This is a genomic window from Patiriisocius marinus (assembly GCF_008974325.1).
GTDB classification, from domain to species: domain Bacteria; phylum Bacteroidota; class Bacteroidia; order Flavobacteriales; family Flavobacteriaceae; genus Patiriisocius; species Patiriisocius marinus.
The window spans coordinates 173,015-230,685 of the sequence record NZ_BKCG01000004.1; the positions used below are offsets into that span (position 1 = coordinate 173,015).

The 57,671-nt window shown below is 33.8% G+C and carries 60 protein-coding genes (1 of these 60 cut by a window edge); 44 read left to right on the top strand and 16 right to left on the bottom strand.

The features are described from left to right. Nucleotides 1-174 precede the first annotated feature (174 nt). The 7 genes from GBH57_RS09265 (at nucleotide 175) to GBH57_RS09295 (ending at nucleotide 5,908) form a co-directional block, all read left to right on the top strand. Nucleotides 175-951, top strand: a complete 777-nt coding sequence (locus GBH57_RS09265) for a hypothetical protein (RefSeq protein ID WP_151674211.1) — start codon at nucleotides 175-177, stop codon at nucleotides 949-951. A gap of 26 nt (nucleotides 952-977) precedes the next feature. Next, nucleotides 978-2,843: a sensor histidine kinase gene (locus GBH57_RS09270; protein WP_151674212.1), complete on the top strand. Its 1,866-nt coding sequence runs from the start codon at nucleotides 978-980 to the stop codon at nucleotides 2,841-2,843. Further along, nucleotides 2,840-3,466, top strand: coding sequence for a response regulator transcription factor (locus GBH57_RS09275; RefSeq protein ID WP_151674213.1), 627 nt, complete (start codon nucleotides 2,840-2,842; stop codon nucleotides 3,464-3,466). Before GBH57_RS09270 ends, GBH57_RS09275 begins: the two co-directional genes overlap by 4 nt. 55 nt (nucleotides 3,467-3,521) lie before the next feature. Continuing rightward, on the top strand, nucleotides 3,522-3,899 hold the full coding sequence (locus tag GBH57_RS09280; protein ID WP_151674214.1) for a LuxR C-terminal-related transcriptional regulator: 378 nt from the start codon (nucleotides 3,522-3,524) through the stop codon (nucleotides 3,897-3,899). 82 nt (nucleotides 3,900-3,981) lie between these two features. After that, nucleotides 3,982-4,176, top strand: a complete 195-nt coding sequence (locus GBH57_RS09285; protein ID WP_151674215.1) for a hypothetical protein — start codon at nucleotides 3,982-3,984, stop codon at nucleotides 4,174-4,176. A gap of 31 nt (nucleotides 4,177-4,207) precedes the next feature. Continuing rightward, a complete protein-coding gene (locus GBH57_RS09290) occupies nucleotides 4,208-5,374 on the top strand; it encodes a cupin domain-containing protein (RefSeq protein ID WP_151674216.1) in 1,167 nt (388 codons plus the stop codon). Nucleotides 5,375-5,557: 183 nt separating this feature from the next. After that, nucleotides 5,558-5,908, top strand: a complete 351-nt coding sequence (locus GBH57_RS09295) for a hypothetical protein (RefSeq protein ID WP_151674217.1) — start codon at nucleotides 5,558-5,560, stop codon at nucleotides 5,906-5,908. A gap of 76 nt (nucleotides 5,909-5,984) precedes the next feature. On the opposite strand, the gene GBH57_RS09300 is transcribed toward GBH57_RS09295, so the two are convergent. Continuing rightward, complete coding sequence (locus GBH57_RS09300; RefSeq protein WP_151674218.1) at nucleotides 5,985-8,027, bottom strand: dipeptidyl-peptidase 3 family protein; 2,043 nt, start codon at nucleotides 8,025-8,027, stop codon at nucleotides 5,985-5,987. Between the two features lie 202 nt (nucleotides 8,028-8,229). Between GBH57_RS09300 and GBH57_RS09305 the strand changes: the two genes are divergently transcribed. Both GBH57_RS09305 and crcB read left to right on the top strand, forming a co-directional pair. Beyond that, the gene (locus tag GBH57_RS09305; protein ID WP_151674219.1) at nucleotides 8,230-9,294 is read left to right on the top strand and encodes an SRPBCC family protein; all 1,065 of its coding nucleotides are present in this window, start codon (nucleotides 8,230-8,232) and stop codon (nucleotides 9,292-9,294) included. Further along, complete coding sequence (gene crcB / locus GBH57_RS09310) at nucleotides 9,294-9,665, top strand: fluoride efflux transporter CrcB (protein WP_151674220.1); 372 nt, start codon at nucleotides 9,294-9,296, stop codon at nucleotides 9,663-9,665. The genes GBH57_RS09305 and crcB overlap by 1 nt, the downstream gene beginning before the upstream one ends. A gap of 25 nt (nucleotides 9,666-9,690) precedes the next feature. Here crcB and GBH57_RS09315 read toward each other — a convergent pair whose 3' ends face one another. Together GBH57_RS09315 and GBH57_RS09320 are read right to left on the bottom strand one after the other, a co-directional pair. Continuing rightward, complete coding sequence (locus GBH57_RS09315; protein ID WP_151674221.1) at nucleotides 9,691-10,296, bottom strand: DUF1684 domain-containing protein; 606 nt, start codon at nucleotides 10,294-10,296, stop codon at nucleotides 9,691-9,693. A gap of 117 nt (nucleotides 10,297-10,413) precedes the next feature. Beyond that, nucleotides 10,414-10,824 carry a DUF4293 domain-containing protein gene (locus GBH57_RS09320; protein ID WP_151674222.1) on the bottom strand — a complete coding sequence of 137 codons (411 nt, stop codon included), beginning with the start codon at nucleotides 10,822-10,824 and terminating at the stop codon, nucleotides 10,414-10,416. A gap of 200 nt (nucleotides 10,825-11,024) precedes the next feature. Here GBH57_RS09320 and rho point away from each other — a divergent pair, with 200 nt between their 5' ends. Further along, nucleotides 11,025-12,740, top strand: a complete 1,716-nt coding sequence (rho, locus tag GBH57_RS09325; RefSeq protein WP_151674223.1) for a transcription termination factor Rho — start codon at nucleotides 11,025-11,027, stop codon at nucleotides 12,738-12,740. Between the two features lie 415 nt (nucleotides 12,741-13,155). Here rho and GBH57_RS09330 read toward each other — a convergent pair whose 3' ends face one another. Next, nucleotides 13,156-14,067, bottom strand: coding sequence for a T9SS type A sorting domain-containing protein (locus GBH57_RS09330; protein WP_151674224.1), 912 nt, complete (start codon nucleotides 14,065-14,067; stop codon nucleotides 13,156-13,158). Between the two features lie 81 nt (nucleotides 14,068-14,148). Between GBH57_RS09330 and GBH57_RS09335 the strand changes: the two genes are divergently transcribed. Beyond that, a complete protein-coding gene (locus GBH57_RS09335; protein ID WP_235904681.1) occupies nucleotides 14,149-15,954 on the top strand; it encodes a M14 family metallopeptidase in 1,806 nt (601 codons plus the stop codon). Here GBH57_RS09335 and GBH57_RS09340 read toward each other — a convergent pair. After that, on the bottom strand, nucleotides 15,922-16,545 hold the full coding sequence (locus GBH57_RS09340; RefSeq protein WP_151674225.1) for an NUDIX hydrolase: 624 nt from the start codon (nucleotides 16,543-16,545) through the stop codon (nucleotides 15,922-15,924). The genes GBH57_RS09335 and GBH57_RS09340 overlap by 33 nt on opposite strands. An 8-nt stretch (nucleotides 16,546-16,553) precedes the next feature. Here GBH57_RS09340 and pyrE point away from each other — a divergent pair, with 8 nt between their 5' ends. Together pyrE and GBH57_RS09350 are read left to right on the top strand one after the other, a co-directional pair. Further along, on the top strand, nucleotides 16,554-17,198 hold the full coding sequence (pyrE, locus tag GBH57_RS09345; RefSeq protein WP_151674226.1) for an orotate phosphoribosyltransferase: 645 nt from the start codon (nucleotides 16,554-16,556) through the stop codon (nucleotides 17,196-17,198). A 39-nt stretch (nucleotides 17,199-17,237) separates the two neighbouring features. Beyond that, nucleotides 17,238-17,630: an SRPBCC family protein gene (locus GBH57_RS09350; protein WP_151674227.1), complete on the top strand. Its 393-nt coding sequence runs from the start codon at nucleotides 17,238-17,240 to the stop codon at nucleotides 17,628-17,630. Here the strand turns inward: GBH57_RS09350 and GBH57_RS09355 are convergent. Then, on the bottom strand, nucleotides 17,627-18,367 hold the full coding sequence (locus GBH57_RS09355) for a biotin--[acetyl-CoA-carboxylase] ligase (protein ID WP_151674228.1): 741 nt from the start codon (nucleotides 18,365-18,367) through the stop codon (nucleotides 17,627-17,629). The two genes, GBH57_RS09350 and GBH57_RS09355, sit on opposite strands and share 4 nt — an antisense overlap. Before the next feature lie 75 nt (nucleotides 18,368-18,442). Here GBH57_RS09355 and rsfS point away from each other — a divergent pair, with 75 nt between their 5' ends. From rsfS to GBH57_RS09385, 6 genes are all read left to right on the top strand, one after another. After that, on the top strand, nucleotides 18,443-18,814 hold the full coding sequence (gene rsfS / locus GBH57_RS09360; protein WP_151674229.1) for a ribosome silencing factor: 372 nt from the start codon (nucleotides 18,443-18,445) through the stop codon (nucleotides 18,812-18,814). Nucleotides 18,815-18,829: 15 nt separating this feature from the next. Then, a complete protein-coding gene (ftsH, locus tag GBH57_RS09365) occupies nucleotides 18,830-20,803 on the top strand; it encodes an ATP-dependent zinc metalloprotease FtsH (RefSeq protein WP_151674230.1) in 1,974 nt (657 codons plus the stop codon). A gap of 107 nt (nucleotides 20,804-20,910) precedes the next feature. Beyond that, nucleotides 20,911-21,525 (top strand): lactate utilization protein B/C, encoded by a 615-nt coding sequence (locus tag GBH57_RS09370; RefSeq protein WP_151674231.1) that lies wholly within the window; start codon nucleotides 20,911-20,913, stop codon nucleotides 21,523-21,525. Nucleotide 21,526: 1 nt separating this feature from the next. After that, nucleotides 21,527-22,330, top strand: coding sequence for a phosphatidate cytidylyltransferase (locus GBH57_RS09375; protein WP_151674232.1), 804 nt, complete (start codon nucleotides 21,527-21,529; stop codon nucleotides 22,328-22,330). Further along, nucleotides 22,320-22,970 carry a phosphatidylserine decarboxylase family protein gene (locus GBH57_RS09380; RefSeq protein WP_151674233.1) on the top strand — a complete coding sequence of 217 codons (651 nt, stop codon included), beginning with the start codon at nucleotides 22,320-22,322 and terminating at the stop codon, nucleotides 22,968-22,970. Before GBH57_RS09375 ends, GBH57_RS09380 begins: the two co-directional genes overlap by 11 nt. Next, the gene (locus GBH57_RS09385; protein ID WP_151674234.1) at nucleotides 22,970-23,239 is read left to right on the top strand and encodes an acyl-CoA-binding protein; all 270 of its coding nucleotides are present in this window, start codon (nucleotides 22,970-22,972) and stop codon (nucleotides 23,237-23,239) included. Before GBH57_RS09380 ends, GBH57_RS09385 begins: the two co-directional genes overlap by 1 nt. Before the next feature lie 66 nt (nucleotides 23,240-23,305). Here the strand turns inward: GBH57_RS09385 and GBH57_RS09390 are convergent, their stop codons facing one another. Then, the gene (locus GBH57_RS09390) at nucleotides 23,306-25,939 is read right to left on the bottom strand and encodes a valine--tRNA ligase (protein ID WP_151674235.1); all 2,634 of its coding nucleotides are present in this window, start codon (nucleotides 25,937-25,939) and stop codon (nucleotides 23,306-23,308) included. Nucleotides 25,940-26,071: 132 nt separating this feature from the next. Here GBH57_RS09390 and GBH57_RS09395 point away from each other — a divergent pair, with 132 nt between their 5' ends. Further along, nucleotides 26,072-26,470, top strand: coding sequence for a DUF1573 domain-containing protein (locus GBH57_RS09395; protein ID WP_151674236.1), 399 nt, complete (start codon nucleotides 26,072-26,074; stop codon nucleotides 26,468-26,470). A gap of 87 nt (nucleotides 26,471-26,557) precedes the next feature. On the opposite strand, the gene GBH57_RS09400 is transcribed toward GBH57_RS09395, so the two are convergent. Then, on the bottom strand, nucleotides 26,558-27,910 hold the full coding sequence (locus GBH57_RS09400; protein WP_161596087.1) for an aspartyl protease family protein: 1,353 nt from the start codon (nucleotides 27,908-27,910) through the stop codon (nucleotides 26,558-26,560). 93 nt (nucleotides 27,911-28,003) lie between these two features. On the opposite strand from GBH57_RS09400, the gene GBH57_RS09405 reads away from it, so the two are divergent. Both GBH57_RS09405 and murB read left to right on the top strand, forming a co-directional pair. Continuing rightward, entirely contained in the window at nucleotides 28,004-29,194 is a 1,191-nt protein-coding gene (locus GBH57_RS09405) for a pyridoxal phosphate-dependent aminotransferase (protein ID WP_151674238.1), read from the top strand. Nucleotides 29,195-29,219: 25 nt separating this feature from the next. Continuing rightward, nucleotides 29,220-30,236, top strand: coding sequence for a UDP-N-acetylmuramate dehydrogenase (gene murB, locus GBH57_RS09410; RefSeq protein WP_151674239.1), 1,017 nt, complete (start codon nucleotides 29,220-29,222; stop codon nucleotides 30,234-30,236). A 3-nt stretch (nucleotides 30,237-30,239) separates the two neighbouring features. Here murB and GBH57_RS09415 read toward each other — a convergent pair whose 3' ends face one another. Further along, the gene (locus tag GBH57_RS09415; protein ID WP_151674240.1) at nucleotides 30,240-30,797 is read right to left on the bottom strand and encodes a fasciclin domain-containing protein; all 558 of its coding nucleotides are present in this window, start codon (nucleotides 30,795-30,797) and stop codon (nucleotides 30,240-30,242) included. Between the two features lie 89 nt (nucleotides 30,798-30,886). On the opposite strand from GBH57_RS09415, the gene GBH57_RS09420 reads away from it, so the two are divergent. The 6 genes from GBH57_RS09420 (at nucleotide 30,887) to GBH57_RS09445 (ending at nucleotide 37,113) form a co-directional block, all read left to right on the top strand. Then, nucleotides 30,887-31,090: a membrane or secreted protein gene (locus GBH57_RS09420; RefSeq protein ID WP_151674241.1), complete on the top strand. Its 204-nt coding sequence runs from the start codon at nucleotides 30,887-30,889 to the stop codon at nucleotides 31,088-31,090. A 35-nt stretch (nucleotides 31,091-31,125) separates the two neighbouring features. Then, nucleotides 31,126-32,220: a glycosyltransferase gene (locus GBH57_RS09425; protein ID WP_306424017.1), complete on the top strand. Its 1,095-nt coding sequence runs from the start codon at nucleotides 31,126-31,128 to the stop codon at nucleotides 32,218-32,220. Continuing rightward, nucleotides 32,211-32,780 carry an RNA polymerase sigma factor gene (locus GBH57_RS09430; protein WP_151674243.1) on the top strand — a complete coding sequence of 190 codons (570 nt, stop codon included), beginning with the start codon at nucleotides 32,211-32,213 and terminating at the stop codon, nucleotides 32,778-32,780. Before GBH57_RS09425 ends, GBH57_RS09430 begins: the two co-directional genes overlap by 10 nt. A gap of 147 nt (nucleotides 32,781-32,927) precedes the next feature. Then, entirely contained in the window at nucleotides 32,928-33,803 is an 876-nt protein-coding gene (lipA, locus tag GBH57_RS09435) for a lipoyl synthase (protein ID WP_151674244.1), read from the top strand. Nucleotides 33,804-33,820: 17 nt separating this feature from the next. Continuing rightward, a complete protein-coding gene (gap, locus tag GBH57_RS09440; RefSeq protein ID WP_151674245.1) occupies nucleotides 33,821-34,816 on the top strand; it encodes a type I glyceraldehyde-3-phosphate dehydrogenase in 996 nt (331 codons plus the stop codon). Between the two features lie 35 nt (nucleotides 34,817-34,851). After that, entirely contained in the window at nucleotides 34,852-37,113 is a 2,262-nt protein-coding gene (locus GBH57_RS09445; protein ID WP_235904682.1) for a response regulator, read from the top strand. On the opposite strand, the gene lpxK is transcribed toward GBH57_RS09445, so the two are convergent. Further along, entirely contained in the window at nucleotides 37,110-38,120 is a 1,011-nt protein-coding gene (gene lpxK / locus GBH57_RS09450; RefSeq protein ID WP_151674246.1) for a tetraacyldisaccharide 4'-kinase, read from the bottom strand. The genes GBH57_RS09445 and lpxK overlap by 4 nt on opposite strands. Nucleotides 38,121-38,231: 111 nt before the next feature. Between lpxK and GBH57_RS09455 the strand changes: the two genes are divergently transcribed. From GBH57_RS09455 to GBH57_RS16020, 5 genes are all read left to right on the top strand, one after another. After that, entirely contained in the window at nucleotides 38,232-39,326 is a 1,095-nt protein-coding gene (locus tag GBH57_RS09455; RefSeq protein WP_151674247.1) for a Nif3-like dinuclear metal center hexameric protein, read from the top strand. A gap of 3 nt (nucleotides 39,327-39,329) precedes the next feature. Next, nucleotides 39,330-40,112 carry a zinc ribbon domain-containing protein gene (locus tag GBH57_RS09460; protein ID WP_151674248.1) on the top strand — a complete coding sequence of 261 codons (783 nt, stop codon included), beginning with the start codon at nucleotides 39,330-39,332 and terminating at the stop codon, nucleotides 40,110-40,112. Between the two features lie 149 nt (nucleotides 40,113-40,261). Then, on the top strand, nucleotides 40,262-40,942 hold the full coding sequence (gene msrA, locus GBH57_RS09465; RefSeq protein WP_151674249.1) for a peptide-methionine (S)-S-oxide reductase MsrA: 681 nt from the start codon (nucleotides 40,262-40,264) through the stop codon (nucleotides 40,940-40,942). Between the two features lie 124 nt (nucleotides 40,943-41,066). Further along, entirely contained in the window at nucleotides 41,067-42,596 is a 1,530-nt protein-coding gene (locus GBH57_RS09470) for a hypothetical protein (RefSeq protein ID WP_151674250.1), read from the top strand. A gap of 13 nt (nucleotides 42,597-42,609) precedes the next feature. Next, the gene (locus GBH57_RS16020; protein ID WP_161596088.1) at nucleotides 42,610-42,786 is read left to right on the top strand and encodes a hypothetical protein; all 177 of its coding nucleotides are present in this window, start codon (nucleotides 42,610-42,612) and stop codon (nucleotides 42,784-42,786) included. Here GBH57_RS16020 and GBH57_RS09475 read toward each other — a convergent pair. Next, complete coding sequence (locus GBH57_RS09475; protein ID WP_151674251.1) at nucleotides 42,758-43,591, bottom strand: class I SAM-dependent methyltransferase; 834 nt, start codon at nucleotides 43,589-43,591, stop codon at nucleotides 42,758-42,760. The genes GBH57_RS16020 and GBH57_RS09475 overlap by 29 nt on opposite strands. 174 nt (nucleotides 43,592-43,765) lie before the next feature. Here GBH57_RS09475 and GBH57_RS09480 point away from each other — a divergent pair, with 174 nt between their 5' ends. After that, nucleotides 43,766-43,924 carry a lmo0937 family membrane protein gene (locus GBH57_RS09480; RefSeq protein WP_151674252.1) on the top strand — a complete coding sequence of 53 codons (159 nt, stop codon included), beginning with the start codon at nucleotides 43,766-43,768 and terminating at the stop codon, nucleotides 43,922-43,924. A gap of 255 nt (nucleotides 43,925-44,179) precedes the next feature. Here GBH57_RS09480 and GBH57_RS09485 read toward each other — a convergent pair whose 3' ends face one another. Further along, complete coding sequence (locus GBH57_RS09485; RefSeq protein WP_151674253.1) at nucleotides 44,180-44,350, bottom strand: CDGSH iron-sulfur domain-containing protein; 171 nt, start codon at nucleotides 44,348-44,350, stop codon at nucleotides 44,180-44,182. A gap of 70 nt (nucleotides 44,351-44,420) precedes the next feature. Here GBH57_RS09485 and GBH57_RS09490 point away from each other — a divergent pair, with 70 nt between their 5' ends. The 10 genes from GBH57_RS09490 (at nucleotide 44,421) to GBH57_RS09535 (ending at nucleotide 53,812) form a co-directional block, all read left to right on the top strand. Further along, complete coding sequence (locus tag GBH57_RS09490) at nucleotides 44,421-45,110, top strand: hypothetical protein (protein WP_151674254.1); 690 nt, start codon at nucleotides 44,421-44,423, stop codon at nucleotides 45,108-45,110. Nucleotides 45,111-45,117: 7 nt separating this feature from the next. Then, nucleotides 45,118-46,380: a kynureninase gene (kynU, locus tag GBH57_RS09495; protein ID WP_151674255.1), complete on the top strand. Its 1,263-nt coding sequence runs from the start codon at nucleotides 45,118-45,120 to the stop codon at nucleotides 46,378-46,380. Between the two features lie 10 nt (nucleotides 46,381-46,390). Further along, the gene (locus GBH57_RS09500; protein WP_151674256.1) at nucleotides 46,391-47,794 is read left to right on the top strand and encodes an FAD-dependent oxidoreductase; all 1,404 of its coding nucleotides are present in this window, start codon (nucleotides 46,391-46,393) and stop codon (nucleotides 47,792-47,794) included. A gap of 108 nt (nucleotides 47,795-47,902) precedes the next feature. After that, entirely contained in the window at nucleotides 47,903-48,316 is a 414-nt protein-coding gene (locus tag GBH57_RS09505) for a RidA family protein (protein ID WP_151674257.1), read from the top strand. A gap of 46 nt (nucleotides 48,317-48,362) precedes the next feature. Beyond that, complete coding sequence (locus GBH57_RS09510) at nucleotides 48,363-49,157, top strand: alpha/beta hydrolase (protein WP_235904683.1); 795 nt, start codon at nucleotides 48,363-48,365, stop codon at nucleotides 49,155-49,157. Between the two features lie 11 nt (nucleotides 49,158-49,168). After that, complete coding sequence (locus tag GBH57_RS09515) at nucleotides 49,169-50,614, top strand: aldehyde dehydrogenase (protein WP_151674258.1); 1,446 nt, start codon at nucleotides 49,169-49,171, stop codon at nucleotides 50,612-50,614. Between the two features lie 159 nt (nucleotides 50,615-50,773). Next, on the top strand, nucleotides 50,774-51,559 hold the full coding sequence (locus GBH57_RS09520; protein WP_151674259.1) for an SDR family oxidoreductase: 786 nt from the start codon (nucleotides 50,774-50,776) through the stop codon (nucleotides 51,557-51,559). A 117-nt stretch (nucleotides 51,560-51,676) separates the two neighbouring features. Then, complete coding sequence (locus tag GBH57_RS09525; RefSeq protein WP_151674260.1) at nucleotides 51,677-52,762, top strand: amidohydrolase family protein; 1,086 nt, start codon at nucleotides 51,677-51,679, stop codon at nucleotides 52,760-52,762. A 3-nt stretch (nucleotides 52,763-52,765) separates the two neighbouring features. Beyond that, nucleotides 52,766-53,158, top strand: coding sequence for a DMP19 family protein (locus GBH57_RS09530; RefSeq protein WP_151674261.1), 393 nt, complete (start codon nucleotides 52,766-52,768; stop codon nucleotides 53,156-53,158). 12 nt (nucleotides 53,159-53,170) lie between these two features. Continuing rightward, nucleotides 53,171-53,812 (top strand): O-methyltransferase, encoded by a 642-nt coding sequence (locus GBH57_RS09535; RefSeq protein ID WP_151674262.1) that lies wholly within the window; start codon nucleotides 53,171-53,173, stop codon nucleotides 53,810-53,812. A gap of 82 nt (nucleotides 53,813-53,894) precedes the next feature. On the opposite strand, the gene GBH57_RS09540 is transcribed toward GBH57_RS09535, so the two are convergent. From GBH57_RS09540 to GBH57_RS09555, 4 genes are all read right to left on the bottom strand, one after another. Continuing rightward, nucleotides 53,895-55,415 (bottom strand): S8 family peptidase, encoded by a 1,521-nt coding sequence (locus GBH57_RS09540; RefSeq protein ID WP_151674263.1) that lies wholly within the window; start codon nucleotides 55,413-55,415, stop codon nucleotides 53,895-53,897. A 41-nt stretch (nucleotides 55,416-55,456) separates the two neighbouring features. After that, nucleotides 55,457-56,011, bottom strand: a complete 555-nt coding sequence (locus tag GBH57_RS09545) for a phosphatase PAP2 family protein (protein ID WP_151674264.1) — start codon at nucleotides 56,009-56,011, stop codon at nucleotides 55,457-55,459. Next, complete coding sequence (locus GBH57_RS09550) at nucleotides 56,012-56,299, bottom strand: Sec-independent protein translocase subunit TatA/TatB (protein ID WP_151674265.1); 288 nt, start codon at nucleotides 56,297-56,299, stop codon at nucleotides 56,012-56,014. Nucleotides 56,300-56,484: 185 nt separating this feature from the next. Then, nucleotides 56,485-57,671, bottom strand: partial view of a M1 family metallopeptidase gene (locus GBH57_RS09555; protein ID WP_151674266.1) — the 3' portion only. 1,117 nt of this gene lie beyond the right edge of the window; only the last 1,187 of its 2,304 coding nucleotides appear in the window; its start codon lies off the right edge, out of view; the stop codon is at nucleotides 56,485-56,487.

The window sequence follows — 57,671 nt, forward strand, 5'->3', positions numbered from 1 at the left end:
TTTTACATTTTAAAAAGTAGATTCGAATTGCAGAACTAAAACTAACCAACTATTTCGCAATTCCATTTAGCATTTTTTGCTAGTATTTAATAATTAATATACCCATTAGCGGGTATGGCTTTCATTTGGTTTTTTTTATTAATTGCACTAATAATCAAACTAACAAACCGTATTATGGCACATGAAAACCACAGATTCAATTTAATTTTAAGAAACCACAACCACCCAACTTCAAAATCTCAAGCAAGTTTAAATCCCATTTTTAGCGAAGCATCCCATGGAACTCACTACACTTTATTTGCTGAATTTTTACCAAAAGATAGTAATAAAGTTTATGAAGGAAGCTTTGAAGTAGGTTCAATTAGAGTTAAACTTCAAAATTTTACAGGGCCTATCACCATGGGGATTTCGGAAATTATTGGTATTAATATTTATAATGGAGAAGAATCCATGAAGGAGTTTATGGTTGAGAATTTTTCAACCAAAAGAGTTGTTGAATTAATTGTTAGTGTACAGCCTTTAAATTCTTGTCAAGAAAAAACAATTGAACTAGATAACTCCCTCTCTCTTACCCTAAACGAAGGTGATATATTTGAAACTCAAGTAATGAAAAAACTCATTGACCAAGAGTATTCTGGAGCAGGAAGAACCAGGTTTGAAAATCAAGCTTTAATTTTAGATGAAAACCATATGTATAGAGATGGCGAGGAAATTGTGATTACTAATGATGATATGTGGAAAGATAAATCAACGCTATTAATGTTAGAAAGTGCTGGCTTTATAATAAATGATCAAATAAATAACACATTAAAATATAACAATACTTCAATAGAAAAATCTTTAGAAAACACTAAACAACTAGCGGAAATAACATTAGGCATATCTAGCAACAAAAGCCGTCGTAATGACCCTAAGTGTAAGCAAAAAACATCAGACATATATATTATGTAACTTGCTTTTAGCTTTCACAATTGTTTATGATTAGAATATATATACTACTCTGCACACTCTTCTTTGCGCTGTCTACTACAACAGCGCAAAGCAATGAATTTGTGAACAACCTTAGACTATACAACTTAAAGGAAGCTGAAACACAAATCTCTCTATTACCCAAGAAAGCCAAAGCTTTGGCAAGTTGGCAAATTGAATTCTTAAAAGATTTCAAAATAAGCAATGAAAATTTCAGCAGTTTAGAAAATATAACTAAACCTAATGACAATGGTATTGGAGATTATCTTTATTACATTAATTGGGGTGATTATTTTTTCTACAATTCACTAGACAAAAATATTAAGGCTATTGATAATTACAAACAAGCTTTGATAATTGCAAAAAAACTGGACAATAAATTGTTGACTGGTGAATCATTAAAACGTATTTTAACACTTCACAGAGTTAACTACCTATACAATAATCAAACATATGTACCTTTTTTAGAAGATTACAAACAGATAGTGTATGATGAATATGAAGAAGCATATTATCATTATTTCAATCTTATTTTAAACTTTAAAAACTACGATGTAGATCAATGGTCTCAAAATTCTTATAAAAAACTCTCTAATTATTTAAAGAAAAATGATCACCCTTACTTGCGAGGTATTTCACAAACAGTATTTGCAAGTTATTTTGAAGAAGTACAAAAACAGGATAGTATTTGGTATTATGCAAATAGCGCAAAACAGGCATTAGACTCAATACCATATGGCTATAAAGGGACTAGATTAAACCAAATTAATAGCTTTATGTCGAGAATTTCTTTACAAGAAGAAAAGTTTGAAAAAGCAGAAATATTCAGAAAAAATGCAACAACAACTTTATTCACTAGTATTGATTTGAAAACAAAATCTCTAGGGCATTATCAAAAATCAGTAATAGACTCAGTGCGTGGAGATTTCTTGAGTGCTTATGATGAAAGCATGAAATATCGAGTTTCAATGGCTGAAATCGAAGAAGCTGCTCAAAACAATTTATTCAACGAATTAGAAGTAAAATATGAGTCTGCCGAAAAAGAGAAGGAAATAGTTTTAATAGAAAATGCAAATCAGAAACAACGCTATATACTTATTGCACTTGGCTCCCTATTAATATTGGGAAGTATTATCGCATTTTTAATTTATCGCAACACAAAAAGAAAACAACGTATTGCCGAACAACAAAGAGAAATCGAAATTCAAAAAACTGAAAAAATATTAAAAGAGCAGGAAATCACTTCTATTAATGCAATGATAGAAGGTCAAGAAAAAGAACGTCAACGCGTTGCTAGCGACCTTCACGACAGCGTAGGCGCAACACTTGCAGCAGCCAAACTACAGTTTGATCATATTTCAAAAAACAAGGATAAAGCCTTAGAGATGGATGAACTATTTGAAAAAACAAAAATACTTCTGGATGACGCGTATTCCGAAGTTAGAAGTATGGCACATATTAAAAATAGTGGTGTAATCGCTAAAAATGGATTACTTCCTGCCATTAAAAAACTAACTGACAATGTTTCAATAAACGGAAATCTCGAAGTTGCACTACAAGATTTTGGTTTAGAAAACAGATTAGACAATAGTTTAGAAATAACCATTTTTAGAATTATACAAGAGTTAATTACAAATATTGTAAAACACGCGAGTGCAACCGAAGCTAGTATTAACATTACCCAACACGAATCACTCCTTTCTATCATAGTAGAGGACAATGGGAAGGGATTTAATATTTCAGAATTTATAAATAGTACTAACGGTATGGGACTTAGCAGTATCGAAAGACGCGTTGAACATCTTGAAGGAACAATGGAAGTTGATTCATTTCCAGGAAAAGGAACTTCTATATTAATAGACATACCATTATGATAAAAATAGCCATTGCAGAAGACCATCAATCACTAATCGACGGTATTGAGTTATTACTAAAATACGAAATCGATATAAAAATAATAGGTACCGCAAATGACGGTGAAGAACTACTGCGCATTGTAAGAAGAAACAAACCAAACGTAGTAATTACAGATATTAAGATGCCTAAAACTGACGGTATAGAAGCAACGAAGCTTATTAAACAAGAATTTCCTGAAACTAAAATTATTGGGTTTAGTATGTTTGATCAACAAGAAGCTATTCAACAAATGATTGCTGCAGGAGCAACTGGTTATTTATTAAAAAACTCTCCTTTAGAAGAAGTTTTAAATGCTATAAAAACAGTACACCTAGGCGGAACTTTTTACGATAAAAATATCAATCCAAAATTTTTAACTGAAACCGTCACCACAACGCAACAAAAAACACTGCTATCTAAAAGTGAAAAGGAAATTCTACTCATGATTGGGCAAGGTAAATCGAGTAATGAAATTGCAGCTTTACGTTTTACTTCTGTTTCAACAGTAGAAAAACATCGTAAAAACATGATTAGAAAATTAGGTCTTCAAGGTAAAGGTGAATTGCTTAGGTACTCCATCGAAAAAAAATACGATTTTTAAAAAGTACCCAACAGTGGGTATTTTATATGGTTTAGGTACTAAGTATTTTTGAGTTATGACTTCGTATTTAAAAATAAAAAAATTGCTTAATAGATCTTCAAAAGAAGATAGACAATTAACCTTAGCTGAAACACTTGATGTACTAAACCATTTAGAAAAAATAGCTGAAGACAAATTGTTAATCAGAAAACTTGTTTCAAAAATTCTATATATAAAAAACAGTACATCAGAACACGCTTCATTAACTAAACGAGAACTCCAAGTTCTCAAACTAATAGGATGTAATTTTAAATCAACTGAAATCTCAACAACACTCTCTATTAGCAGTAATACAGTGTCAACCCATAGAAAAAATATTATAAAAAAGCTTGGAATTAAAGGCACTAGGCAATTGAAAGTAATTGCAAGCGAACATGTAAAAGGAGAACTTTAATTGACAAAAAACTACCCATTAATGGTTATTTTATAAAAAAATAAATAACCGTAGATTTGACCTTAATCAAAACTAATCAATTATGACTAAATTAAAAAAGACTGATTTTGAGGTCACTAACGTCTCGAAATCCAGCACATTCAAAAAAGTAGTTTTTACTTCGTTAATTGCTTCATCACTAGCAATGGGATCTTGTGTTTCTGATCCAGCTAGTTGTACAGATGCAAATTCATTTGACAACGTAGGTAGTGGATCTGCCTGCGTAGATTCTGACTAGTAAAATTCTCACTAAGTACACCCGCTCAATTATGACATTACAAGAAATATTAGCTCCAATAACATTGGAAGACTTTTTTACAAACTACTACGAGAAAAAACATCTCGTAATTAGAAAAAATAATAGGGAAACATTTAAAGATGTTTTGACTGTAGAAGATTTAGATAAAATGTTTTACACAGTATCAAACCATCATCCTAACTTTAGGCTAGTAGACCACTCACTTGATGAAGTACCAGACCCTAAATCATATACTGTAAAAAATAGTGATCTAATTGATCCTCTAAAATTTGTAAAATCTTTTGAAGCGGGTTGTACTTTAGTAATGAGTAACCTCGAACACAAAATTGAGGGTTGTCGTAGATTGACAAATGAGTTTGAATCTTTTTTTAAACACCGAACTCAATCTAATATTTACTTAACCCCAAAAAACGCACAAGGGTTTGCCACACATTACGATTCTCACGATGTATTTATCCTCCAGTTTGAAGGATCTAAAACATGGCGTATTTATAATAATGCAATGCCTTTGGCAGATAAATCTAACGCTTTCGTAAAAGAAGGTTTTGAGCCTGGACCAATAGAAGATGAGTTTACACTACACCAAGGAGATGTACTTTATGTGCCTCGCGGTATAGTTCATGATGCATATTGCACAAACGAAAATAGCGGGCATATCACAACTGGACTTTTAGGAAAAACTTGGGCAGAACATTTAGGCGAAATGTTATTAGAAAGAAGTAAAAACCACCTTGCTCTAAGGCGTTTTACAAAATTACACGAACTACCCAACATTAACTACAATCAAGAAAAAACTGAGGTTATTGATGCTTTAAAAGAAATTATCAACTCCTTAGAAAAAGACGAAGAATTAATTGATGATTTTTATAGTAGACAAAAATCAATCTCTAAAGGACATTTACTTCAAATGTTAGACGTCCATGCATTGAATGGCGACTCTAAAATATTACTCAAGGAAAAACATAAAATCCGTATTTCCCAAAATGAAGAAGTATTTTCTATAAAGTTTTATGACTTACAACTTACAATGCCGCTGGCTGCCGAATCATTTTTAAGTGCACTTTTCAGTTTTACTACTCCTCAACGAGTAGCAGATATTCCCAGTTCTATTGATAAAGAAAGTAGTATACTAATGGCACAGGAATTATCAAAGCTAGGCTTACTAGAAGTTAGCTAAAAACATATGTTTCCCTTATTTGCGACTATTATTAACTAAATTAAAATTTAATTAGGATAGGTTAATTATCTTGATTTCGTTATAAAACTAGCATATTTCAGTTAAAATATACCCGCTATTGGGTATTTCAAATAAGTTAATGTACTAGTAATTTTACTGTTATAAATTTAAAACTTTCTAACAATGAAAAAATTACTACCCTTATTTGTGCTACTAGCATTATTTTTAACAGGATGTGAAAAAGATGATCCACCAGCAACTCCAGTAATCGAAATAGACAATCGCGTTGTATTTTGGTCAAACTTTCAAGGCGAACCCATTACAGTTTATATAAACGGAAGTAATGTAGGTACAATCACAGCAATTAGTTCTAGCTCTCCAGGATGCGGATCTTCCGGAAACATAACAAGAACACTCTCTCCCGGAACATACTCATTTACAGCTTCAGAAAGTGGAGACAATCCTTATACTTGGAGCGGTTCATTTAATATTGAAAGTGATGTTTCTTGTCTTAATTACTTATTGCATATATAATTCAACTAACTAACCGAAATAGAAAAAGCCCGAAGATAAGTCATCTTCGGGCTTTTCAATTTATTAAAATTTCAGCTTAGTTCTTCGCTGGAAGATTACTATAATTTTTAGCATAGTCTAACATTTGAGATTCAAATGTTGTAGGTTGTACAATATCAAAACCTGTAATTTCACCATTATCATTCATTGATGGAGTAATAACAGGATTTACAAACCCACTATAAGGAGCTGATGTAAATTGCTTATTACGCTCTAACACTTCTGCGTGAATAGCTTGATCCACTTTCACGCCATAGCCTTCTACTAAAGCTTCAACAGCAGCAAAGTCACCTTCACTTTTAATACGTTGAGTTTCCCTTAACAACTCACCAAATAAACCGTGTAGTTTTTCGTAATCGTTTATTTGGAAATATGTTTTACCATCGCGAGATACTTTTTCGATAACATTGTCTTTAGCACCTTTTTCGAAAACCCAAGCAGAAACCCATTGTCGGTTACGCATATGTGCTTCCTCAACATCATCACCTAAATTTAATCTAATTAATTGTGTCATTAAACCGTTACGAATATAACCATCGTAAGCTGTCATACCAGTTTTTTTCCAATCCTTAACAAGACCTAATTCTTGTAATTTAGGATTGTACAAATAGTAAAGTCCAACTAAATCTGCACGACCTTCTTCTAGTGTAGATGCGTAGTTTTTTAGTGTCTCTTTAGTTTCTTTAACACCAGGATTTAATTGACCAGAAGCGTGACCAATTACTTCGTGCAATGCCGTATGTAATTTATCTGCTAATTGTCCATACTCCTTTTCCATTTCGTATTCCTCGTCGCTATTCACAAACTCTTTTAATCTTCCACTACTTCCAGCATTATTATAGGCATTAATAATGTTTCCTAATGAAACCGACTTAGATCCTACTTCTGCACGAATCCAGTTAGCATTTGGCAAATTCACACCTATTGGTGTACTTGGAGAAGCATCTCCAGCCTCACCAGCCACATTTACTACTTTGTAAGAAACACCTACAACATTTTTCTTTTTATGCGCTTCCATTAAAGGAGAGTTATCCTCAAACCATTGAGCATTTTCTGAAAGAACCGCCATTTTTTCAGACATATCAAAATCCTTAATCTGCACGATAGTTTCATAAGAACCTCTGTACCCCATAGGATCATTATACACTTCAATAAAACTATTGATATAATCAATATTCCCTTCAGTTGCAGCAGTCCAAGCCACATTATAATCATCCCAAGTTTGTAAATCACCTGTTTTATAATACTTGATAAGAAGCCCTAATGCATCTCCTTGTGCTTTGTTTTCTGCAACACCTTGTGCTTTTTCTAGCCACATAATAATTTTATCAATAGCAGCACCGTAAAGACCTCCAGACTTGTAAACACGCTCAACAAGCTTTCCATTTTCTTTTACTAACTGTGAGTTAAGACCATAAGACAATGGTTTTTCAGGATTAGGAGATTCTTTTCCCTTGTAAAATTTTTCAACATCTGCATTCCCTACATTAGGACCGTAAAAGTTTACTGCACTCATTTTCACATTATCAACACCTTTTGCTTGGTTTACTTTTTTAATATCTTTATCATTAAACAACACATCAAAGGCTTCACCCTCTAACTTCGTGTTAGTATCAGCTAATAATTGTTTTAGGTAATCTGCTGAAAACTCAGGAGTCATTTTATCATTAGAATAATGATGGTGAATTCCGTTAGCAAACCATAAACGTTTCATATACATTTCAAAGTTCTTCCAGTCTTTAGAATCTTTATCACCACTGTATGTAGTATAAATATTTTCAAAAGCTTTTCTGATTGTTAAATTATGACGGTAGTTTTGATCCCACATAATATCACGACCTTCAAGTCCTGCTTGTGTAAGGTAGTATACTAATTTCTGTTCCTTTAAAGTTAAATTATCCCAACTTGGAATTTGGTATCGTAAAACTTTGATATCGCCAAACTGCTCAACGTTATAATCAAAATTTTCTGTTTTTGCTGTCGCCTCAGTATTGTCAGCCGTTTCGTCTGTTTTTTTCTCACCACAAGAAAAAAACATTAGCGATGAAAACGCTGCTGCGATAATCAATGATTGTTTCATAATATCTAGTTTAATTTTCACAAATGTAGCAAAATTATCAACGAGCCATATCTTTAAATTGGTTCCAGTTTATAAGCGGAAATTTTAATGGTTTTAAAGTATTTAGATGTTTAATATTTCGGTAAAAATGAAACAAATTACTTGCAATTTTCAAAATCAAAAATTGCATATCTTTACCGCATATTAATGAATCCCTTTGATTATGAAATTTTTAAAATATATTTTCTTTTTATTACTAATTGTCATAATAGTAGGTGCTTTATATTTTGGCACAAAAGACGGAACTTATGAAGTTGCCGAATCCAAAATAATGGACGCACCTGCATCTGTCATTTACGACAATGTAAAGGATTACAAAAATTGGCAAAACTGGGGTCCTTGGATGACAGTAGATCCAGATATCAATATTACATATGCGGAAAAAACCGAAGGCGAAGGAGCAACGTACTCTTGGACTAGTGATAATATGGAAGTTGGAAATGGCTCGATGGAGACTTTAAAAGTAATCCCAAATAAAGAAATTGAACAAAAAATTACCTTCAACACACCTATTGGAGATTCTAAAAGTGATGTATTTTGGAAATTTGAACCTGTTGAAGGCACACCATCTCAAACCAAAGTAACATGGGGAATGAAAGGTGAACAATCGCTATTAGAAAAAGTTTTTATGACATTTCAGGATGAAGATTTAGAAACTAGTATTTCTACAATGTACCAAGAAGGACTATCGAATCTTGAAAAAGATGTTAAAGATGAAATGCAACGTTTCGAAATTACTGTAGATGGCATTACTAAATACGGGGGCGGCTATTATTTATACGCTACCACTGCCGCTAGAATTCAAGATGTTGGTATGAAAATGGGGCAATTAATGAATGAAGTTACTAGCTTTATGACTCAAAATAATATTGCAATGTCTGGACCAACATTTACGGTTTATAATCAAATAGACGAAGGCAATGGAACCGCAATTTTTTCTACTGGAGCTCCAGTAAGAGAGAAGATTGAAACACCTAATGGTAGTCCAGTAATTTCTGGATATATGGAACCTGTTACTACCATTAAAGTTATTTTAAAGGGAGATTATAAAAACTTACAAGAAGCTTACACTAAAGGAGCTAATTTTATTATTAAAAATGGGTATACACCTCATCCAACAGCAAAGATGTTTGAAGTGTATGCTACAAACCCTAAAGAAGTTCCTAATCCTTCGAACTGGATTACTGAAATTTATTTACCTATTTTAGAAATTGAAACACCTCAATAATGAATCAATTTTTATTAGTTTTTTTAGGTGGTGGTTTAGGAAGTGGCATACGTTATTTAATTAGCGGCTACTTAAACAACAGCACATTTCCGCTAGGAACACTAACAGTCAATGTAATAGGAAGCTTTTTAATGGGAATACTCTTAGGCGAGCTTTTGCGCAATCATAACCTATCTACATCCTTGTTATTATTTTTAGCAACTGGTTTTTGTGGTGGATTCACAACATTTTCTGCCTTTGCTTTCGAAAATATGGAATTTTTAAAAAATGGTGATTACCCTAATTTTCTATTGTACACTTTCGGAAGTTTAACTCTTGGAATTGCAGCTATCTTTTTAGGGATATGGATTAGCAAAACAATAATTGCTTAAATATTATTTTGAAATATTAATTCAATTAATGTTTCTCATATGCCATAACACCTGCCCTAACCGCAAGTTCTAGGTGATTTTCTTTAGGCGGGATTGGGCAAGAATAATTGCTATTATATGCACAATAAGGGTTATAAGCTTTATTAAAATCTAGCACCAAAGTATTTCCCTTTGGGATTTTAGTATCTAAAAAACGACCTCCACCATAGCTTTCCTCTCCACTTGTCAAATCAGTAAAAGGTAAAAACAAATAATCAACATATTTGGGGTCTTTTACAAGTGCAGTGTTTTGATATAAATTAAGTTTATAAGCTACACCTTCAATTTCAAAATGAGCCTCACCATACTTAACATATTCAGGAAGTCTTGTGGTGGTGGTTGGCATCAAAAATGGGATTTCAGATGCAGTTCGTTTAAAATTAGCAGTTACTCGGTATGTAAGATTTATTGGAAAAAAGTCAAGTTCTTTAAAGTCTTTAAAATCTTCAGGAGTTAATATCGTGGTTTCAGGAGAAGCAAATTTTTCATTTTCAGAAAATTGATATGCTAAAGCATCATTTTCATCAGTATCGTGTTGAGAAAATGCTACAGCAGCAAAGCACAAAATGATAAGAGTAATAACGTTTTTCATTTATGAAATTTTTCTAAAAATACTTTTATTCTAACCAATTCCAAAACATCCAAAATAATAAAACCCTTACAGATGGCATTCTGTAAGGGTTTTGCACTAATATACCAAGTTAACGTTTTAACGTAACCGATCGACAGATTTTACGAGGTCCTCATCCCTTTTGATGGCTTTGTTAGCCAACACTAAAAAAACGATAGAAATGATGGGAAGTAACACCCCAATACCCTTCTCAGAAACTAATGTTTCTCCGGATAAAGTAAGTGATCTGTATACGAAAACTCCCAGTAATACAAAGTTTAATATGATATTAAGACGATTAATTACAAATTGTAATTGTCGCTTTTTAAAAGACAATATTGATACAATTGCCAAAACAATACTTCCAAAGATCATCCCAAATACTAAAGGCTCACTATTACTTATAACAACAGCCCCTTCAGCGTCGTTGATAATAGGAAACCAAACGTACAGTGCTGCCATCACTAGAATAACAATTACTAAATATACCGTTTGTATGCGTTGAATCATTAGAGATTGACAATTTATTAGAAACAAAAATAAGATTTCTTTTCTAATATAATAATGGAAGTTTTCAATAATTTATTGTATAATTGCAGTATATATCCGTAACCATTTCAATATAGGTTACTTATCTTCAAATAATTTTCAGGAAGTACAAATTACTCCTCCTATTCACAAAATTAAGTACTCACATCATCATTTATTAAATGTTAGAAATTTCAGAATTAAAAGCAAAAAAGTTGCCTGAATTACAGGAACTTGCAAAAGCTCTAAAAGTCCCTAAATACAGAACATTAAAAAAACTTGACCTAGTTTACCAAATACTAGACTATCAAGCTGCTAACCCAAATAAGGTAAAAGCCGTAGTTAAAGAGGAAGTTCCTTCTGCTCCTAAAACTACTGAAGCTAAAGCTTCTAAACCTGTTGACACCAAACCAGTAGAAAAAACTGTTGAAGTTAAAACAAAAGACGAAAGACCGAAAAGAGAACCTCGTCCTGCAAACAACAAACCTCGCCCAGCCAAAAAAGCTAACCCGAGACCACAACAGAACACTAAAGACTCCACTGACTCTAAAGATTCAAAGGATTCTAAAAATACTAACGACACAAACGTTAAAAGAGAACCGAAACACTCTAACGACAATCGCAATCAAAAAAACAACGATAATCGTCAAAAATCTAACGATAACAAGTCGCCACGCGATAACAAGCAAAAAAACGACAATCGTAATAACAATAATAAAAAAGACAATCGCAATAACGGAAACAAAGATACCCGTAATCGTTATAAAGAACCAGATTTCGAATTTGACGGAATTATTGAAAGCGAAGGTGTTCTTGATATTATGCAAGATGGATATGGTTTTCTAAGATCAAGTGACTATAATTATTTATCATCTCCTGACGATATTTATGTATCACAATCACAGATTCGTCTATTTGGACTTAAAAGTGGTGATACTGTCCTTGGCGAAGTAAGACCTCCAAAAGAAGGTGAGAAGTACTTCCCACTAATTAAAGTAAATAGAATTAACGGTCAAAACCCTAATGTTGTTAGAGACAGAATAGCCTTTGAACATTTAACACCGTTATTTCCTCAAGAGAAATTTAATATTTCTGAAAAACAAAGCACAATTTCAACACGTATTATTGATCTTTTCGCACCAATTGGAAAAGGTCAACGTGGAATGATTGTAGCACAACCCAAAACAGGTAAAACAATGCTGCTTAAAGATATCGCAAATGGTATTGCAGCTAATCACCCTGAAGTATATCAGATGATTCTTTTAATAGATGAACGCCCGGAAGAAGTTACTGATATGCAACGTAATGTTCAAGGTGAAGTAATCGCTTCTACATTTGACAAAGAGCCTTCAGAACACGTTAGAATAGCCAATTTAGTTATTGACAAAGCAAAGCGTTTAGTGGAATGTGGTCATGATGTAGTTATATTATTAGATTCAATTACTCGTTTAGCACGTGCATATAACACAGTTCAACCTGCAAGTGGTAAAATACTTTCTGGTGGTGTTGATGCTGCTGCACTTAACAAGCCAAAACGTTTCTTTGGAGCAGCTCGTAATATTGAAAATGGTGGTTCATTAAGTATTATCGCAACTGCACTTACAGAAACTGGTTCTAAAATGGACGAAGTTATCTTCGAGGAATTTAAAGGTACAGGTAACATGGAATTACAATTAGACAGAAAAATTTCTAATCGAAGAATATTCCCTGCTATAGACCTTACCTCTTCAAGCACACGTAGAGACGATTTATTACTTGACGAGAACACAATACAACGTATGTGGGTAATGCGTAAATATCTTGCAGATATGAACCCTGTAGAAGCAATGGAATTTATCAATGATAGATTTAGACAAACTAAAAACAATGAGGAATTCCTAATCTCTATGAATGCATAGAAATTAAGAATTCTAGATTCTATAAAAAAGGCGCGATACTTAAATGAATCGCGCCTTTTTTATGCTTTAATAAATTTCCCATTTAAATCATATTAGACTAAACCCTATTAACAACTAAATCAAACATTTAGTATTTGTAAGTATGCAATTAAGAAACTTAAAAGAGGTATATTATTACATTAACTGTAGCAACTCAATCAAAGACAGGTAACTCAAACTGAAAAAAATATTGAATATTCCCCTGTTGAAATAAAATGTGAGTTTTATTAAACTTTATTGAATCTATTAAACATAGAATAATAGCCCTACCTCATTAAATAAATATTGAAAGATAATCTTAAAGACTAGGATTAAAACATAAAAAAAGCCCTGTTACAAAAGTAACAGGGCTTTAATATTATTCTAAGTCTTAAGCTTATTGCTTGATCACTTTTTGTGAAAAAGAACCTAAGTTAGTGTCCAAGTTAAGAATGTAAACACCAGCAGCTAAATCAGCGATGTTCATTTGTCCATTCTCTAAAGAAGCACCAGTAGTTTTTCCTAATACATCAATTAATGTAGCAGAGTTCACTTCAACGTTAGAAGGAAGAGTTACATTTAATACGTCTTGAGCTGGGTTAGGGTATACTGCAACACCTGTAAGGTCGTTGTCACCTAATCCTAATGCTTCGTCAGTAACAGTTACGTTTAATGCTGGGAAAGCTTCACCAATTAATCCTGCAATGTTTGTCCAGTTTGTTGCACCTGCTCCAAATAAATCATCAGTATCAATTAAGTAAGGCTCAACGCTAGAAGGGCTACCTAAGTTTCCTAACCAGTTCCATCTTACATCACCAGCAGAATCACCAGCACCTGCAGGAGCTACAACTACCCAGTAGTTTCCAGCTGGAAGAGTAACCTGAGTTCCTCCGTTAGCAGCAGTTACATTAATTCTAAAGTTGTTTGGCACTCCACCTGCTCCGTCATCGAAGAAGTCAAATCCACCACCACCTACAGCAATACCTGGAAGGTCAACTAAAGCTTCACCTGCGAAAGAAGGATTAGAAGCTGGAACATCACCATCATCTTCATAGATAAAAAAGTCAAGTCCTGACATAGAAGGCTCTAAAGCTAAACCTGTAGAAGAAAAACCTTCAACAGCGATAGTTCCAAGAACAACATCTGAATCTAACTCAATTAACTCAGCACAGAATACACCTGCATCATTATCCCCGTTAGAAGAAATTAATCCTTGAGTAGAATCAGCTGGACGATCGATAACAACTGTTTGTGCTACGGCTCCAAAACTGAATGCAAAAGCAGCAGCTAATAAAGTAATTTTTTTCATAATTGTAATTTTAAAGTTTAATATTGTCTAACAAATATAGAAAAGGTATTTTAATATCCTAGAAAAAAAATCAAAAAAACTGTGAAATCACTAAAAAACACCACAAATAGCATTTTAAGGCTTTTTTCACCGTACAAACCTGTGTTAATTGCCCTATTATTAAGCTCATGCAGCAATCACACATCAAAAAATGATGCTACATTAGACCTCACTACACTCTTCGAAACCTCTAATGGCGAAGAAACTGCTAAGTATAGTGATGTAGTAGACTTTTACAAAAATTTAGCTAATTCGTTTCCATCTATTCAAATTTTTGAAGTAGGAACTACCGATAGTGGAAATCCATTACATGTAATTACCTTCTCTACAGATAAATTAGACAAAGATTTTGAAAATGCATTTTTAGCAACAAAATACAAAAACACACTACTTATTAATAATGGTATTCATCCAGGTGAAAGTGATGGAATTGACGCCTCTATGCTCCTTCTTCGTGATTTAGCCCAAGGAAATATAGATGCTCCCAAAAATACTATTATCGCAATTATCCCTATATATAACGTAGGCGGCGCGCTTAACAGAAACAGTACAACTCGTACAAATCAAGTTGGACCATTAGAATATGGGTTTAGAGGAAATGCTCGAAATTATGATTTAAATAGAGACTTTATCAAAACTGACACGAAAAATGCACAGACCTTTAACTATATTTTCAGAACTATAAAACCACAACTTTTTATTGACAACCACGTAAGTAATGGTGCAGACTATCAATACACCTTAACTCATCTTTTTACACAACACAATAAATTAGGAGGCGAATTGGGGCAATACCTAAACAGAAATTTTATGCCACAACTCGAAGATTCATTAAGTAGCAAAGGTTGGGACATCACACCTTATGTAAATGTATTCAATACACAACCAGAGGTAAAAGGCTTCTCTCAATTTATGGATTCTCCACGTTATTCTACTGGATACACAACACTATATAACACATTAGGAATGATGGTTGAAACACATATGTTAAAACCATACAAACAACGAGTTGAAGGCACCTATGAGCTAATGAAAAGTTTTATATCAATTGCAGATGCGGAAGCCGAAACAATAAAAACATTTTACAAAAATGATATTAATAGAATTTCAGCCTCAGATAAATACCCAATTAGATGGGCGATTGATAGCAGCAAAACCACTACCCTTCAATTTAAAGGTTACGAAGGAAAGATTCAAGAAAGCAATGTTACTGGAAAAAATAGATTGAAATTTGACAGAACTAAACCATTTACAAAACCCGTTACTTATTACAATTATTTCAAATCAACCGATTCAATTACAGTTCCAGAATATTATATTATCCCTAGAGGTCAATGGGAAATTCTGGACAGATTAAAACTCAATAATATTTCAGTTAAAGAAATTACTCAGGATACTTTAATTGATGTTGAAGTGTACCATATAGATGATTATAAAACTAGAAATTCTCCTTATGAAGGCCATTACCTTCATTACAATACTTCAACAACAACCACTAAAGAAAAAAACAAATTCACAAAAGGCGATTTTATTGTTAACACTCATCAAGACGGAATTCGCTATCTACTAGAAACACTAGAACCTTCCGCTGTAGATTCTTTTTTTAATTGGAACTTTTTCGACACAATTCTTCAGCAAAAAGAAGGTTTCTCCCCATATGTTTGGGAAGATAAAGCTGATAAACTATTGAAATCTAATCCAGCACTAAAAATAGAATTTGACAACAAGAAAGCTACCGACAAAGATTTTGAGAAAAACTGGTACGCACAATTAGACTGGCTACACAAAAAATCTTCTCATTACGAAAAAGCACATTTAAGATACCCTATCGTTAGGGTGAGTCGTTAAATACTCTTTTGGAAAAAGCAATTTGATATTTTCATAGGACTCCGTTAAGGCTTTTTGAGATTTTTCAAAGTTCTTCCATCGTACTTTAGTAATGCCTTCTTTAGTTTGAGGAACTAGATCACCATCAAAGTCGCTGTACATTTTATACCAATAAGTAACTTTCAACTTAAACTTACCGTTACGTTTAAAAACGTGGTATGTTTTGGTAATGAACGAACGTATTTCAAGACCCGTAACCCCTGTTTCTTCTTCAGTTTCACGAATCGCACCTTCTTGATGAGTCTCACCTTTTTCAATCTTCCCTTTTGGAAGATCCCATTTTTTGTTTCGGCGAATAAATAAAATTTCTTTTTTAGAATTAAACACCATTCCTCCTCCAGCTTCAACAACCGGAAGCTTTTTTAATAGAAATTGCTCTAATTTCTCCTCATTTTTATGGTATAAATTAATGTACCGAAGCTCTCCGCTATTAATTTTTTCAATCAGCTTTTTAAACTTAACAAGCTTTAACGGGATGGTTGTGTATTGTTTACCTATCTTTTTTTCAGTAGATAAAATAATTGGCACGTCGTTGACGAAAACTTTATACATTTGCAACTATGATTTTAAATAAGGAGACTGCTCAAAAAACAGCCGAATTACTGCTGCAAATTAACGCAATAAAATTACAACCACAAGAACCTTTTACATGGGCTTCTGGGTGGAAATCCCCTATTTATTGTGATAATAGAATAACATTATCATATCCAACAATAAGAAACTACCTTAGAGAACACATTGCCAACCAAATAGAACAATTGTACGGTAAGCCAGATGTGATTGCAGGAGTTGCAACAGGAGCTATAGGTATTGGTATGCTTGTTGCAGATTACATGAATCTTCCTTTTTGCTATGTTAGACCTGAAGCTAAAAAACACGGTAGACAAAACAAAATTGAAGGTACAGTTTCAGAAAACCAGACAGTTGTAGTTGTAGAGGACTTAATTAGTACTGGAAAAAGTAGCCTACTTGCTGTTGATGCCTTAAGAGATGCTAAACTAAACGTAAAAGGAATGCTAGCTATCTTTTCATATGGTTTTGATATTTCAGAAGAAAATTTTAAAAATGCGAATGTTACTCTAAACACATTAAGTAACTACGAACATTTATTATTAAGCGCAGAAAAATCTCAATATATTACTGCAGATCAAACTGAGGCATTAAGCAACTGGAGAGAAAACCCTGCTGCTTGGCCAAATGGATAATACCAATCTAACATTTAACCTACTAAATAAAATACTTCTATGGAATTAAACAGCAACAAAGTAACCGTTAATAAAAGCGCAGCAGATGTTTGTACGTATTTAGGTGACGTGAAAAACTTTGAAGAGTTAATGCCAGAAAACATAAATAAGTTTGAGGTTATTAGAGAAAACGCTTTTGTTTTTGGTTTAAGTGGAATGCCCGAAATTGCTTTAGAAATCAAAGAAATAGATTCTCCAAATACTGTTACCTTAGGAGCAATTAGCGACAAAATTCCATTTACATTAATTGCAAATGTTGAAGCTATTGATGAGAACACATCTGAAGTAGAACTGGTTTTTACTGGTAAATTCAATATGATGATGGCAATGATGGTCAAAGGACCTGTATCTAAATTTATTGATACACTTGCGACAAACTTAACAACAGTTTAAAGGCAAAACTTCACCTCTTTTAAGTCGAACGTTTGAATGTTTTCAGATTCTAATAAAACCTGAAGCAAACCATCGCTTGTAACACCTTTTACTACACCGTTAAATCTATTTTTTGAAAGATCTTCAAACACCTGAATCTTTTCTTTCATAAAAAGTAGTTCGTGATATTGGGTATGTATTTTTTGATACAAGCCACTTTCAACCAATGCTAACTTTTTCAACACCCTGCATATAATCTTATCAAGAATTTCTGAAATAGTATAATGTTGCCCACTACTCAATTTCATTGAAGACGCGTGAGGCAAACCAGGGAAAAACTCATTGTTAACATTAAGACCAATTCCTATTATTGAGGTTTTTACTACACTTTTTTGAATAAAGTTTTCAATTAAAATTCCGCCACATTTCTTTCCACGTGACATAATGTCGTTAGGCCATTTTACTTTTATACCTGAAATATTAAATTCTTTTAAAATTTCGGCTATGCCTATTGCAACTGCCATAGACACATAAAAAGAGTCTTTTACCTCAACCCCTTCAAACAACTTATAAATACTAAAAGCTAAACTTTTTTTATCCTCACTAAACCACGTAGCACCAAGCTGGCCGCGACCTTTAGACTGATGACTAGTTACCACAACGGTGGCGTCATTTAATTTAGTTACACGTGACAAGTCCTTGAGATACGTGTTAGTTGATGCGGTGGCACTAAGTTTGATTAGAGTGTAAGGTGACAAATTAAGATTTTATTAGCGATGCAAAGTAAGCAAACAATCAAAAAAGTAATAACTTTGCATAAATAAATATGTTGGATGGCCAAAAAAGAAAAGAATACAGATCTTCTTATTACAAATATTATTAGAGGAATTGAAGAGGTAAAAGGACAAGATATTGAAATCCTAGACCTTAGAGAAATTGAAAATACAGTTACAGATTATTTTATTATTTGCAATGGTACTTCAAATACACAAGTAAATGCTATTGTTAGTTCGGTACAAAAAACAGTGAGTAAAGCTTTAAAAGAAAAGGCTTGGCACATTGAAGGTAGCGATAATAGCGAATGGATATTAATGGACTATGTGCACGTAGTAGTTCACGTATTCCAAAAACACATTAGAGAATTTTACGACATCGAAGGATTATGGGGAGATGCTAAGTCAGTAAAAATCGAAACTTCACTTTAAATCACAGCAAGCCACATGGCAAACGATAAAAAACAAGATTCTAGAGATAAGAATAACAAGAAACCAGACTTAAAAAAACCTAAATTCAATGCGTATTGGATTTATGGTGCATTAGCATTTTTCTTTTTAGCTTTTTATTTTACAGGCGGCAGTAACATGTCTCAAGCAACGAAAACTACTCAAGCAGAATTTGAACAATACCTGCGAAACGGAGAAGTCTCTAAAGTTGAAATTGTAAACAAGAAAGTAGCTCAGGTATATTTAACACCTGAAGCTTTAACCGAAGAGAAACATTTAAAAAATAAACCAAAAGGATTTTTAGCACCAGGACCTAATGATCCTAACTATCAATTTGAATTTGGTGATCTTCAAAACTTTGAAAACAATTTCAAGCAAATAAAAGCTGAAAACAATATTGACACACAAATAGTTTGGCAAACCGAGTCAAACGTATGGGGTGAGGTTCTTGTTGGTCTTTTGCCGTTTATTGTAATTATTGGAATTTGGATTTTCATTATGCGACGCATGTCTGCAGGCGGCGGAGGCGGTGCTGGTGGTCAAATATTTAATATCGGAAAATCTAAAGCAAAACTTTTTGATGAAAAAGTGGATGTAAAAACATCATTCAAAGATGTTGCTGGACTAGAAGGAGCCAAGGAAGAAGTACAAGAAATTGTAGACTTTCTTAAATTCCCAGAAAAATATACAGCTTTAGGAGGTAAAATACCAAAAGGTGCATTGCTAGTAGGACCTCCAGGAACTGGTAAAACACTTTTAGCTAGAGCCGTTGCAGGTGAAGCAAAAGTGCCATTCTTTTCATTGTCAGGATCTGATTTTGTAGAGATGTTTGTTGGTGTAGGTGCATCTCGTGTTAGAGATTTATTTAAACAAGCAAAGGAAAAATCTCCATCAATTATTTTTATTGATGAAATTGACGCAATTGGTCGTGCAAGAGGAAAAAGTAATATGTCAGGTTCAAATGACGAACGCGAAAACACTCTAAACCAACTATTAACTGAAATGGACGGTTTTGGGACTAATTCTAATGTAATTGTTATTGCAGCAACTAACCGTGCAGATGTATTAGATAAAGCATTAATGCGTGCAGGTCGTTTTGATAGACAAATTTACGTGGATTTACCTGATGTAAGAGAACGTAAAGAAATATTCGAAGTACACCTTCGTCCATTAAAAAAAGAGGAAGGATTAGACACTGATTTCCTTTCTAAACAAACACCTGGTTTCTCTGGAGCAGATATTGCAAATGTTTGTAACGAAGCTGCATTAATAGCAGCTAGAAACGGAAAGAAAGCTGTTGGAAAACAAGACTTTTTAGATGCTGTTGATAGGATTGTAGGTGGACTTGAAAAGAAAAACAAGATTATCACACCAGGTGAGAAAAAAGCAATTGCTTTTCACGAAGCAGGACACGCAACTGTTAGCTGGATGTTAGAACATGCCGCACCATTAGTTAAAGTAACCATTGTTCCAAGAGGGCAATCTTTAGGTGCCGCTTGGTATTTACCTGAAGAACGATTGATCGTTAGACCAGAGCAAATGCTAGATGAAATGTGTGCAACTTTAGGGGGTCGTGCCGCTGAGAAAGTTATTTTCAATAAAATTTCAACTGGAGCATTAAGTGATCTTGAAAAAGTTACTAAACAAGCTCGCGCAATGGTTACCATATATGGCTTAAACGATAAAGTAGGAAATCTTACCTATTATGATTCTAGCGGACAGTCAGAATACAGTTTTGGAAAACCTTATAGTGAAAAAACAGCCGAACTTATCGATAAAGAAATTTCTAATTTGATAGAAACTCAATATCAAAGAGCTATAGATTTACTAGAAGTTAATAAAGACAAGCTTACAGAACTAGCTAATGTATTGCTAGACAAAGAGGTTATATTTAAAGATAACCTTGAAAAGATTTTTGGAAGAAGACCTTTTGACAAAACTGAAGAAACTGAAGAGCCAACTACTATATAGTTGGCTTTAGTTTTTGTTAGTTAAACTTTAGCTTAGAAATTACACTCTCTATAATATTTTAGTATCTTTGGGTTTAGACTTATTTAAACTCCTCATAACCCCACTGTATGAGTCTTTTTGATAGACTTTTTAAAGGAATTACCAAAAGTGATAATCAACCTAGCAATAAAGGTAAAGGTTCATCACGTGGTAAATATTACCCTGAAGAAAACTCACCTATCGATGAAAAGTTCACTTATAACTTTAATCGAAATGGAGGTAAGTTTCTTTATTGTGAAAATATGGCGGAGGTTAGTGAATCGTTTGACAATATCCTTTTAGAGAATGATTGGTATGAAAATGATGTTTTTTGCATAGACGAAACTTTAAAAAGTAAATTTACTGGCTATAACTTAAATTTCATTAAGAAAACAAAAGCTACATTTTTTCTTACCAGATGTGAATCTCTAGTTTGTAATAACGGATCAATTCTTCTTTCATCTAGACAAATTAAAGAGAAAAAGCTAGATGAGCTACCAAGCAATATTGTTGTTTTTGCCACTACCAGTCAATTCACAGAGAATATTAGTGAAGGCTTACGCATTATTAAAAACACATGCGACAACTTTATTCCAAGCAATATTACCACCATTCAAGACTTCGAAACTGGAAAAGAAAAGGATTTTATGAGTTACGGAAGTAGTACAAAAAACCTATATTTGCTGCTACTCGAAGATTTATAATATGAGAGAAGTTATTGTACGCACCATTTCTGGTGTACTTTATATACTTATCGTAATTTTTTCTATGTATACATCGCGAGAGTGGTTTATGGCACTATTCTTCCTACTAGGTATTTTAGTCCTAAAAGAATTTTTAAAACTAGTCCACCTTACTTCCTACATTGCTTACGTTTTACTTGCTGCTGGATTATACTTTTTAAGTTATAATACATTTGCAGATCAAGCAGTAAATATATATTTAATTCTATCCTGTTTTGTTTGCTTGTTTTTATTTAAGGATATGCTTTGGACTTCAAAAATTCCAATGTTCGAGAAAAAGAAATATATCACTACTATCTTTTACATAATTAGTGGATTTGTATTTCTAACACTTATCCCATTTTCGAATGGAACATTTATGCCTGAGATTATTGTTGCTGTTTTCTCTTTAATATGGGCTAACGACACAATGGCTTATGTAATAGGTAAGTCGTTTGGTAAACACAAATTACTTGAGCGAATATCTCCTAAAAAAACTATCGAGGGCTTTTTAGGTGGACTTGGAGGCTCATTGATTGCAGGATTTATTATCTTTAAATTAACTAACATTTACAACCTCCCTATTTGGCTATGTCTCGCATTGATTGCCTCAGTTTTTGGTACCATTGGAGATCTTGTGCAATCTAAATTTAAGCGTCAGGCTGGAGTTAAGGATAGTGGTAATTTAATGCCAGGGCACGGAGGATTATATGACAGGCTAGACAGTGTTGTTTATGCAAGTCCATTCATTTTTGCATTTTTAGAAATCGTAGACTATGTTTCATAAAGAAGGTCATAAAATTATATTAATCACATTATTTATTGTCGTTGCAATAAGTTTAGGTGCAGATTATTTAGTTAATAATTCAGTTATTAGAGGAGGTATTGTTATTGCCGCAATAGCATTACTAGTACTAGTATTACAATTTTTTAGAAATCCTAAAAGAAGTTTCATCACCAGTGACGATACTGTATTATCACCAGTGGATGGAAAAGTTGTAGTAATTGAAAAGGTTTTTGAAAAAGAATTTTTCAAAGAAGAACGCCTACAAGTTTCCGTTTTTATGTCTCCAATAAACGTTCACGTAACAAGGTATCCAGTTGCAGGAAATGTTGTTTTCAGCAAATATCATCCTGGAAAATTTCTAGTAGCTTGGCATCCAAAATCTAGTGAAGAAAACGAACGCACCACTGTAGTAGTGAATAATAAAAGCTTCGGAAATGTGCTTCACCGTCAAATTGCTGGCGCATTAGCAAAACGTATTGTTAATTATGCAAAAGAAGGTCAGGTAGTCGAACAAGCTAGTGATAGTGGATTTATCAAGTTTGGCTCAAGAGTTGATGTTTTCCTTCCAGTTGACACAAAACTTGATGTTACTTTAAATCAAAAAGTAAAAGGAGGAATCACCGTTTTAGCTAGAAAGTAATGACTTCAGAGGAAATAGACATAGCATTTAAAAAATCGGTTGAAATTGTAAACAGCCATCACAAGCCCTTTCCTGCAGATACCCTCCTTAAATTATATGCTTATTACAAAATTGCAACAAATGCTCCTCATAAAGCTAGTAAGAGTAAACAAGCACTTATCACAGCTTTTAAAACAAATGCACTTTTCCAAACTAAACATTTAAGTGAGGACGAAGCAAAACAATTATACATAGAAACAGCAAACAACTACTTCCTTTATAGAAAATAAAAAAGACAGCTAAATAGCTGTCTTTTTTATTTAAAGCTAATTACTAAATTAGCCGTATGTGAATACCTATTTCAAACTTTTCAATGAGGCTTCAATAGTTTCAATTTGAGCAATTGCATCTGCCTCTTTCTTTCGTTCGTTAGCAACTACTTGTTCAGGAGCACCACTTACAAATTTTTCATTCTTTAGTTTCCCTTGCACACTTCGTAAAAATCCTTTTATGTACTTTAATTCTTCTTCGAGTTTTACAATTTCTTCTTCAACATTTATAGCACCTGCCATTGGAATAAAATACTCATTCGATTTTACTCTAAAAGTTAGCGCACCTTCTACAGCTTCAGCAACCTGAGACATTTTTTCAATATTCCCTAATTTGCTAATTACAGTTTCAAAACGATTTTCACTTTGTTCTGATGCTAGTACATGTAGCTCAATAGCATCTTTAAACGCTATATTTTTCTCTTTTCTAATTGTTCTAATTCCTGAAACCACATCGGCAGCAAAACTAAACTCTTCTAAAAGCGCAGTATCTATTTCTGTCGCTTCAGGCCAGTGATTTACAATTAATGCCTGTTCTGGCGTACGACTTGCAATTTCGTGCCATAACTCTTCAGTTAAGAAAGGCATAAATGGATGCAAAATTCTTAAGTTATCTTCAAATAATGACATTACCTCTTTGTATGTTTTTGAGTCTATTGGCGCTTGGTAAGCTGGCTTAATAATTTCTAATAACCAACCACAGAAATCATCCCATATCAATTTATAAGTCCCCATTAAAGCATCACTTATACGATATTTACTATAATGATCATCAATTTCTAAAATTGTCTGCTGTAACTTAGACCTGTACCAATCTATTGCCAAACGAGAAGCCTCCGGTTGAGATATACTCGCATCTTGTTCCCAAGACTGCGTTAACTTAAAGGCATTCCATATTTTGTTAGAAAACCCTTTTCCTTGTTGACATAAACCCTCATCAAACATTAAATCGTTTCCAGCAGGAGCACTTAACAATAGCCCTACTCTTACACCATCTGCACTGTAATCATCAATTAATTTTAGCGCATCGGGAGAATTCCCTAATGACTTACTCATTTTACGACGTTGCTTGTCTCTAACAAGCCCAGTTAAATACACATTTTTAAAAGGCCTTTTTCCTGTATATTCATAACCAGCAATAATCATACGTGCAACCCAGAAAAATAATATGTCTGGACCCGTTACTAAGTCGTTAGTTGGATAATAATATTTGAACTCTTCATTATCTGGATCATTAAGTCCATCAAACACACTCATTGGCCATAACCAAGATGAGAACCAAGTGTCAAGCGCATCAGCATCTTGCGTTAAATCTTCTGCTTTTAGATCTGCCCTACCAGTTCTTTCTTTAGCAGCTACAATTGCTTCTTCTAAAGTTTCGGCTACAACAAAATCCTCTTTACCATCACCGTAGAAATAAGCTGGAATTTGTTGTCCCCACCATAATTGACGTGAAATATTCCAATCACGAATATTTGTCATCCAATGACGGTACGTATTTTCAAACTTTTTAGGATGCAAAACAACATCATCATCTTCCAACACAGCTTTAATAGCTGGTTTTACAAGATCTTCCATTTTAAGAAACCATTGATCACTTAACCTTGGCTCAATAACCGCTTTAGTACGCTCACTAGTTCCTACTTTATTAAGGTGTTGCTCCGTTTTGACCAAAACTCCTAACTCATCAAGTTCTTTAGTAACTGCTTTACGAGCTTCAAAACGATCTTGACCTTCATAATGCAAACCAAAACTATTTAAACTTGCATCATCATTAAAAATATCGATAACTTCAAGCTTATGTTTATCACCAAGTGCTTTATCGTTAACATCGTGAGCAGGCGTTACTTTTAAACAACCAGTTCCAAATTCCACATCAACATAATCATCCTCTATAATTGGAATTACTCGATTACAAATTGGCACTATTGCTTTTTTCCCTCGTAAGTGTGCAAAACGCTCATCATTAGGATTTATACAAATTGCTGTATCACCAAAAATTGTTTCAGGTCTTGTTGTTGCAATAGTTAACTTATCATCACTACCTTCAATTTTATAATTGATGAAATATAGATTCCCTTGTTTTTCAACGTGATTTACCTCTTCATCACTTAATGTAGTTTTAGCTTCAGGATCCCAGTTAACCATTCGGTAACCACGATATATTAGACCTTTATTGTATAGATCTACAAAACTTTTAATTACCTGTTGTGACATTGATGGATCTAACGTAAACTTAGTTCGTTCCCAATCGCAAGAAGCACCTAATTTTTTTAATTGATCTAAAATAACACCGCCATATTCATCTGTCCAGTCCCAAGCGTGCTTTAAAAATTCATCACGGGTTAGATCAGCTTTTTCAATTCCTTCGCTTTTCAGCTTTGCTACAACCTTTGCTTCCGTCGCAATACTAGCGTGATCTGTACCTGGTACCCAGCAAGCATTAAAACCTTTTAAACGCGCACGACGTATTAGCACATCTTGTATGGTGTTATTAAGCATATGCCCCATATGCAATATCCCTGTCACATTAGGAGGTGGAATCACTATTGTATAAGGTTCACGATCATCTGGAGTACTATGAAAATAGTTGTTCTCCATCCAATATGAATACCATTTATCTTCTATATTTTTTGCGTTATAAGTTGCGTCTAAGGCCATTTTGGTCTGATTTTTGAAATACACTACAAAAGTAGGCAACTCCTCAAGATTATGAAATTATTAATGTGCATAACTTGGGTTGCAAATAGTAAGAAAGTTACCTACTTTAGCAATCACTTAAAAAACGATATTATGAAAAAATTACTTTTAGTTGCAGTTATAGCTCTAGTGAGTTTCGCAACAAATGCACAGGCAAAAATCACTTTTAAGAGTGACACGGTAGATTACGGGAAAATTGAAAAAGGTAGCGATGGAGTTCGTGTTTTTGAATTCACTAACACAGGAGACGCTCCATTAATCGTAACTGACGTTAAGTCAAGTTGTGGTTGTACTGTACCTAAAAAACCAAAAGGACCAATAGCAGCTGGTGCTGACGGGACTATTGAAGTAAAATACGATACAAACCGTGTAGGACCAATTAGAAAAAACGTTACCGTTTACTCTAATGCAGATGAACCAATTAAACTTTTAAAAATTAAAGGTGAGGTTATGAAGCCAGCAGGTAGTGTTCTTGAAAAAACTGAAGAATAAATCTAGGCATTCGCCGAAATTTTAAATAATAAAAAGTCCGTTTCACACATTTGTGAAACGGACTTTTGCATGATGAAACATTGAAGATTAAAATTTTCTCTTTAATTTAAAACTGGTCTTTAACAATTCGTTATCGCGTTCATATTCAATTTTTATTTTTTTACCAACCTCTTGACGAAATAATGCATTTAGCTCATATAGCTCATAATTATAGCTAAATGAACCATTAATTTTAATTAGCGCATCACCAACTTTTAATCCTGCCAAATCTGCAGCTGAATCTTCCCTAACCTCAGCAATAACGACTTTAGGAGCAGTAAACAATTGATACAAAGGATCTATACGTATCGTAGTATTAGAAGTGCTACTATTGTGCTTCCCTGAAAAAGCAATACTCAATCCTTCACTCTTAACATCTTGCAATTCCTTTACACGATATGAACCATCATACATAAGCGTAAGGCCACTTAAATCATAATCAAAGGGTTTCTTATATTTTCTATTCCTCTTTAAAACAAGACATTTATTTCTATAATCTATTGTAGTATTAAATCTAGAAAGTAGTGCTCCGCCTATACTTCCACCGCGTTCTTCTTTTAGTTCAATTCCATCATAGGATATATCTTCAGGAAATGCAGCTGTCACTTCTTCAAAAGTGAATTTCCCTATTACCACACTCGACACTCGAGATCGCTTACCATAAATAGCACCACTTAAAGTGTACCCTAAAAAATCTTCAAAATAATTTATAGCTGTTTCATCAATATGCTTTTCAGAATCAAACAACCATAAAGCGTCGCTGGAACCTGAATCAATCAACATAGAAACAGGCTTTTCACCTTCTATATCAAGGTAGATATACGGTTTATTTTTAAAAAAATCTAATGGTAGTAAATCGCACTTTCTACAAGGTTTCTTAGCAATGTCACGAAAATTTCGAGCAACAATTTTACTAGCACTATATTGTATTGAAACTTCAAAATTTTTAAAATACTCATAACCAATAATTCCGTGAATAGGAACTCCCATATATTTAGAAAAATCAATCATTTCATCAAAAACCACATACAGTGTATGATTAACATCTACAGCATCACCTAATTTTAGAGTATTATTAAAACTTCGCAAAGCTTCTTTAGATTCCTGACTACCTAAACCCCTAATTTTAATTTTTTCGGCATTTTTAATTTCAACTGAATCCTCTTGAGTTACACCAAACAACACTGTTTTATCAACTCCAGTATCTAATAAAAATGAAAGTTTTGAACCATTAAGCTCAATAGGGACAACTATAAGATTGTTTATTGATTTAAAAGAAAACCGATCAACCTTCTTCCCTTTTGGCAAAAGAAATCCCTCTTGTGAAATGGCTATAAAATTTCCGAAGAAAAACATCATGACACAAAAAAACAATGCAGTTATTCTATTAAAATAATCCATCTGTTTCAAGGTAGAAAAAAATGAAGAACCTGACATTATATCGCTCTAATAATTCACTATTTTTTTGCAACTTTGTTTTCTAAAATTAAGACTATGCCTGCAATTTCCCAGAAAGGACAAAATATGCCGTCTTCCCCAATAAGGAAGCTAGTGCCGTTTGCTGAAAAAGCATACAAAGCGAATAAAACTGTTTTTCACCTTAACATAGGTCAACCAGATATTAAAAGTCCACAATTAGCAATGGACGCAGTTGCGAATCACAATCTTGAAATTCTTGCATATACGCGTAGCGAAGGTAGCGAGCCTTACCGCGCTAAAATTGCCGATTATCACAAGCGTAACCATATTATGGTAGAAGCTGATAATATTATTGTAACAACTGGCGGTAGTGAAGCACTACTTTTCGCAATGGGAAGTGTCGCTGACACTGGAGATGAAATTATTATTCCTGAGCCTTTTTACGCTAACTACAATGGTTTTGCAACCGCATCTGGCGTAAATATAGTTCCTGTAATTTCAAAAATTGAAGACAATTTTGCACTCCCTCCTATTCAGGAATTTGAAAAACTAATCACACCAAAAACTAAGGCAATTCTTATATGTAACCCAGGTAACCCAACAGGTTATTTATATAGTAAAGAAGAAATTAAAATACTTGCTGAAATAGTTAAAAAACACGACTTATTCCTTATTGCTGATGAAGTTTACCGTGAGTTTACTTATGACAATTTAAAGCATTACTCAATACTCGAAGAAGAAGGTTTAGATCAAAATGCTATTATTATTGATTCAGTTTCTAAGCGTTATTCAATGTGTGGAGCAAGAATAGGTTGTATCGTTTCTAAAAACAAAGAAGTAATGAGTGCTGCGATGAAATTTGCTCAGGCACGATTAAGCCCACCAACATTTGCACAAATTGCAAGTGAAGCTGCACTTAACACACCACAAAGTTATTTTGACGAAGTAATTGTAGAATATAAAGAACGTCGTGATACTTTAATTGAAAAGCTAGAAGAAATTCCTGGTGTACAGGTAGGCCATCCTAAAGGGGCATTCTACTGTATTGCTCAATTACCAATTAAAAACAGTGATGCTTTTGCACAATGGTTATTAGAAGAATTTGACGTTGACGGAGAAACCATTATGGTAGCTCCAGCCGCAGGCTTTTACTCATCTCCAGGCGTAGGATTAAATCAAATTAGAATTGCATATGTTCTAAACAAAGAGAGTTTAATCAAAGCAGTTAATATCTTAAAAAAGGCGCTTGAAGTCTACAAAGATTAATTAGCATATATTTAAAATATCCTACTTGGAGATACTAGAAAACATTTCGCTCAAACCGTACAATACCTTTGGTATTGATGCGGTTGCGCGATTTTTTGTTTCCATAAAATCTATTAATCAATTGAAAGAGGTTTTGGCGATGCCGAAATTTGAATCACCTTTTATATTGGGAGGAGGAAGCAATATGCTTCTAAAAGACAATATTGATACATTAGTAATACATATAGATTTAAAAGGAATTGAAGTAGTTTCAGAAACTGATGAAACCATTTTAATAAAGAGTATGGCTGGCGAAAACTGGCATGAATTTGTTTTATACTGCATTGAAAACAACTATGGAGGTTTAGAAAACATGTCCCTTATTCCTGGAAATGTTGGAACCTCTCCTATTCAGAATATTGGTGCTTATGGAGTAGAACTGAAAGATACATTTGTTGAATGCTCTGCCTTAGAAATAGCTACTGGCAACATCATAATTTTCACAAAAGAAGAGTGCAATTTTGGGTATCGAACATCTATTTTTAAAACCTCAAGAAAAGGTGAATTTATTATTACTGACGTTACTTTCAAGCTTTCAAAAATAAATCACACACTTCGCACTAGTTATGGAGCTATCAAAAACCAACTAGCAACTAATAACATAAAACAACCTTCAATTAAAGATGTAAGTGATGCGGTTATCACAATTAGACAATCTAAACTTCCTGACCCTAAAGTATTAGGAAACAGTGGTAGTTTTTTCAAAAACCCGATTGTATCAAAAGCCATATTTGAAGTATTTCACACAAAATTTCCTGACGCTCCATTTTATATTGTTTCGGAAACTGAATATAAAATTCCTGCAGGTTGGCTTATAGAACAAGTAGGTTTTAAAGGAAAAAGATTTGAGGATGCAGGAGTTCACAAAAACCAAGCATTAGTTTTAGTAAACTACGGAAATGCTACTGGCGATCAAATCTGGCAATTAGCTTTAAAAATACAAGCTAAAGTTCTTGCAAATTTTGGAATAGAAATTACTCCTGAAGTAAACATCGTCCCTTAGTACCTACTTCAGAAAAGTATCAATGGTATGAACTACGCCATTCTCAGCTAAGTAATCTGTAAATTTTAAGGAAGCCTCATTACCAAAAGGATCAAGTATCATTATATCCATTCCGTCTCTAGTCGCCTTAAGTTCATTTCCTGCTAATGCAACAAATGTATAAACCCCACCGTGTTCGCGTATTCGTTTCACTAAAAAAGCAGTTGTCATTTTACCTTTAACAATATACTTTTTAAGAAAGGATTCATCTAAATCATTAGTACTCAAATTACGTAATGCTTCATTAGTTGGCACTATTAAAGTATAAGGCCCTTCGGTTCCCATTAAAAGCTCTTTGAGTTTGATAGTCAAAGCATTTCTATAAACACTTAAATTAGCTTTATTTTCAAGGTGTTTATAAATACTCGTTCCCAACATCATAGGTGTATCTCTAACTGTTGTCGCTTCAGCTAAAGAGGCCTTTTCACTAACAAGTTTCTTCTCACTTTCAGTTTCGGTTTTGCACGAAGTGAAATGTAAAACAGGAGTCAGCAACAGTAGTAAAAGCACACTTTTCTTCACAAAAATTGGGATTTGGGTTTATTTTAAAAATAGGAAAATTTCGGGGATATCTATTCTAAAGATTGTATTTTTGCATAAAATAAATCGCTATGGAATTATTCTTATTCACTATCGCATTATTACTAGTCGCAGTTGGCGGAATTGCTATTAAAATCTGGGCTAAAAAAGATGGTAAATTCGCAGGTACTTGTGCCAGCCAAAGTCCTTTTCTAAACAAAGAAGGTGAAGCTTGTGGTTTTTGTGGTAAAACTCCAGATCAGTTTGCAAACTGCAACGAAGAAACTCACTCATAATACGACACCATCTAATCTCCTTTGGATAAATGCCTATGGTGTTACTTTACGTTTTTGGGAGTATTACTTTATTAAACATCCTTTTTTATCTCGCTTTTGCCAAGTTTTCATTTCATAAAATTTCGGCTAAAACAGTGTATGAAAATTCTCCTGTTTCCGTTTTAATTTGCGCTAAAAATGAAGCCGAAAATTTAAAGAAGAATATCCCTTCTATCTTATCACAAAATCATCCCAATTTTGAACTTATCCTTATTAACGACGCTTCAAGTGATGAAACACTTGATATTATGGAAGAGTTTAAGGAGTTGGATTCTCGTGTTCAAATAGTGAACGTTGTCAATAACGAAACATTTTGGGGAAGTAAAAAATATGCGCTTACACTAGGGATTAAAAAAGCAAAACACAAAAAATTAGTCTTTACTGATGCAGATTGTGCACCATCATCTAACAAATGGTTATCAATTATTTCTTCGGAAATTTTAGAAAGCAAAGAACTTGTTTTAGGGTATGGCGCTTATAAAAAAGAAAAAGGGTTTCTTAACGCATTGATTAGGTTTGAAACTCTAATGACTGCAACTCAGTATTTTTCATATGCATTAAATGGCACGCCTTATATGGGTGTAGGACGAAATCTAGCCTACACTTCCACATTATTTTTTGAAAATAAGGGTTTTATAAATCATATAAAAATAGCTAGTGGTGACGATGACTTATTTGTAAACGAAGTTGCTACTAAGAAAAATACTGCGATTAATTATCAAGAAGATGCTTTTACTATTTCCACACCTAAGAACACGTGGTCATCTTGGATTACTCAAAAACGCAGGCACGTTTCGGCAGCATCACATTACAAAAAAACCCATAAATTTATTTTAGGATTATTTTATATTAGCAATGTTCTTTTTTGGGTTGCAGCTCCGTTAAGTTTTTTCTTTATCGCTTGGGAATTTGCCCTTGCTATAATCGTAATACGTTTCATAATACAAAGTATTGTTTTAGGAAAAGCTGCTTATAAATTAAAGGAACAGAATTTGATACCATTTTTCATATTCTTAGAAATATTTTTAATTGTGGGGCAAATTGTTATCTTTATTTCTAACAGTGCCTCTAAGCCAACTCAGTGGAAATAGACAAATCTCTTATTGAAAAAAATATAGCCTTAGCAAAAAAAGGTAAGCAGAGCGCATATAATTTCCTATTAGATACTTATTGGAACGACGTTTATGGGTTCCAAATAAAACGAGTACACAATGATGTTGAAGCTGAAGACATTACTATCGAAACATTCTCAAAAGCATTTGACAAAATAGCCACATTCAATGATGATTATGTTTTTTCAACATGGCTTATCGCTATTTCGAAGAATATTCATATTGATAAAATAAGAAAGAAAAATGCTGCTTTATATGCTAATATTTCAGACACTAGTGAAGAACAAATAAAAAATGTAGCAGATCCTAGCCCTACTCCTGAAGATATTTTAATCACAGAGCAAAACCTTGCTGAACTTTTACGATACATAAAGCAACTAAAACCCGCATATCAAGAAGTTATCAATCTTAGATATTTTCAAGAAATGAGCTATAATGAGATTAGCGATAGTATTGACGTACCCTTAAGTAACATTAAAGTTAGATTACTAAGAGCTAAAAAATTACTTGCTGAAATCATCCAAAACAATCGTAATTAGTTAAACTAATTAACGGATGGTTGTTACCACAAAAATTTAGCAGAAAACACTCTGCTTAAAATGAATATCGCTACACAATAATATTGAGCCTTTTTCGCTTTATCCTATACCCTATTATTTAATTTTCAATGAGTATCTTTGTAGTCTATGAGTACAGAAACTATCGCACCTACTACACAACGAGTTCCTAAGCCGAAGTGGCTTCGTGTAAAATTACCTACGGGTAAAAAATACACTGCACTTAGAGGTCTTGTTGATAAATACGATTTACACACTATTTGCACTTCTGGAAGCTGCCCAAATATGGGTGAATGCTGGACAGAAGGAACTGCAACATTTATGATATTAGGAAATGTTTGTACCCGTTCTTGTGGATTCTGTGGTGTCAAAACAGGAAGACCTGAAGATGTAGATTGGGATGAACCTGAAAAAGTGGCCAGATCTATTAAATTAATGGAGATTAAACATGCAGTTGTCACCTCTGTAGATCGTGACGACATTAAAGACATGGGAAGTATTATTTGGGCTGAAACAGTTAAGGCTATTAGACGTATGAATCCCGAAACTACTCTTGAGACATTGATTCCAGATTTTCAAGGAAACACTCGTAACATAGATAGAATAATAGCAGTGAAGCCTGAAGTTGTTTCTCATAATATGGAAACTGTTAAGCGCTTAACTAGAGAGGTTCGTATACAAGCAAAATATGAACGCAGCTTAGAAGTTTTAAGATATTTAAAAGATCAAGGAATAGAACGAACAAAAAGTGGGATAATGTTGGGGCTAGGTGAAACTGAGGAAGAAGTTTTACAAACTATGAAAGACTTACGTGGTGTAGGACTTGACATTATTACTATAGGTCAATACTTACAACCTTCAAAAAAACACTTGCCAGTTAAAGAATTTATAACTCCTGAGCAATTTAAAAAATACGAAACTATTGGCTTAGAGATGGGATTCCGTCACGTTGAAAGTGGCGCACTTGTTCGATCATCATACAAAGCACAAAAACACCTTACGTAATATAACACTACTGTAAAATGCAAAAGATTAAGGTAGGGATCAATGGATTTGGAAGAATAGGAAGAACCTTATTTAGACTCTTAATCGATCATCCAGAAATTGAAGTAATTGCTATTAATGATATTGCAGATGCAAGAACATTAAGTCACCTTCTTAAATACGATAGTATTCACGGTGTTTTAAAGAAGAACATTTCAAGTACTGAAACTTCTATTAATATTGACAACACTTCAGTTAGATTTACTTCGGAAAAGTCACTTGATAATATTACTTGGCCAGATATTGATATTGTAGTAGAATCCACGGGTAAATATAAAGACAGAATTCAATTAGAAAAACACATTTCAGCTGGAGCAAAAAAAGTAATCCTCTCTGTTCCTCCTACTGATGAAAGTATAAAAACTGTAGTCCTTGGCGTTAACGACTATCTATTAAATAAAGATGATGTGATTATTTCAAATGCATCCTGCACCACAAATAACGCCGCGCCTATGCTTAAGCTAATCCACGAAAACTATGGAATTAATGAAGCATATATCACCACAATACACAGTTACACTACAGACCAAAGCCTTCACGATCAACCACATCGTGACTTAAGAAGGGCTCGTGCCGCTGGACAATCAATTGTACCCACCACCACAGGAGCTGCGAAAGCATTGACAAAAATTTTTCCTGATTTAAGCGATGCTATAGGTGGATGTGGAATACGTGTTCCTGTCCCTAACGGGTCACTTTGCGATATTACAATGAATGTAAAGAAAGATGTCACTATTGAAGAGGTAAATTCACTTTTTAAAAATGCCGCTTTAGGTTCATTAAAAAACATTATTGAATACACAGAAGACCCAATTGTCTCAATTGACATTATAGGGAATAGCCACTCTTGTGTGTTTGATTCACAAATGACATCTGTTATTGGCAATATGGTCAAAATAATAGGTTGGTATGATAACGAATCTGGCTATTCATCAAGAATTATTGATTTGATAATTAAAATATCGAGGAAATAACTATATTTACCGTTAAAATACACAGGTTGATTACTATGCCCTCGTCTATTCAACTTAATAAATTTCTACTTCTGCTGCTATTTCTAGTGGCATTTAATGGTTTTGGGCAAACCGATTCTAAGACAAAGCTATTAACCACCCAAGACTCGATAAACCAAGTGCTTGAGTATCGAAAAAATGCTGCTGAATCTATAAGCACTTTAAATTTTACTTATGCTATTGACCAATTAACATTAGCGAATAAACTAGTTAGAAATGTTAATAATCTAAACCTAAAAGCTGATGTTTTACTTACAAATGCTACGCTTCAATATTATTTCCAAAACTATGAGCAAGCTTCAAAAATAAATATTGAAGCTATTGACATTCTTAAAATTTCAGAAAAGAGAGAGAGTTTATCAGGAGCTTATTTAATACAAGGTTTAATAAATACAAGGACAAACAAATTTTCAGAAGCAGATTTATTCTATAAAAAATCTGATTCTATTTGTAAAATCACAAATGACGAAAAAGGTAAAACATCGTTATTATTAGCTAGAGGATTTAATGAACTCAAAAAGGGAAACCCAACAGTAGCCGTTAATTATTTCAATGCAGGCATTACACAATTTAGAAATAACGGCACAAAATACCAAGAAGCTTTTTGCTTAATTAATAAAGCTGACGCTTTACTTATGCTTGATGATAGTAATGGACATTCATACCTTTCTCAAGCTGAAACTTCACTAAAAGAAGCTCTAACTATTATTGATCAAAAAAAATACACCAAACTCAAAATTGACAGTTATAAAACTGCTTCAAAAATTTCTTTAAGAAAAGGCCAAGACTCTCTTGCGTTTAGTCAATTAAACGACTACACAACAAAACTTGACTCTATTCATATTATCTACATTAGTGCGATCTCATCGAGTGTTGATGGAGATACTAGTGTTGCCGAATTAAAAAAAGAAATAAAAGATTACAAAAACGATTTATTTGAAAAAGAAAAGTCTGAAAGTTTTAACAGTATTATTAATAGCTTAAGTATCGCTTTAATTGCCATTCTATCCTTACTTACACTTTCATTTTATAAAAACAACAATTTAAGAGCGAAAGCCAACAATCTGTTACAAGACAAAAACACTGAGCTAATGATGGCAAAGGAAAAAGCAGAAAAAGCTTCCTTAGCTAAAGCACAATTCCTATCTACAATAACACACGAACTTAGAACTCCACTTTACGCAGTAACTGGATTAACACACTTACTAATTGAGGAAAACCCGAAAGAACACCAAAAGGAACACTTAAATTCACTGAAATTTTCAGGAGAATATCTATTATCACTAATTAATAATATTCTAGATTTAAATAAGCTTGAAGCTAATAAAGTGGAAGTTGAAAAAACAACTTTCGACCTAAAGAAGCGAATTAAAGATGTTTTAATTGCTTTGAAAAAATCTGCTGACGACAGAAAGACTATTTTAAAATTAGAATTTGACGATAACATTCCTAAAAAACTTTCTGGAGATCCACTAAAGCTATCACAAATACTAATAAACCTTGTTGGTAATTCAGTTAAGTTCACACAAAACGGAAATGTTACTGTGAGAGTGAGTAAAATTGATCAATTAAACAAAACCGTAAAACTAAATTTCGAAATTGAAGATAACGGTGTTGGTATCTCTAAGAAGAAACAAAAAAGTATATTCGAAACCTTCTCACAAGGATCATTACAAATTAATAGAAAATTTGGCGGTACAGGATTAGGACTTTCAATAGTAAAAAACTTACTCGAATTAATGAATAGCAAAATACATCTAGAAAGCCAGCTTGGACAAGGGTCAAAATTTTGGTTTAATCTAGATATTGATATTCCAGAAGACTCAGCAATTGCAGCTCAAAAAGAATCAGAACGCGATCTTGTAAATTATGACAAATTGAAAGGTAAAAATGTTCTTGTTGTGGAAGACAATAAGATCAATCAAATGATTACAAGAAAAATTCTAGAGAAGAATAAGATGACGTGTCAAGTAGCAGACAATGGAACCGATGCAATTAAATTGGTTCAAGAAAACGACTTTGACATTGTACTAATGGACATCCATATGCCAGGTATTAGTGGTATTGAAGCAACTATTAAAATAAGAGAGTTTAACACAACTATTCCTATTATAGCTTTAACCGCTGTTACTATAGATGAAAATCTAGACGAATTTTACAAAGCAGGATTTAATGATATTATCCCAAAACCATTTAAACCTGAATTATTCTTCGCTAAAATCTACAACACGCTTTACAAAGAAGAATTAAACAACTAGTTCTTAAAGTTTCTAACATGTTCTAAAACATGTTTTCTTAAAAATTGACTTTGATTATTTAATATTTCAGTTTTAATTGGCAGATAATACAATGCATATTTTTGAAGATCCTCTTTAAGGCGCATGTAATCTTTTTCTGTGGTAATTATGAGTTCTTCTTTTCGTAGAGATTCAATTTCGCTATCGCTAAAAGAATGGTGATCTGGAAATTTTCTATGTTCGAAATTAAAACCCTGCTCTTTTAAAAAATCCACTAAAGGCGTTGGATTTGCAATTCCAGTAACCAATGTAAATTTCTTATTCACCAAATAGTCAAGTGCTAAAGTTTCGGTTTTACCAATCAACTCCTGTGCGTAGTCAATTTTAGAAAAATAAACTTTTTGCTCAGGAAGGCTATCAACAAGAAACTTGAATTCCTGCATTTTAGCATAAGCTGTATGCGGAGGGACCTTTGTAGCTATAATCACATTAGCCCTATCAGCCCCTTTTCTAGATTCTCTCAAATTACCCGCTGGCAATAAAAAGTCCTTAAAATAAGGGTCTAAATACGATGTAAGAAGTATTGAAAAACTTGGTTTTACTTTTCTATGCTGAAATGCGTCGTCTAACAAAATTACATCTGCAGCATCTTTAATTCGGTTAATTCCCGTACGTCTATCTGCACAAACTGCGACGGTTACTTTTGGGAATTTCTGTTTAAACTGAAGTGGTTCATCACCAACTTCTTCAGCCGTATTTGTGGTTAAAACCTCAATAAAACCAGTCGTGTTTCGTTTATAACCACGACTTAAAACGGCAACACTATAATCTTCTTTCAATAAACGTATAAGCCATTCAATCATAGGTGTTTTTCCAGTACCACCTACAGAAAGGTTACCAACGCAAATTACTGGAAGCTCATAACTTTTTGACTCCCAATAACCTTGATTATAAAAATAGTTACGCAAACTTGTGACACCGCCATAACCAGCGGCAAAAGGAAATAACACTTTGCGTAAATTTTTCATAAAACGAAAGTACAAAAAACTCTTTCTCAAAGAATCGAAAGAATCATACATTTTAAAATTGCTCGCTAAGGATTAGGAGAATGCCTTATATTTACCTATAAATTAATATTCATGAATGTAAAAGATATTCTTTCATTACTAAACGATTTTGCTCCTCTGCATTATACTGAAGGATTTGACAATACTGGTCTTTTAGTAGGTAATCCCAATGCTTTGACAACTGGAGTTTTAGTCACACTTGATACGTTAGAAAACATTGTTGACGAAGCAATACAAAGAAAATGCAATGTAATAGTAAGCTTCCACCCTATTATTTTTAGCGGTTTAAAAAAAATAACAGGGAAAAGCTATGTTGAACGTGTTGTTTTAAAAGCTATTAAAAATGACATTAATATTATTGCAATTCACACAGCATTAGATAATAGTTTTCAAGGCGTAAATGCAAAAATATGTGATGTATTAGGTTTAGAAAATCGCGAGGTGCTTATCCCAAAAGAAGGAACCATAAAAAAACTGACAACATATGTACCAGTTAAAGATGCGCAAAAATTAAAGAATGCATTGTTTTCAGTAGGTGCTGGCAGTATTGGCAATTATGATAATTGTAGCTTCAGCACAGACGGCATAGGTACTTATAAAGGAAATGAAAATTCAAACCCAGTTATTGGCGAAAGAGGTGTTGTACAAGAAGAAACCGAAACACAGTTAAATATAACGTTCCACCCTCATCTTGAAGCCGAAATTTTAAAAACATTACACACTGCTCATCCATATGAAGAGGTTGCTTACGAGCTTACAACGCTTAACAATATGAATCAGCATATTGGAATGGGAATGATAGGCACACTTTCTGAAAGCATGAACGAGCTTGAATTTTTAAAATTTCTGAAGAAAAAAATGAAAACTGACTGTGTTCGTCACTCAAACTTACAAAGTAAAACGATTAAAAAAGTAGCAGTTTTAGGAGGTAGCGGAAGTTTCGCAATAAAAAATGCAATCAACAAAGAAGCAGATGCTTATGTAACTGCTGATTGTAAATATCACGATTTTTTTAGCGCGGAAAACAACATATTATTAGCTGATATTGGCCACTACGAAAGTGAACAGTACACAAAAGAGCTATTACATGCCTACCTTACAAAAAAAATGCCTAATTTTGCAGTCGTTTTATCGCAAATAAACACAAATCCAATTAGCTATTTTTAAGGTATGGCATCAAAGAAAGAAATTACTGTTGAAGAAAAGCTTCGCGCTTTATATGATCTACAACTTATTGACTCTCGCGTAGACGAGATCAAAAACGTACGAGGAGAACTGCCTTTAGAGGTGGAAGATCTTGCAGATGAAGTTGCTGGTATGCACACTCGCATGGAGAAACTTACTGCAGACCTTGATGTAATCGAAGATGACATTAAGTCTAAGAAAAACGGTATTGAGACTTCAAAAGAGTTGATCAAAAAATATACTGCACAACAAGACAATGTACGTAACAACCGTGAGTTTAACGCGTTGAGCAAAGAGGTAGAGTTTCAAGAACTTGAAATTCAATTAGCCGAAAAGCACATTAAAGAATATAAAGCACAAATAGAGCAGAAAACTGCTGTAATCGACGAGACTAAAAGTCGTATTAGTGCCCGTGAAGAACACTTAAAGCATAAGCAAGGTGAACTTGACGAAATTTTGAGCGAGACTCAAAAAGAAGAAGAGCTACTAATGAAAGAAAGCGCTAAATTTGAAAAACAAATTGAAGAGCGTTTAGTTAAAGCTTATAAACGTATTCGCGGAAACGTGAAAAACGGATTGGCAGTTGTTGCTGTTGAACGTGGAGCTTCTGGAGGATCTTTCTTTACTATTCCACCACAAGTACAAATGGAAATTGCATCTCGTAAAAAAATTATTACAGATGAACACAGTGGACGTATCCTTGTAGATCCAGAACTTGCAAACGAAGAAATTGAGCGTATGGAAAAGGTTTTTGCTAAATTAAAATAGTAAAACTTTAAGACCTCATTATAATAAATATGGCAAAGCCTTCACATAACGTGAAGGCTTTTTTTATTAATTTCACTTTTGCTAAATAGAGCTTACTTGTATTGCAAGCAAATTATATGAGCTTCGACAAAGTATTTAAAATAAAACCTATGAAAAAATACACCATACTACTTATCGCTACAGTAATATTTTCACTTCAAGCTGCTTGCCAGTCATCAAATAAAACTAATAAAGAAGCAGAAGCTAAAGCGCAATTGTCTAAAACCCCTGTTGAAGTCCCAACTAAAAATGGACTTGACAGAGCTTATTTTGCAAGCGGATGCTTTTGGTGCGTAGAAGCCATTTATGAAAGTGTTAAAGGTGTTGAGGAATCTATTTCGGGATATTCTGGTGGACATACAGACAACCCAACCTACGAGTCTAGCAACACAGGAAGAACTGGACATGCTGAAGCAGTTGAAATAATTTACAATCCTAGTGTGGTTAGTTTTGAAACCCTAGTTGATGTGTATTTTGGTTCACAAAATATTACTCAAGTAAATGGTCAAGGTGGCGATAGAGGTTCGCAATATCGTTCAATAATTTTTTATCAAAATGATGCTCAGAAAAACATTATTGATGATAAGATTACTGAAATTGAACAAGAGATTGGAACAGGTAAAGTAGCAGCTCAAGTATTACCATTTGAAAAATTCTGGGAAGCTGAAGGGTATCATCAAAATTATGAACGCCTAAACCCTAACAACCCTTACATACAAAATGTATCTGTTCCTCGATTAAAAAGATTTCAACGTAAATTCCCTGAATTACTTAAAACTGACACTCATTAACATATAGCTAGTTTATTAAATTCCCCAAGGAGATTTCATAAAAATGGAATCTCCTTTTTTTATCATTTAACAACAAATAGCGCAACGGTTTTCATAAATTAGTATCTTAAAAAGAAAAGCTACTATGATAAAAAAGTTACTATTTATATTTTTCGCTTATTTACTTGTTTCATGTGGTGGAGATGACGACACAACATCAGACCCAAATTCATCGGCAAATACTTTTGACGTAACCATTGGTTATGTAACAAATCACGAAGTGGGTATTAACTGGACAACACCAACTCAAAGTATTGAAGGGACAGTTTCCTATAAAATAGTTTTAGAAGGCGAAGTATTAGCTGAAAACTACACTAATAATTATTGGGATTTTACGCAGCTTTTTTCTGACTATGAATACTCAGGTTCTATTTTTGCAGTAGACACCTCCGGAAACAGCACTGTCACAAATTTTTCGTTTAGAACTGAAATCACTCCTTTTAACCCAGACTGCGGAAACTGCTTTATTACGCTAAGGACTCAAACAGAGGTAGATAATTTACCCCCTTATACTTCAATAAATGAATTAACAATTTCAGCAACAAATACAGGTGACGACATTACAAACCTAAATAACTTATCGAATATACAAACCATTAGAAAATTTTGGATTCACGAAGCCACAATAACTAATGTAGATGGTTTAGAAAACTTAACGGAAGTAGGCACTTGTTGGATTTGGGACAACTCAAACCTAAATGATATAAATGGTTTAGAAAACTTATCAGCGAGCTGGTTATTAATTCAAAATAATCCAAGTCTTACAGATATTAGCGCACTAACAATAGGTGGAGAATATATTAGATTTGAACTTAATGACACTCCTGAAATCATACTTCCAAATATTGCTGCAAATTGTGATGAGTGCACTATATCAATTGAAAACTCAGGTATTACAAATTTAAATGGATTCAACAACGTTCAAACTTTAAAAAGCTTAACAATAGATAATGCACCAGCGTTACATGATATTAGCGCACTTAGTAATGTAAATACTTTTGAGAATCTTAAAATAAAAGATGCTCCTCAACTATCTGACATTAGTAGTTTAAATAATGTAAATTCAATATATGGATTAGAGTTAAACAACTTACCGCTACTCTCTAATTTCAACCCATTGAGTTCTATCAGTTTTAATGACATTAAATTTACTAACCTACCATTGCTTAATGATTTCACATTTCTGAATAACACCACGTCTTTAAACACATTAAATCTTGGTAACCTACCACAAATTAGCAATTTACCCTCTCTAACAAATGTAACTAGCCTTTACGGTCTATATCTTAGCAATCTACCTTCTATTACAGCTATTGATGGCTTAGAAAACTTAACTGCAATTGAGGAATTAGAGATAAACAGTCTTGTAGGTATAACTTCTCTTGAAGGACTAAATAACCTTACCTCATCATCCGGAAGTGGAGACAGAGCAAGGATTTACATTAACAATAACAGCCAACTAACAGACTTTTGTGCTTTAACAACATATGCGCTAAACACCACTTGTTATGATGAATATATTGAGCCACAAGTTTATTCAGAATATCAAGTAAACGGAAATGCTTATAATCCAACCGAACCACAAATGGAATCAACAACTGCGTGCTCACAATAAAAAAACTAAAACTATGAAAAAGCTCCTTTTCATATTAATCGCATTAACTCTTATTGCCTGTGGCGAGGATGATGAGAATGAACCCCAAATAGTAAATATTTTTAATGGAGATCTTACTATAACTATACAAGAAGAAGTAGATAATTTTGCTTATACTGAAATTAAAACTCCTGAAGGCTGTTCCCAATAAAAACTTTATCTTTAACAGCCTTCACCTCAAAAAGTAAAGGATAGAGTTTAGAAGGCAATTCATACAACCCGTTTTTATTTGTCACTAAATCTGGAAATACATTGTAAGGGGATTGCTCATATTCCTTTAAAAATTCGATTGTCAATCCTGCATTTGCAAGCGAAGAAACTACTTCACCCAAACTGTGGTTCCAGCCGTATTCTTTGCTTTCAAAGTCGGCATCTGGTGCGGCGTAACTCCCTGTGTATTCTTCATAAATAGCTTCGCGTTGTTGGTAACCGTATTTCATAACTGGTGGCGAAACTGTATAATCAAACATCCACGCAATAGGATGAAAATCTACAATGTAGAAAACACCACCTGGTTTTAAACGTTCGGCAATCATTTGTGCCCACGGTTTTAAATCTGGCAGCCAGCCTATCGTTCCATAGCTTGTAAAAACAATGTCAAATTTCTCATCAATGTGCTTAGCAACATCTAAAACATTACAACAAACAAAAGTCGCATCTTCTGAAATTTCATCATTCAATGTACGTGCATACGCAATTGCAGCATCACTAATATCAACACCAGTGCAAGTTGCCCCCATCCTACTCCAGCTCAACGTATCTTGACCAAAGTGACATTGTAAATGCAATATTGATTTATCTACTACATCACCAAGCGCTTTAAGCTCAAAAATATTTAAACTGGTTTGTCCTTTTTTAAAACCAGCTACATCGTAGAAATCACTTGCCACGTGTTGTGCAATTCGCTTATTCCAAGTTTCTTTATTTAAATTAAACGCTTTTGTTAAATCAGTCATTTATTCACAGTTATTTTAATTAATCAAATATTTTTATATGCAATACACAATAATAACAATAGTTCATTAGCAATTTAAATATATTTTAACTCTTATAGTTAAACATTGTTAAATGAAAATTACAACGGCTCCTAACAATATATATTTACATAACTAATCTAAAAAACAACAATAATGAGCGATTTAATTTGGCTAGTAGTTGTAATACTAATTGTAGGATGGTTAGTAGGTTATTTTGGCTTCGGTGAAGCCGTAGGAAGCCTTATTCATATCCTTTTAGTATTGGCCGTCATCGGTATTTTATATCGATTAGCAACTGGAAGAAGACCCTAACTAAGTCTTCACAAAACTTAAACAACTAATAATTATTAAACAAACACACCATGAAAAAATTTCTTGTAGTAGTTATGGCCTTAGGCCTTTTAACCGGAACAGTAAGTTGTAGAGAAAAATCTACAGTAGAAAAAGTAGCAGATGATATTGAAGATGCTGTTGATTAATTAATAAATAAAAATTTAAAGTCCCTTTCTCAAAGTAAAGAAAGGGACTTTTTTTATGCCGAAATTTTAAAAATCTACATTAATGCTTTTAAAGTTCCCCTTTATGTGCCCCATTACAAAAAGGCATATTCTCGCTTTTACCACATCTACAAAAAGAAGCTCTAGTATCTTTAACATCTGTTGTTCTATCCTCGTGAGTAATCGTCATTTCTACCACAACGACAAGAGGTCCATTTTCAATTAAATTTACTTTTGCCAATACTATATTTTTATGTTTAAGTGTTAAACATAGCACTATAAATTCTTATTTTTACTGAAAAGCTCACCCAATGAAAAACATCTTCAGTCTATTATTAGTACTAACTATTTTCAGCTCCTGCAAAGAAAACTTGAATCCTGACACTAATAATCAATCTCTAGAACTTGACCAAAACAAAAACTTAACTACAGCTCAAACCATCGCACTTAAAAATGGTTTCAATAATTGGAAAGATGTATCCCAAATTAATTTTACATTTAATGTAGGACGAAATGGTCAAAGTGCTGGCGGTCGCCAATGGACTTGGAAACCAAAAACAAATGATGTCACTATGACCAGTATAACTGACACTGTTAGTTTTAACCGAAATACACTAGATAGTATTTCAATGAAACACGATGCTGCGTTTATTAATGATAAATTCTGGCTGCTTGCTCCATTCAATTTAGTGTGGGATAGTGGTACAAAAATTTCAGAAAAAGAAAACCAAATAGCTCCTAGATCTAAGGACACCCTAAATATGTTAACACTAACCTATAGCGATGAAGGTGGTTACACACCAGGAGATGCGTATGATTTTTATTTCGGAAATGATTATATAGTGAAGGAATGGGTTTTCAGAAAAGGTAACTCACCTGATGCATCAATGACCACAACTTGGGAAGATTACGAAAATTTCAACGGAATTAATATCGCAAAAATGCATAAAGCTGATGATGGTTTCGAAATATATTTTACTAATGTTAAAGTCATAAAATAATTAACCAATGACCTACCAAAATACCTTAGCATTTGCTCAACAATGTGACCGTGAAGATCCGCTAGCACATTTCCGAAGTAAATTTCTATTACCCAAAGACGACAAAGGAAATCCGCAAATTTACCTCTGCGGAAATTCGCTAGGCTTACAACCTGTTACAACAAAACAATATATAGAAAATGAGTTGACTGATTGGGCAAAACACGGTGTGGAAGGCCATACTGATGCTGAACACCCTTGGCTTCCTTATCACGAGTTTTTAACAAACTCTATGGCTAAAATTGTTGGCGCAAAACCTAGTGAGGTGGTAATGATGAATACCCTTACTACAAACTTGCACTTAATGATGGTATCATTTTATCAGCCTACAAAAACTAAATATAAAATTGTAATTGAAAGTGATGCATTCCCCAGCGATAAATATGCAATGGAAAGCCAACTTAAGTTTCACGGTTTTGATTCTAAAGAAGGACTGGTTTTATGGACACCGAGAGACGGTGAAGATTTATGCCGCTTTGAAGACCTTGAAAAAATAATGGAAGAACAAGGCGATGAAATTGCGTTATTAATGATTGGCAGTACAAATTATTACAGTGGTCAACATTTCCCATTAAAAAAAATAACAGAGTTAGGCCATTCTCACAACTGCATGGTTGGTTTTGACTTAGCACACGGAGCTGGAAACATCCAGCCAGATTTACACAACACAGGAGCAGATTTTGCTGTATGGTGTAGCTACAAATATTTAAACAGTGGCCCAGGAAGTTTGGGTGGTTGTTTTGTTCATGAACGTCACGCAGATAACAAAGACCTCAACCGCTTTGCAGGATGGTGGGGACATAATAAAGAAACTCGTTTTAATATGCGTCACGAATTTGATGCTCTTTCAGGCGCTGAAGGTTGGCAATTAAGCAACCCTCCTATTTTATCTATGGCAGCTATTAGAGCTAGTTTAGATATTTACGAAGAAGCAGGCTTTGATACTATTAGAGCAAAAAGCGAAAAACTTACAGGCTATTTAGAGTACTTATTAGATGAACTAGACAACGATCAAATACATATAATTACACCTAGAGATAAAGCAGAACGCGGTTGTCAATTAAGTATCCAAGTTAAAAATGCAAATAAAGATTTACACACAAAACTTACAAAAGCACACGTAATAAGTGACTGGCGAGAACCGGATGTTATTAGGGTTGCTCCAGCACCTCTATATAACAATTATGAAGATGTATTTGAGTTTGTTGAACGATTGAAAAACGTATTGTAATACTAGAAACATGACAGAAAAACAACACCTATTACTTATTGGCGCAGGACTGTGTGGAAGCCTTCTTGCGCTTAGAATGGCTCAACGTGGATTTCAAGTAACACTTGTAGAAAAACGTCCAGACTTGCGCGATGTTACTCAGGATGCAGGACGCTCAATAAACTTAGCACTAAGTGATCGTGGATTAAAAGGTCTACGTTTAGCAGGCGTAGAAGAAAAAGCTTTAGAATTATGTATCCCAATGTTAGGGAGAATGATTCACGATAAAGAAGGCAACACCTTTATGAGTAACTACAGCGGTCGTGATGGCGAATATATAAATTCGATATCTCGTCCTGGTTTGAATATGTTACTGCTAGATGCTGCTGAAGCAATGCCAAACGTTGAGATTATTTTCAACAAAGGCTGTAAATCTGTCGATCTTGAAAACGCATCTGCTGTTTTCGAAGACTACACTACAAAAGAAAGAACCGAATTAAAAGGTGACATTATTTTAGGAACGGACGGTGCTGGTTCCGTAGTTAGAAAAAGCATGTTTAATGATAGAAATTTCTTGTTTAGTTTTTCACAAGACTATTTAACTCACGGCTATAAAGAAATTACAATTCCTGCCTCAGATAGTGGAGGATATAGAACCGAAAAAGGTGCATTGCATATCTGGCCAAGAGGTGAAGATATGTTAATTGCACTTCCAAATTTAGACGGTAGTTTTACGGTAACATTGTTTTTACCGTATTCAAATAGCGACTACTGTTTTGATAATTTAACAACACCTGAAATGGTTACAGAATATTTTACAAAGGAGTATCCTGATGCCGTTGCATTAATGCCTAACCTTGTCGAAGAATTTTTTGACAACCCAACGGGACCATTAGGAACTATTAAATGCTCCCCTTGGAACAGCTATGGAAAATCATTAATTTTAGGAGATGCTGCTCACGCCATCGTTCCATTTTATGGTCAAGGAATGAATGCATCATTTGAAGATGTGGTGGTTTTTGATGAAATTTTAGAGAACCAAAAAGATGCTTCAATAGATTGGAAAAAAGTATTCTACGAGTACGAAAAAGCTCGTAAACATGATACTGATGCTATTGCAGACCTTGCAGTAGACAACTTTCACGAAATGAAAGAGCACACAGCAAGCCCATTATTTCAACAAAAAAGGAAGATTGAAATGATTTTAGAATCGCAATTTCCTGATGTGTATTCAAGTAAATATTCCCTAGTTACTTTCAATGAAAATATTGGGTATGCAGAAGCTTTAAGAAAAGGAAGAGCACAAGACAAAGCCATTCTAAATTTATTAGATGACAAAAAAATATCTGAAGCTGATAAACCTTCGGAAATTTTAAACATTGTAATAAGCGAAACGAATGCCATATTACACGATGATGATGTAGCCTTTTCATAAAGAATAAGACTTCAAATTAAATATAAATGTTCCCTCGAGCGCAGTCGAGGAAACTTTCAAAATATCAATTTCAATTTAGACCTCGGCTGCGCTCGACCAGACAATATTATGGGACTAGTTAAAGACAAAGCAACACCACGAGGAGCATATCCACATATTAAAAGAGCAGGCGATTTTCTATTTGTAAGTGGTACAAGTTCCCGTTTACCAGACAATACTATAGCAGGAGCAAATAAAATCGATGAAATGGGAACTATCTTTCTTGACATTAAAGAACAAACTCGTGCTGTTTTAAACAACATAAAAGATGTATTAGCTACGGAGGGCGCAACTATGGAAGACGTTGTTGACGTAGGTAGTTTTTTAGTTAATATGAATGACTTTGGTGGTTACAACCAAGTTTATGGCGAATTTTTCAGCAAAGAAACTGGGCCAGCTAGAACTACTGTTGCGGTACATCAATTACCGCATCCACATCTTAACATCGAAATTAAAGTAACCGCTTATAAACCTTTAAATTAAAAGTTTGAAAATCGATTTCCTTAAATACAGTTTGAAATTATGCCTTTTGCTTTGTATAGCTTCGGGTACCGTATCTGCGCAAAAAAATATAAAAGATGTTTCATCTAAAGCTTTTGAGATAGGAAAAATAATCACTGTAAAATCGGATATATTAAAAGAAAATCGAACATTAAACATCTATTTTCCAGAGGGATATGACACTTCAGATAAAAAATACCCTGTCATCTATTTACTTGATGGATCTGCAAATGAAGATTTTATTCATATTGCTGGTTTGGTACAATTTCAATCGTTTTCTTGGTTGGATATCATCCCAGAAAGTATAGTCGTTGGGATTGCAAATATTGACCGAAAACGAGATTTCACATATCCTTCAAACAGCGAGCTTGATAATAAAGAGCTCCCCACTTCAGGAGGTTCTGAAAAATTTATTCAGTTTTTAAGAGATGAATTACAACCGTATATGGCTTCGAACTTTAAAATTTCCGAAGTAAAAACGATTATTGGACAATCACTTGGTGGACTTTTAGCTTCGGAAATTGTATTAAAACAACCATCGCTATTTGATAACTATTTAATTGTTAGCCCAAGTACTTGGTGGGATGATGAGTCGCTTTTAAAGATGAAACCCACAGAAGTCAAAAAACCAATAAACATTTTTGTTGCAGTAGGAACAGAGGGACCTTTAATGCAAACTGGAGCAACTAAACTTTATTACAACCTTTTACAAGCGCACGGAGAAAAGAATAAGGTAACATTTAAATTTCTTGAAAATCTAAATCACGGAGACACATTACACCTTGCCGCTTATTTAGGATTAGAAACATTTTTCAAAAAATAACAATTGGAATTATGCAGTATTTAAACAACTACATTGACGGGAATTATGCAGATCCTATTGCAGACGATTGGCTAGACCTTTACAATCCAAGCAACGGAGACGTTTATGGTAAACTTGCCAAATCTAAAAAAGAGGATGTTGAAAATGCGTATAAAGCTGCAGCTGTTGCATTCCCATCTTGGAGTAATACCTCAATAGATGAACGAAGCAGAATACTTTTAAAAGTTGCCGAGTTAATTGAAAAAAACCTTGACAGATTAGCTGAAGCGGAATCAATGGATAATGGGAAACCATTAAGCTTAGCAAAGGCCGTAGACATCCCAAGAGCATCATCAAACTTTAGATTTTTCGGTAATGCCATTACACAGTTTGCTAGTGAAGCACACGAAAGTGTAGGGATGAATACAATGAATTTCACACTACGTCAACCCATAGGTGTTGTTGGTTGTATCTCCCCATGGAATCTACCTTTATACCTTTTTACTTGGAAAGTAGCCCCAGCAATTGCTGCTGGTAATTGCGTGGTTGCTAAACCAAGTGAAGTAACACCGCTAACTGCTTTTCTTTTAGGTGAAATATTAACCGAAGCAGGATTGCCAAAAGGTGTTTTAAACATTGTACAAGGGGTTGGCCCAGAAACTGGACAAGCAATTGTGGAGCATCCAAATATAAAAGCCATTTCGTTTACAGGTGGCACAAAAACAGGTGAGCATCTTGCTCGCACTGCAGCTCCAATGTTTAAAAAGCTCTCTTTAGAATTGGGAGGAAAAAATCCCAATCTAATTTTTGCTGATTGTAATTATGATAAATTGATAGATACTACAGTAAGATCTTCATTTGCTAATCAAGGTCAAATATGTTTATGCGGAAGCAGAATTTTTGTAGAACGCAGTTTATATTCAAAATTCAAAAGTGATTTTGTGGCGAAAGTTTCAGCTTTAAAAATTGGAGACCCTTCTAAAGCTGACACTAATATAGGTGCTTTAGTTTCAAAGGAACATTTAGAAAAAGTACAATCATATATTGCTTTAGCAGAAACGGAAGGGGATACTATTTTATGTGGTGGGAAACGAATTACTGTTGAAGGATTAGAAAACGGCTATTATTTAGAACCTACTATTATTGAAGTAACTTCAAATAGCTGTAAACTAAACCAAGAAGAAATTTTTGGACCCGTTGTAACGATTATGCCATTTGATACTGAAGATGAAGTTATTGCTATGGCTAATGATGTAAAATATGGTTTATCTTCTACATTATGGACAAGTAATGTAAACAGAACAATGCGCGTTTCTAAAAAATTAGAAGCTGGAATAGTTTGGGTAAACACATGGTTAAATCGTGATTTGAGAACGCCTTTTGGCGGAGTTAAACAAAGTGGCGTAGGCCGTGAAGGTGGCTTTGAAGCACTTAAATTTTTTACGGAAGCTAAGAACGTTTGTATTTCCTATGACTAAAACTTTAATCACACTAGAAATATATTAATATCCAGAGTTGTCACATAACTTAATGGTATTAATAAATTATTAAAAAGCGGCTGGCCGGATAATTTAGAATATGCAATTTTAGAAACTGACGAGCTCAAAAACTAATAAAATAAACATTGATATAGCATTATGAATCTTAATTTAAAAAACAAAAAAGCAATGATTTGCGGTGGAAGTGCAGGAATTGGCGAAGCAGCAGCACAGGAATTAGCTTCGTTAGGCGCAACCATAACACTAGTAGCTCGTAATGAAGAAAAGCTAAAAGCTTCTCTTAAAACACTAGCTACGCAAGATGGACAACAACACGAATACATTGTAGCTGATTTTACAAACCCGCAATTACTAAAAGAGAAAGTAACCGCTGCTACTCAAAACAAAAACTTTCATATTTTACTAAATAATACTGGTGGACCAAAAGGTGGACCAATATTTTCGGCAGATACATCTGAGTTTATTAAAGCTTTTTCTATGCATCTTGAATGTAATCAGATCTTAGTACAAGCAGTAGTTCCTGGAATGAAAACGGATAATTATGGACGTATTATTAATGTTATTTCCACATCAGTAAAACAACCTATTGATGGATTAGGTGTAAGTAATACCATTCGTGGTGCAGTTGCAAGCTGGAGTAAAACAATGGCAAATGAGCTAGGGCAATTTGGGATTACAGTAAATAATGTATTACCAGGGTTCACCGCAACTGATAGACTTGCTAGTATTTTAAGCAATGCTGCTAAACGTTTTGACGGTTCAGAAGAAAAAGCAGAGGCATTTATGAAGAGTGTAGTTCCTGCAAGACGCTTTGCACAACCTGAGGAAGTAGCAAATGCAATAGCATTTTTAGCAAGTCCAGCTGCTGGATACATCAACGGAATTAATTTACCAGTTGATGGTGGGCGCACAAAAAGCCTATAAATTATTTAGACTCTTCCCTAATGCGTAAGGGTTCATTGAGAAATTTAATTGTAACTTTATCAAAGACGAAATTTCACCAACTAACTAGTAAGTTTTTAGCTTACGCCAAAATAACACATGGAAAAAAGAAAGCTCAGAATTAACGGCCACTCACACCTACTTCCTTATCCTGAAGAGATTCCTCAATTTATGCAGGACAAAGAAATATTTTGGGTAGATAAAGACCGAAAATTTATGCTCCAAAAGGACTGGAGCCGTCCAGTTACGGATTCTAGTTTTTTCCTTGATGAAAAATTAGCGTGGATGGAAAAATACAAAATTGACCACGCAGTTGTATTAAACCTTTCCCAACTCTATGGAAACGGGCTTCGTTTAGAAGAAATGAAACAAGCTTTAAGATTCCAAAACGACTTTAATGCAAAAGTTCAACGAGAAAACCCTTCTAAGTTTACTTGCGGTTTTGTAGTACATCCTGGTGTAGTTAGAGGGGCATTATGGGAAATTGAAAGATGTGTAGAAGAACTAGGTATGCAATTATTGTGTTTACCTACACATTATATGGATACAATTGGGACTTGGCGTTGTATTTTTGATGAAGAAAATGAACCTATTTTCGAAATGGCAAGTAAGTATAATTTAGCTGTTGAAATTCATCCATACGATGGAGAAAAATTCATCAAACTTGAAAATACTTCTTGGCGCTTTCACTTAATATGGATGCTTGCACAATGTGCAGATGCTTACCACTTTTTAACGTTAAATGGATACGCAGATAAATATCCTGGAATGCGAACTTGTTTTGCTCACGGTGGACAGTTAGCTCAAATGAATTTAGGAAGACGTATTCAAGGTTTTGATGGCCGTCCAGATTTATTTGAAGGAAAAACACACCCTCGTAAAGCTGTAGGACATAAAAATATTTTCTTTGATACTCTTGTACACGATACTGGAGGATTAGAGCTTTTATTAAAAAATCAAGGCTCGAAACAAATAGTAATGGGACTTGATGATCCATATCCTTTAGGTGAAATGGAAAGTGAAAAGCAATCATCATACCCTGGAAAAATACTTGATTTAGCTAAAAAACAACATATTCTAAATGATGCACAATGTGACGCCATCTGGGAAGACAATGTAATCCAATGGTTATGTGGAGATGATGAGGTTGCTAAGAAAAAATTGATTGAACGTATTTTAAGCTAATTAATGACAAGAGACGATTTTCAAGAAGCATGGGAACTTATAGTTGTTAAAGGATTTAGCAACTATGAAGAACTCACTAAAAATGAACGAATTTGGTTTAATATTGAACCTCTAGTAGTTGATGGATTAATAGACCACTATATAAATTACGGAGCTGAATACAACTCAGATACTATAGCAGATTTAAAACTTTTAAATCAACATGAAATAGCTGAGTTAATGATTGAATTCAATTCAAAATTTAAAAAAGGTGTTCCCGCAGACATTGATGACAGGAATGGTGAAATTGGAAAATTTAAAGAAGCTTTTATTGAAGAAATTGATGAGAAATTCTGGGTATTGAATGACAAACTTGAAATATCTTTGCTGTCACACATCACTCAAAATTTTAAATAAAAGTAATTTCAAATGCATTTCCTTCCAGAAAACATAGACGACTACGCAGTAAAGCACTCACAAGAAGAGCCAGAATTACTTCAGAAACTCACACGAGAAACTTGGCAAAAAGTATTAGCTCCACGAATGTTAAGTGGTCATTTTCAGGGTCGTGTACTAAGTATGATTTCTAAGCTTTTGAATCCTAAAAATATTTTAGAAATTGGCACTTATACAGGCTATTCGGCTTTATGTTTAGCCGAAGGTATGAAGAAAGATGGTGTATTACATACCATTGATATTAATGAAGAATTATTTGATTTACAACGCAAATACTTCGAAATGTCAGATTTCGGGACAAATATCAAACAGCACATTGGTGATGCAGTACAAATAATCCCAACTATTGATTTAAAGTTTGACCTTGTTTTTATAGATGCAGACAAACGCAACTACCCAAAATATCTTGAAATCATTGTATCTAGGATGAATTCTGGTGGAATTATTTTAAGTGATAATGTATTATGGAGTGGTAAAGTAGTAGAGCCATTAAAAGAAGACGATTTAGACACCAAAGCTATTTTAGAATACAACACGTCACTAAACACACATCCGCTTTTAGAAACCGTTTTATTACCAATTAGAGATGGATTAACCATTAGTAGAGTTAAGTAATAACATTTTTAAAATTTCAGAATAAAAAAAGCATCGCTTCCTATTATGGTAGCGATGCTTTTAATTTTGTATGAGCTATTATTTATTGAACAGCTTGTAAAGCATCAATATTTCCGTAGCCTTTGGTGCTGCTTTTGTAAGGATATAAATCGGCACTTTGACGAAGCCTTTGTAAAACTTGATCTCTATTCCAATTTGGATATTTAGACCAAACTAACGCAGCAATACCTGCAGTTGTTGCAGTTGCTACACTAGAACCCCCTACATAGCTTGATTGTCCATTATTAAAACCAAGTACAGTACTTGTTCTATTATTATTATTGTCACGTTCCATAACAACGGTAAACTCTATTTGACTACCGTCGTGACATACATCACACTGTTGATAATTTCCGCTATCAGTAACTCCTGTAACCGCTACTGTTTCGCTCATACTTGCAGGAAAAATAACAGGGTACCAGTTTGTAAAATCTAATGAAGTTCCTCCAGCAGCAAAAATTAATTTTCCTTTACTATGTGCATAACGCACTCCATCTTTTACATTACCTATACTCCAAGGATACCCAATTGACATTGAAATTATTTTAACATCACTCCTATTTCCTAATTGTACTAATGCATTTTTAACACCTTTACGTTCGTGGTAATCATTTAGAACAACATCTTCCGTAGCTCTATATGAAACTAAATTACTGTTATAAGCAACACCTACTGGAAGATTGTTATTATTTCTTGGAGATGCTATTGTTGCAGACATACTTGTACCGTGACCACACCTATCATTAGGACCATCAATATTAGTACTCCACCACCAGTTAGAATCTATAAAAGTCCCATATTTCTGTACTGTTCTACCAGAACTATAACCATCATTAAAATTACTACCTAATAAAGACTGATTAGGAGAAATCCCAGTATCGACAACTGCCACTGTAACATTTGCTCCAGTACTATGTTGCCAAGCCTGCGTTATATTATGTTTATCGTACGTCCAGCTAACTAATGAACCTGGCGCTACTGTTCTATAATCAGCACTATTTAGTGTTTGTCCATCTTGGCTACAACCGCTCGATGAACGTTGGTTTTCAGGATAATTTGTATTTGTAAAAAATGAATATCCATTAGGCTCTAAATATCGAATGTCCTTTCTTTTACGTAGTTCGGTAATGCTATTAATATTTTCAACAACTACATCTACAACATTTAACACCTCATCATCTTCTACTAACGCTTGCTTTTTTGTCTTCTTTTCTGAAATTTGAACCACTTCAAGAATGCTATTTTTTGAAATGTTTAGTCTAGATTTATTCTGACTTGTGCTGAAACTTTCGCCGATATTTCCATAACCAATAGTCAGTAAGTTTTTTCCGTGTACCGTGGCACTCCACAGCACTTGATCTGAAGTATTATTCCAATCAAATTCGCCTGTTTCACGTAATTCTTTATCAATAATTTGATTGATTTGGTCGATAGATAGCAAATCCTGAGATATTGAATTTTCTAAAGATGCTTCTGTATCGATTGTAGATGCTATAGGTTCTTGTGAACAATTCACAAATAGCAACAGACCTACGGTTGCAAGTAAGAGGTAAGATTTTTTCATAAAATGAATATGGGTTGATTTAAGAACCTAAGATATGCATTTTATAATTTTTTAACAAAATATTTAGATATTCGATAACCAAATACTCCAAATATTGCTCCCACTAATGCTCCAACTAATATATCACTAGGATAATGCACACCAACATATAATCGACTCATTACAAAAAGTAAAGGCCATAAATATGCTATATAGATCCATTTAGTATACTTTCTAAGTGTAAGTGTGATAAATGTTACAATTGCAAAACTTGAAGAAGCATGACCTGAGAAAAAACTAAAGTTTTCTGGCTTTTGCAATATTCTAATTATTGATGAAAATGCTTTAACATTGTTAGGCCGTAAACGCTCTATATTACCTTTTACAAGATCTGTAAACAGCATAGTAACTGCAAAAGTTACAAGCAAAGAGCCTATAAGTATGGCACCTTTTTTCCAACCGTAAAAATGAAATAATAGAAAGAAAAACAATGCAAATAATGGAATCCAAGTTTCAATGTGTGTGACTGTAATCCAAAAGCTATCGTATTGTTCTATTCCAAGGCTATTGAACCAAACAAATAAATCACGATCCCATTTTTTTATTGCCTCGTACATTTAGAATTTCCCTCTTTTGACGGAGCCGCCAAACTCTTCAATATCATCTTTAATAGAATCAATTTCTTTTCTAACATCTTTTGTGATGTCAATATCTAAACCTTGCTTTTCAGCAGTTTTAGTGATTTCAGATTTAATATCATTAGTAGCATCTTTTATTTGACGCATCCCTTTACCTAATCCACGAGCTATTTCGGGAATTTTATCTGCACCAAAAATGAGTAGCACGAAAAAAAGTATGAAGGCTATTTCGGCACCGCTAATAAAAAGAAGATGGTTTGAAATCATAGTGCAAAGATATTCATTTTTCAATTCAGAAATAGTAATTCAGAATTATGTATTTCATAATTTAAATTATAAATATCAAACTGGTTAGATTCCAAAAATTATAACACTATAATTTAATAAAAAAGCCCGCTATGTAATAAAACATAGCGGGCTTAAATATTTAAAATTTTGGCGTAAGCTACACCTTAATTTTTCTGTCCTTCTTTGAAAGTATCAAATTCACCTAATTTTTTACGTTTTGGCCACGCATTGTTAGAGGTATCAATATCCGCAGTTTCTTCATCTGGATCTACCATAATTTTAGTAATCTCCAAATCTGACGCTATAGTTTTACCAACTTCTGCATCATTTTTTCTCCAGATTTGTGCTGGATATGTTTCACGCTTTGTAGACCCATCACTGTAAGTGTACTCAACGATAATTGGCATTGGGATTCCACCTGGCTTTTCAAAAGTAACTTCGTAGAAATACTTAGGTTGCTTTAAATTAGCTCTTTCTGCTGGAGACATATTATCCATTAAATATGTTTGTAAAGTTGTTACATCATTTAACGATTGTGTTTTCATAGACTCTTCAAACTCATCGCTACCTTCTTCAACTAAGTAAACTAATGGTGGAAGATCGCTTTCTTTCATTCCACGAGCAGCAATCATTTCTTTAATTTCTTTACTCATTTTAGATGAAACGTAGAATTTCTTTACATCTTTAACACCTATATCAGTATAGTCTGTTGTGTAGAACCAAGCTCTCCAGAACCAATCTAAGTCAACTGCAGATGCGTCTTCCATTGTGCGGAAAAAATCCTCTGGTGTTGGGTGCTTAAACATCCATCTTTGTGAGTATGTTCTAAAAGCGTGGTCAAATAACTCACGTCCCATTATAGTTTCACGTAATATGTTTAATCCTGTTGCTGGTTTAGAGTATGCGTTTGCTCCAAAATTATACGTATTTAAACCTTTAGTCATAATTGGCGCAATGTAATCTTGATCACCTGCCATATAACTAACAATGTTTTTAGCTGGTCCTCTTCTTGAAGGGTATGCCTTGTTAGGTGCAATTGCATCTGGATACCATTCACCAAAATCTTGCTCAGCAACGTATTGTACAAAAGTATTTAAACCTTCGTCCATCCATGTCCATTGACGCTCGTCACTATTAACAATCATTGGGAAATAGTTGTGCCCTACTTCGTGAATAATAACACTCATCATTCCGTATTTTGTACGATCACTGTAGCTACCATCCTTATCTGGACGACCATAGTTCCAGCAAATCATTGGGTATTCCATACCTTGTTGCTTCGCATGTACTGAAATTGCCTTGTGGTAAGGGTAATCAAATGACATACGAGAGTATGATTTTAATGTACTAG

Excerpts from the sequence above, each read along its gene's own strand:
- GBH57_RS09480 (WP_151674252.1), top strand. The coding sequence starts at position 43,766 with ATGAGCGATTTAATTTGGCTAGTAGTTGTAATACTAATTGTAGGATGG.
- GBH57_RS09380 (WP_151674233.1), top strand. The coding sequence starts at position 22,320 with ATGTTTCATAAAGAAGGTCATAAAATTATATTAATCACATTATTTATT.
- GBH57_RS09320 (WP_151674222.1), bottom strand. The coding sequence starts at position 10,824 with ATGATTCAACGCATACAAACGGTATATTTAGTAATTGTTATTCTAGTG.
- GBH57_RS09370 (WP_151674231.1), top strand. The coding sequence starts at position 20,911 with ATGAGTCTTTTTGATAGACTTTTTAAAGGAATTACCAAAAGTGATAAT.
- lipA (WP_151674244.1), top strand. The coding sequence starts at position 32,928 with ATGAGTACAGAAACTATCGCACCTACTACACAACGAGTTCCTAAGCCG.
- GBH57_RS09545 (WP_151674264.1), bottom strand. The coding sequence starts at position 56,011 with ATGTACGAGGCAATAAAAAAATGGGATCGTGATTTATTTGTTTGGTTC.
- GBH57_RS09500 (WP_151674256.1), top strand. The coding sequence starts at position 46,391 with ATGACAGAAAAACAACACCTATTACTTATTGGCGCAGGACTGTGTGGA.
- GBH57_RS09305 (WP_151674219.1), top strand. The coding sequence starts at position 8,230 with ATGAAATTTTTAAAATATATTTTCTTTTTATTACTAATTGTCATAATA.
- kynU (WP_151674255.1), top strand. The coding sequence starts at position 45,118 with ATGACCTACCAAAATACCTTAGCATTTGCTCAACAATGTGACCGTGAA.
- GBH57_RS09400 (WP_161596087.1), bottom strand. The coding sequence starts at position 27,910 with ATGGATTATTTTAATAGAATAACTGCATTGTTTTTTTGTGTCATGATG.
- GBH57_RS09525 (WP_151674260.1), top strand. The coding sequence starts at position 51,677 with ATGGAAAAAAGAAAGCTCAGAATTAACGGCCACTCACACCTACTTCCT.
- GBH57_RS09285 (WP_151674215.1), top strand. The coding sequence starts at position 3,982 with ATGACTAAATTAAAAAAGACTGATTTTGAGGTCACTAACGTCTCGAAA.
- ftsH (WP_151674230.1), top strand. The coding sequence starts at position 18,830 with ATGGCAAACGATAAAAAACAAGATTCTAGAGATAAGAATAACAAGAAA.
- GBH57_RS09280 (WP_151674214.1), top strand. The coding sequence starts at position 3,522 with ATGACTTCGTATTTAAAAATAAAAAAATTGCTTAATAGATCTTCAAAA.
- GBH57_RS09475 (WP_151674251.1), bottom strand. The coding sequence starts at position 43,591 with ATGACTGATTTAACAAAAGCGTTTAATTTAAATAAAGAAACTTGGAAT.
- GBH57_RS09275 (WP_151674213.1), top strand. The coding sequence starts at position 2,840 with ATGATAAAAATAGCCATTGCAGAAGACCATCAATCACTAATCGACGGT.
- GBH57_RS09390 (WP_151674235.1), bottom strand. The coding sequence starts at position 25,939 with ATGGCCTTAGACGCAACTTATAACGCAAAAAATATAGAAGATAAATGG.
- GBH57_RS09350 (WP_151674227.1), top strand. The coding sequence starts at position 17,238 with ATGGAATTAAACAGCAACAAAGTAACCGTTAATAAAAGCGCAGCAGAT.
- GBH57_RS09330 (WP_151674224.1), bottom strand. The coding sequence starts at position 14,067 with ATGAAAAAAATTACTTTATTAGCTGCTGCTTTTGCATTCAGTTTTGGA.
- rsfS (WP_151674229.1), top strand. The coding sequence starts at position 18,443 with ATGGCCAAAAAAGAAAAGAATACAGATCTTCTTATTACAAATATTATT.
- GBH57_RS09550 (WP_151674265.1), bottom strand. The coding sequence starts at position 56,299 with ATGATTTCAAACCATCTTCTTTTTATTAGCGGTGCCGAAATAGCCTTC.
- GBH57_RS09420 (WP_151674241.1), top strand. The coding sequence starts at position 30,887 with ATGGAATTATTCTTATTCACTATCGCATTATTACTAGTCGCAGTTGGC.
- msrA (WP_151674249.1), top strand. The coding sequence starts at position 40,262 with ATGAAAAAATACACCATACTACTTATCGCTACAGTAATATTTTCACTT.
- GBH57_RS09515 (WP_151674258.1), top strand. The coding sequence starts at position 49,169 with ATGCAGTATTTAAACAACTACATTGACGGGAATTATGCAGATCCTATT.
- lpxK (WP_151674246.1), bottom strand. The coding sequence starts at position 38,120 with ATGAAAAATTTACGCAAAGTGTTATTTCCTTTTGCCGCTGGTTATGGC.
- GBH57_RS09470 (WP_151674250.1), top strand. The coding sequence starts at position 41,067 with ATGATAAAAAAGTTACTATTTATATTTTTCGCTTATTTACTTGTTTCA.
- crcB (WP_151674220.1), top strand. The coding sequence starts at position 9,294 with ATGAATCAATTTTTATTAGTTTTTTTAGGTGGTGGTTTAGGAAGTGGC.
- gap (WP_151674245.1), top strand. The coding sequence starts at position 33,821 with ATGCAAAAGATTAAGGTAGGGATCAATGGATTTGGAAGAATAGGAAGA.
- GBH57_RS09530 (WP_151674261.1), top strand. The coding sequence starts at position 52,766 with ATGACAAGAGACGATTTTCAAGAAGCATGGGAACTTATAGTTGTTAAA.
- GBH57_RS09490 (WP_151674254.1), top strand. The coding sequence starts at position 44,421 with ATGAAAAACATCTTCAGTCTATTATTAGTACTAACTATTTTCAGCTCC.
- GBH57_RS09520 (WP_151674259.1), top strand. The coding sequence starts at position 50,774 with ATGAATCTTAATTTAAAAAACAAAAAAGCAATGATTTGCGGTGGAAGT.
- GBH57_RS09265 (WP_151674211.1), top strand. The coding sequence starts at position 175 with ATGGCACATGAAAACCACAGATTCAATTTAATTTTAAGAAACCACAAC.
- GBH57_RS09290 (WP_151674216.1), top strand. The coding sequence starts at position 4,208 with ATGACATTACAAGAAATATTAGCTCCAATAACATTGGAAGACTTTTTT.
- GBH57_RS09385 (WP_151674234.1), top strand. The coding sequence starts at position 22,970 with ATGACTTCAGAGGAAATAGACATAGCATTTAAAAAATCGGTTGAAATT.
- GBH57_RS16020 (WP_161596088.1), top strand. The coding sequence starts at position 42,610 with ATGAAAAAGCTCCTTTTCATATTAATCGCATTAACTCTTATTGCCTGT.
- pyrE (WP_151674226.1), top strand. The coding sequence starts at position 16,554 with ATGATTTTAAATAAGGAGACTGCTCAAAAAACAGCCGAATTACTGCTG.
- GBH57_RS09295 (WP_151674217.1), top strand. The coding sequence starts at position 5,558 with ATGAAAAAATTACTACCCTTATTTGTGCTACTAGCATTATTTTTAACA.
- GBH57_RS09460 (WP_151674248.1), top strand. The coding sequence starts at position 39,330 with ATGGCATCAAAGAAAGAAATTACTGTTGAAGAAAAGCTTCGCGCTTTA.
- GBH57_RS09395 (WP_151674236.1), top strand. The coding sequence starts at position 26,072 with ATGAAAAAATTACTTTTAGTTGCAGTTATAGCTCTAGTGAGTTTCGCA.
- GBH57_RS09535 (WP_151674262.1), top strand. The coding sequence starts at position 53,171 with ATGCATTTCCTTCCAGAAAACATAGACGACTACGCAGTAAAGCACTCA.
- GBH57_RS09375 (WP_151674232.1), top strand. The coding sequence starts at position 21,527 with ATGAGAGAAGTTATTGTACGCACCATTTCTGGTGTACTTTATATACTT.
- GBH57_RS09340 (WP_151674225.1), bottom strand. The coding sequence starts at position 16,545 with ATGTATAAAGTTTTCGTCAACGACGTGCCAATTATTTTATCTACTGAA.
- GBH57_RS09455 (WP_151674247.1), top strand. The coding sequence starts at position 38,232 with ATGAATGTAAAAGATATTCTTTCATTACTAAACGATTTTGCTCCTCTG.
- GBH57_RS09405 (WP_151674238.1), top strand. The coding sequence starts at position 28,004 with ATGCCTGCAATTTCCCAGAAAGGACAAAATATGCCGTCTTCCCCAATA.
- GBH57_RS09505 (WP_151674257.1), top strand. The coding sequence starts at position 47,903 with ATGGGACTAGTTAAAGACAAAGCAACACCACGAGGAGCATATCCACAT.
- rho (WP_151674223.1), top strand. The coding sequence starts at position 11,025 with ATGTTAGAAATTTCAGAATTAAAAGCAAAAAAGTTGCCTGAATTACAG.
- GBH57_RS09315 (WP_151674221.1), bottom strand. The coding sequence starts at position 10,296 with ATGAAAAACGTTATTACTCTTATCATTTTGTGCTTTGCTGCTGTAGCA.
- GBH57_RS09445 (WP_235904682.1), top strand. The coding sequence starts at position 34,852 with ATGCCCTCGTCTATTCAACTTAATAAATTTCTACTTCTGCTGCTATTT.
- GBH57_RS09540 (WP_151674263.1), bottom strand. The coding sequence starts at position 55,415 with ATGAAAAAATCTTACCTCTTACTTGCAACCGTAGGTCTGTTGCTATTT.
- GBH57_RS09425 (WP_306424017.1), top strand. The coding sequence starts at position 31,126 with ATGGTGTTACTTTACGTTTTTGGGAGTATTACTTTATTAAACATCCTT.
- GBH57_RS09300 (WP_151674218.1), bottom strand. The coding sequence starts at position 8,027 with ATGAAACAATCATTGATTATCGCAGCAGCGTTTTCATCGCTAATGTTT.
- GBH57_RS09270 (WP_151674212.1), top strand. The coding sequence starts at position 978 with ATGATTAGAATATATATACTACTCTGCACACTCTTCTTTGCGCTGTCT.